Source organism: Gammaproteobacteria bacterium (assembly GCA_022450155.1).
Taxonomy (GTDB): domain Bacteria; phylum Pseudomonadota; class Gammaproteobacteria; order Arenicellales; family UBA868; genus REDSEA-S09-B13.
In genome coordinates this window covers 57,672-115,342 of sequence record JAKUQR010000002.1, presented here as the reverse complement: position 1 = coordinate 115,342, position 57,671 = coordinate 57,672, and the positions used below count along the sequence as shown (strand labels likewise).

The 57,671-nt window shown below is 52.9% G+C and carries 50 protein-coding genes and 3 pseudogenes (2 of these 53 cut by a window edge); 31 read left to right on the top strand and 22 right to left on the bottom strand.

Annotation, left to right across the window (positions count from 1 at the left end; translation table 11 throughout):
* From MK323_01435 to MK323_01420, 4 genes are all read right to left on the bottom strand, one after another.
* A protein-coding gene (locus MK323_01435) for a GMC family oxidoreductase N-terminal domain-containing protein (protein MCH2480829.1) crosses the window boundary here: on the bottom strand, positions 1-1,073 show its 5' portion. The gene continues 538 nt to the left of window position 1, outside the view; the window shows 1,073 of its 1,611 coding nt (coding positions 1-1,073); its start codon is at positions 1,071-1,073; the stop codon falls past the left edge of the window.
* A 664-nt stretch (positions 1,074-1,737) separates the two neighbouring features.
* Positions 1,738-2,256 (bottom strand): DUF1993 domain-containing protein, encoded by a 519-nt coding sequence (locus MK323_01430; GenBank protein MCH2480828.1) that lies wholly within the window; start codon positions 2,254-2,256, stop codon positions 1,738-1,740.
* Between the two features lie 1,108 nt (positions 2,257-3,364).
* A complete protein-coding gene (locus MK323_01425) occupies positions 3,365-4,177 on the bottom strand; it encodes an ABC transporter ATP-binding protein (protein MCH2480827.1) in 813 nt (270 codons plus the stop codon).
* Between the two features lie 14 nt (positions 4,178-4,191).
* Positions 4,192-5,061: an ABC transporter permease gene (locus tag MK323_01420; GenBank protein MCH2480826.1), complete on the bottom strand. Its 870-nt coding sequence runs from the start codon at positions 5,059-5,061 to the stop codon at positions 4,192-4,194.
* Positions 5,062-5,565: 504 nt separating this feature from the next.
* On the opposite strand from MK323_01420, the gene MK323_01415 reads away from it, so the two are divergent.
* From MK323_01415 to MK323_01405, 3 genes are read left to right on the top strand one after another with little or no spacing between them, the layout of a single operon-like run.
* Positions 5,566-6,447, top strand: a complete 882-nt coding sequence (locus tag MK323_01415) for a xanthine dehydrogenase family protein subunit M (GenBank protein ID MCH2480825.1) — start codon at positions 5,566-5,568, stop codon at positions 6,445-6,447.
* Positions 6,444-6,920 carry a (2Fe-2S)-binding protein gene (locus MK323_01410; GenBank protein MCH2480824.1) on the top strand — a complete coding sequence of 159 codons (477 nt, stop codon included), beginning with the start codon at positions 6,444-6,446 and terminating at the stop codon, positions 6,918-6,920. The genes MK323_01415 and MK323_01410 overlap by 4 nt, the downstream gene beginning before the upstream one ends.
* A 33-nt stretch (positions 6,921-6,953) precedes the next feature.
* A complete protein-coding gene (locus tag MK323_01405; protein ID MCH2480823.1) occupies positions 6,954-9,329 on the top strand; it encodes a xanthine dehydrogenase family protein molybdopterin-binding subunit in 2,376 nt (791 codons plus the stop codon).
* 73 nt (positions 9,330-9,402) lie between these two features.
* Here MK323_01405 and MK323_01400 read toward each other — a convergent pair whose 3' ends face one another.
* Together MK323_01400 and MK323_01395 are read right to left on the bottom strand one after the other, a co-directional pair.
* Complete coding sequence (locus tag MK323_01400) at positions 9,403-10,539, bottom strand: agmatinase family protein (protein ID MCH2480822.1); 1,137 nt, start codon at positions 10,537-10,539, stop codon at positions 9,403-9,405.
* A 257-nt stretch (positions 10,540-10,796) separates the two neighbouring features.
* Positions 10,797-11,972: an ABC transporter substrate-binding protein gene (locus tag MK323_01395; protein ID MCH2480821.1), complete on the bottom strand. Its 1,176-nt coding sequence runs from the start codon at positions 11,970-11,972 to the stop codon at positions 10,797-10,799.
* Positions 11,973-12,467: 495 nt separating this feature from the next.
* Here MK323_01395 and MK323_01390 point away from each other — a divergent pair, with 495 nt between their 5' ends.
* Both MK323_01390 and MK323_01385 read left to right on the top strand, forming a co-directional pair.
* Complete coding sequence (locus MK323_01390) at positions 12,468-13,247, top strand: SDR family oxidoreductase (protein MCH2480820.1); 780 nt, start codon at positions 12,468-12,470, stop codon at positions 13,245-13,247.
* Positions 13,248-13,809: 562 nt separating this feature from the next.
* Positions 13,810-15,264 carry an amidase family protein gene (locus tag MK323_01385; protein ID MCH2480819.1) on the top strand — a complete coding sequence of 485 codons (1,455 nt, stop codon included), beginning with the start codon at positions 13,810-13,812 and terminating at the stop codon, positions 15,262-15,264.
* Positions 15,265-15,440: 176 nt separating this feature from the next.
* Here MK323_01385 and MK323_01380 read toward each other — a convergent pair whose 3' ends face one another.
* Positions 15,441-16,499, bottom strand: a complete 1,059-nt coding sequence (locus MK323_01380; GenBank protein ID MCH2480818.1) for a TauD/TfdA family dioxygenase — start codon at positions 16,497-16,499, stop codon at positions 15,441-15,443.
* 151 nt (positions 16,500-16,650) lie between these two features.
* A complete protein-coding gene (locus tag MK323_01375) occupies positions 16,651-17,478 on the bottom strand; it encodes a hypothetical protein (protein ID MCH2480817.1) in 828 nt (275 codons plus the stop codon).
* A 410-nt stretch (positions 17,479-17,888) separates the two neighbouring features.
* Between MK323_01375 and MK323_01370 the strand changes: the two genes are divergently transcribed.
* The 6 genes and pseudogenes from MK323_01370 (at position 17,889) to MK323_01345 (ending at position 24,116) form a co-directional block, all read left to right on the top strand.
* The gene (locus tag MK323_01370; GenBank protein ID MCH2480816.1) at positions 17,889-18,809 is read left to right on the top strand and encodes an SPFH/Band 7/PHB domain protein; all 921 of its coding nucleotides are present in this window, start codon (positions 17,889-17,891) and stop codon (positions 18,807-18,809) included.
* A 12-nt stretch (positions 18,810-18,821) separates the two neighbouring features.
* Positions 18,822-19,292, top strand: coding sequence for an NfeD family protein (locus MK323_01365; GenBank protein MCH2480815.1), 471 nt, complete (start codon positions 18,822-18,824; stop codon positions 19,290-19,292).
* A 268-nt stretch (positions 19,293-19,560) separates the two neighbouring features.
* Complete coding sequence (locus MK323_01360; GenBank protein ID MCH2480814.1) at positions 19,561-20,484, top strand: hypothetical protein; 924 nt, start codon at positions 19,561-19,563, stop codon at positions 20,482-20,484.
* Positions 20,481-21,278, top strand: coding sequence for a protein-L-isoaspartate(D-aspartate) O-methyltransferase (locus MK323_01355; protein ID MCH2480813.1), 798 nt, complete (start codon positions 20,481-20,483; stop codon positions 21,276-21,278). Before MK323_01360 ends, MK323_01355 begins: the two co-directional genes overlap by 4 nt.
* A 45-nt stretch (positions 21,279-21,323) precedes the next feature.
* Positions 21,324-23,756: an SAM-dependent methyltransferase gene (locus MK323_01350; protein MCH2480812.1), complete on the top strand. Its 2,433-nt coding sequence runs from the start codon at positions 21,324-21,326 to the stop codon at positions 23,754-23,756.
* Positions 23,757-24,023: 267 nt separating this feature from the next.
* Positions 24,024-24,116 (top strand): annotated as a pseudogene (locus tag MK323_01345) (prepilin-type N-terminal cleavage/methylation domain-containing protein).
* 180 nt (positions 24,117-24,296) lie between these two features.
* Here MK323_01345 and MK323_01340 read toward each other — a convergent pair.
* Together MK323_01340 and MK323_01335 are read right to left on the bottom strand one after the other, a co-directional pair.
* Positions 24,297-25,490, bottom strand: a complete 1,194-nt coding sequence (locus tag MK323_01340) for an MFS transporter (GenBank protein MCH2480811.1) — start codon at positions 25,488-25,490, stop codon at positions 24,297-24,299.
* Positions 25,491-25,711: 221 nt separating this feature from the next.
* Positions 25,712-26,701 (bottom strand): annotated as a pseudogene (locus tag MK323_01335) (transposase).
* Between the two features lie 293 nt (positions 26,702-26,994).
* Between MK323_01335 and MK323_01330 the strand changes: the two are divergent.
* Entirely contained in the window at positions 26,995-27,573 is a 579-nt protein-coding gene (locus tag MK323_01330) for a hypothetical protein (GenBank protein MCH2480810.1), read from the top strand.
* Between the two features lie 332 nt (positions 27,574-27,905).
* Positions 27,906-28,466 carry a peroxidase-related enzyme gene (locus MK323_01325; protein ID MCH2480809.1) on the top strand — a complete coding sequence of 187 codons (561 nt, stop codon included), beginning with the start codon at positions 27,906-27,908 and terminating at the stop codon, positions 28,464-28,466.
* A 119-nt stretch (positions 28,467-28,585) separates the two neighbouring features.
* Here MK323_01325 and MK323_01320 read toward each other — a convergent pair whose 3' ends face one another.
* Positions 28,586-30,187, bottom strand: a complete 1,602-nt coding sequence (locus MK323_01320; protein ID MCH2480808.1) for a GMC family oxidoreductase N-terminal domain-containing protein — start codon at positions 30,185-30,187, stop codon at positions 28,586-28,588.
* Between the two features lie 275 nt (positions 30,188-30,462).
* Between MK323_01320 and MK323_01315 the strand changes: the two genes are divergently transcribed.
* The 3 genes from MK323_01315 to MK323_01305 all read left to right on the top strand — a co-directional run bounded on the left by MK323_01315 (position 30,463) and on the right by MK323_01305 (position 32,840).
* Positions 30,463-30,843: a VOC family protein gene (locus MK323_01315; GenBank protein MCH2480807.1), complete on the top strand. Its 381-nt coding sequence runs from the start codon at positions 30,463-30,465 to the stop codon at positions 30,841-30,843.
* 84 nt (positions 30,844-30,927) lie between these two features.
* Positions 30,928-32,430, top strand: coding sequence for an argininosuccinate lyase (argH, locus tag MK323_01310; GenBank protein ID MCH2480806.1), 1,503 nt, complete (start codon positions 30,928-30,930; stop codon positions 32,428-32,430).
* A 104-nt stretch (positions 32,431-32,534) separates the two neighbouring features.
* Positions 32,535-32,840, top strand: coding sequence for a hypothetical protein (locus MK323_01305; GenBank protein ID MCH2480805.1), 306 nt, complete (start codon positions 32,535-32,537; stop codon positions 32,838-32,840).
* Between the two features lie 17 nt (positions 32,841-32,857).
* Here MK323_01305 and MK323_01300 read toward each other — a convergent pair whose 3' ends face one another.
* Positions 32,858-33,454 carry an ACP phosphodiesterase gene (locus MK323_01300; GenBank protein MCH2480804.1) on the bottom strand — a complete coding sequence of 199 codons (597 nt, stop codon included), beginning with the start codon at positions 33,452-33,454 and terminating at the stop codon, positions 32,858-32,860.
* Positions 33,451-34,140 carry an HAD family hydrolase gene (locus tag MK323_01295; GenBank protein ID MCH2480803.1) on the bottom strand — a complete coding sequence of 230 codons (690 nt, stop codon included), beginning with the start codon at positions 34,138-34,140 and terminating at the stop codon, positions 33,451-33,453. Before MK323_01295 ends, MK323_01300 begins: the two co-directional genes overlap by 4 nt.
* A gap of 123 nt (positions 34,141-34,263) precedes the next feature.
* Between MK323_01295 and MK323_01290 the strand changes: the two genes are divergently transcribed.
* A complete protein-coding gene (locus tag MK323_01290) occupies positions 34,264-35,064 on the top strand; it encodes an alpha-ketoglutarate-dependent dioxygenase AlkB (GenBank protein ID MCH2480802.1) in 801 nt (266 codons plus the stop codon).
* A 173-nt stretch (positions 35,065-35,237) separates the two neighbouring features.
* Here MK323_01290 and MK323_01285 read toward each other — a convergent pair whose 3' ends face one another.
* Together MK323_01285 and MK323_01280 are read right to left on the bottom strand one after the other, a co-directional pair.
* Complete coding sequence (locus MK323_01285) at positions 35,238-37,340, bottom strand: acetate--CoA ligase family protein (GenBank protein ID MCH2480801.1); 2,103 nt, start codon at positions 37,338-37,340, stop codon at positions 35,238-35,240.
* A complete protein-coding gene (locus tag MK323_01280; protein MCH2480800.1) occupies positions 37,337-38,497 on the bottom strand; it encodes an acyl-CoA dehydrogenase family protein in 1,161 nt (386 codons plus the stop codon). Before MK323_01280 ends, MK323_01285 begins: the two co-directional genes overlap by 4 nt.
* 255 nt (positions 38,498-38,752) lie before the next feature.
* Between MK323_01280 and caiD the strand changes: the two genes are divergently transcribed.
* From caiD to MK323_01265, 3 genes are all read left to right on the top strand, one after another.
* Complete coding sequence (gene caiD, locus MK323_01275; GenBank protein MCH2480799.1) at positions 38,753-39,565, top strand: crotonobetainyl-CoA hydratase; 813 nt, start codon at positions 38,753-38,755, stop codon at positions 39,563-39,565.
* A 13-nt stretch (positions 39,566-39,578) separates the two neighbouring features.
* Entirely contained in the window at positions 39,579-40,550 is a 972-nt protein-coding gene (locus tag MK323_01270; GenBank protein ID MCH2480798.1) for a 3-hydroxyacyl-CoA dehydrogenase NAD-binding domain-containing protein, read from the top strand.
* Between the two features lie 73 nt (positions 40,551-40,623).
* Positions 40,624-41,502 (top strand): 3-keto-5-aminohexanoate cleavage protein, encoded by an 879-nt coding sequence (locus tag MK323_01265; GenBank protein MCH2480797.1) that lies wholly within the window; start codon positions 40,624-40,626, stop codon positions 41,500-41,502.
* A 43-nt stretch (positions 41,503-41,545) separates the two neighbouring features.
* On the opposite strand, the gene MK323_01260 is transcribed toward MK323_01265, so the two are convergent.
* The 3 genes from MK323_01260 to MK323_01250 form a co-directional block, all read right to left on the bottom strand.
* Positions 41,546-42,622: an LLM class flavin-dependent oxidoreductase gene (locus tag MK323_01260; GenBank protein ID MCH2480796.1), complete on the bottom strand. Its 1,077-nt coding sequence runs from the start codon at positions 42,620-42,622 to the stop codon at positions 41,546-41,548.
* A 154-nt stretch (positions 42,623-42,776) separates the two neighbouring features.
* Positions 42,777-44,261: an aldehyde dehydrogenase gene (locus tag MK323_01255; GenBank protein MCH2480795.1), complete on the bottom strand. Its 1,485-nt coding sequence runs from the start codon at positions 44,259-44,261 to the stop codon at positions 42,777-42,779.
* Positions 44,262-44,276: 15 nt separating this feature from the next.
* The gene (locus MK323_01250) at positions 44,277-44,669 is read right to left on the bottom strand and encodes a RidA family protein (GenBank protein MCH2480794.1); all 393 of its coding nucleotides are present in this window, start codon (positions 44,667-44,669) and stop codon (positions 44,277-44,279) included.
* A 113-nt stretch (positions 44,670-44,782) separates the two neighbouring features.
* Here MK323_01250 and MK323_01245 point away from each other — a divergent pair, with 113 nt between their 5' ends.
* From MK323_01245 to MK323_01215, 7 genes and pseudogenes are all read left to right on the top strand, one after another.
* Complete coding sequence (locus tag MK323_01245; protein ID MCH2480793.1) at positions 44,783-45,592, top strand: alpha/beta fold hydrolase; 810 nt, start codon at positions 44,783-44,785, stop codon at positions 45,590-45,592.
* Positions 45,593-45,631: 39 nt separating this feature from the next.
* Entirely contained in the window at positions 45,632-46,012 is a 381-nt protein-coding gene (locus tag MK323_01240) for a carboxymuconolactone decarboxylase family protein (protein MCH2480792.1), read from the top strand.
* Positions 46,013-46,026: 14 nt separating this feature from the next.
* On the top strand, positions 46,027-47,277 hold the full coding sequence (locus tag MK323_01235; GenBank protein MCH2480791.1) for a beta-lactamase family protein: 1,251 nt from the start codon (positions 46,027-46,029) through the stop codon (positions 47,275-47,277).
* 37 nt (positions 47,278-47,314) lie between these two features.
* Positions 47,315-48,502 carry a CoA transferase gene (locus MK323_01230; GenBank protein ID MCH2480790.1) on the top strand — a complete coding sequence of 396 codons (1,188 nt, stop codon included), beginning with the start codon at positions 47,315-47,317 and terminating at the stop codon, positions 48,500-48,502.
* Positions 48,495-49,283, top strand: a complete 789-nt coding sequence (locus MK323_01225) for an enoyl-CoA hydratase-related protein (protein ID MCH2480789.1) — start codon at positions 48,495-48,497, stop codon at positions 49,281-49,283. Before MK323_01230 ends, MK323_01225 begins: the two co-directional genes overlap by 8 nt.
* A 4-nt stretch (positions 49,284-49,287) precedes the next feature.
* Positions 49,288-50,466 carry an acyl-CoA/acyl-ACP dehydrogenase gene (locus tag MK323_01220; protein ID MCH2480788.1) on the top strand — a complete coding sequence of 393 codons (1,179 nt, stop codon included), beginning with the start codon at positions 49,288-49,290 and terminating at the stop codon, positions 50,464-50,466.
* Between the two features lie 33 nt (positions 50,467-50,499).
* A pseudogene (locus MK323_01215) lies at positions 50,500-51,229 on the top strand (ABC transporter permease).
* 121 nt (positions 51,230-51,350) lie between these two features.
* Here the strand turns inward: MK323_01215 and MK323_01210 are convergent.
* The 3 genes from MK323_01210 to MK323_01200 form a co-directional block, all read right to left on the bottom strand.
* A complete protein-coding gene (locus MK323_01210) occupies positions 51,351-51,920 on the bottom strand; it encodes a nucleotidyltransferase family protein (GenBank protein MCH2480787.1) in 570 nt (189 codons plus the stop codon).
* On the bottom strand, positions 51,904-52,923 hold the full coding sequence (locus MK323_01205; protein ID MCH2480786.1) for an XdhC/CoxI family protein: 1,020 nt from the start codon (positions 52,921-52,923) through the stop codon (positions 51,904-51,906). The genes MK323_01210 and MK323_01205 overlap by 17 nt, the downstream gene beginning before the upstream one ends.
* A gap of 76 nt (positions 52,924-52,999) precedes the next feature.
* Positions 53,000-54,304: an FAD-binding oxidoreductase gene (locus MK323_01200; protein MCH2480785.1), complete on the bottom strand. Its 1,305-nt coding sequence runs from the start codon at positions 54,302-54,304 to the stop codon at positions 53,000-53,002.
* Positions 54,305-54,520: 216 nt separating this feature from the next.
* Here MK323_01200 and MK323_01195 point away from each other — a divergent pair, with 216 nt between their 5' ends.
* The 4 genes from MK323_01195 to MK323_01180 all read left to right on the top strand — a co-directional run bounded on the left by MK323_01195 (position 54,521) and on the right by MK323_01180 (position 57,594).
* Positions 54,521-54,970 carry an Hsp20/alpha crystallin family protein gene (locus MK323_01195; GenBank protein MCH2480784.1) on the top strand — a complete coding sequence of 150 codons (450 nt, stop codon included), beginning with the start codon at positions 54,521-54,523 and terminating at the stop codon, positions 54,968-54,970.
* A gap of 137 nt (positions 54,971-55,107) precedes the next feature.
* The gene (gene argB / locus MK323_01190) at positions 55,108-56,025 is read left to right on the top strand and encodes an acetylglutamate kinase (GenBank protein MCH2480783.1); all 918 of its coding nucleotides are present in this window, start codon (positions 55,108-55,110) and stop codon (positions 56,023-56,025) included.
* Positions 56,026-56,125: 100 nt separating this feature from the next.
* Positions 56,126-56,830 carry an ABC transporter permease gene (locus MK323_01185; protein ID MCH2480782.1) on the top strand — a complete coding sequence of 235 codons (705 nt, stop codon included), beginning with the start codon at positions 56,126-56,128 and terminating at the stop codon, positions 56,828-56,830.
* A gap of 8 nt (positions 56,831-56,838) precedes the next feature.
* The gene (locus MK323_01180) at positions 56,839-57,594 is read left to right on the top strand and encodes an ATP-binding cassette domain-containing protein (GenBank protein ID MCH2480781.1); all 756 of its coding nucleotides are present in this window, start codon (positions 56,839-56,841) and stop codon (positions 57,592-57,594) included.
* 44 nt (positions 57,595-57,638) lie between these two features.
* Here the strand turns inward: MK323_01180 and MK323_01175 are convergent, their stop codons facing one another.
* A protein-coding gene (locus MK323_01175) for a pentapeptide repeat-containing protein (protein MCH2480780.1) crosses the window boundary here: on the bottom strand, positions 57,639-57,671 show its 3' end. The gene runs 447 nt beyond the window's last position; only the last 33 of its 480 coding nucleotides appear in the window; the start codon falls outside the window, past its right edge; the stop codon is at positions 57,639-57,641.

The following is a 57,671-nucleotide window of genomic DNA, read 5'->3' as shown; positions in this document are numbered from 1 at the left end:
TTGGCTGAGCGCTGGTCAGGATCGCTCTTTGCAAAAGCGCCAAGTTGTGAGGGGGGCATGGTTAGAGGTCCCGTTTTTAGAAATAGGTATTCGAGGCCCATGGCAATCTTTCCTAGCAGCGAGTTCGCCCGCTGATTTAGCGTGACCGTGTTTTCGACCTTGTAGACCATTCGCACCTGCAGGTGGTCGTGTAAGCCCTCGCCGACACCAGAAATGTCCTGTACGACCGGGATTCCGATATCCTGTAACAGTGGGCCGGGACCGATGCCGGAAAGCTGTAGGATCTGCGGTGATCCGATTGCGCCTGCAGCTAGAATGACCTCGTGGCGGGCGTAAATTTGTTGGACACCGTTGCCTGTAACCTCTACTTCGACACCCGTCGCACGGTTACCTTCATTACTGACATCGATCAATAGCCGCCGCACGTGGGCATTGGTGATCACCGTAAGGTTCGATCTAGACTGTACGGGTCGTAGGAATGCCTTGGTGGCGCTCCAGCGAATTCCCCGCCGCTGGTTCATCTGGAAGTAAGCATTACCGAAATTGTTTCCTCGGTTGAACTCGTCGATCTTGGGTATCCCGCAGGCCTCGGCCGCGTCGCGCCAGGCGTCAAGAATTTCCCAGTCGACACGCCGCTCTTCGACGCGCAGCTCTCCACCGTCGCCATGAAACGCATCCGCACCATGCTGATAGTTTTCCGAGCGCTTGAAAACCGGTAGCACGTCATCCCACGACCAACCCCGGTTGCCTAACTGCGCCCAGTGATCGTAATCGCTGCTCTGGCCACGCATATAGATCATGGCGTTGATCGAGGAGCAGCCACCCAGAACCTTGCCGCGTGCGTAACCGATAGCACGGCCATTCAGTCCCGGAGCAGGTTCGGTCTGATAGCACCAATCGGTACGTGGGTTACCGATGGTGTAGAGATAACCGACCGGAATATCGATCCAGAAATAATCGTCCTTACCGCCCGCCTCCAGCAGCACTACTGACACATCCGAATCCGCCGATAGGCGATTGGCCAGCACGCAGCCGGCTGTGCCACCGCCAATAATGATGTAATTGAAGTCCACAGGTTTCCGTACCAGTTTTATGAACGGTTCAATTGGACAATGAGTTTTCTAAAAGACTCCCTAAGTCTTTGATTTATTGGTGGGCCGTGCAGGGATCGAACCTGCGACCACCTGATTAAAAGTCAGATGCTCTAAATCGAGGGCCCTTTCGACACAAACAGTGTAACCAGAATGTGACCGACAAGAGTTCTCTCCAGTCCATCTGAGTCTCATTCAGTCACATACACGCGGGATCGGTGGGCAATCCTCACGCTATTTGACCTAGATCATCTCTTCTAATGTGCTCTGGTCCAACCCCGACCAACTAAATCCCGCACTTCAGACGGTAGCTTTGACGGTAACAATATGGCCGTCGTAAGATTACATTCACTATTTCAATCTCTTACAGATTTGTTCGATCCCACCCATAGCCACCAGTTTCACCGATTACGTCAGGCCCGATACCCAGGAGATTGCGGAGCGCATCTACTCCGACCTCACCAACAAGGGGTCGCCTACCAGATTTCACTGCGCAAGGTAATGGCTGATCACGAAGTGATTCAGGACGACATCGAATCCACACGGGAGCATCTCAGAAGTCTGCTAAACCGGGACGGCCACGACACATCGGAGATCGCCGAGGATATGAGAGGCGGCTAAAGAAGAAGTAGGGCAATCGACCCCGTCACGTTGCCTCGCGATAGGGCAAGGCCCCCAGGTAGATCTTCTTGCCGATGTTGACGCCGTTGTGACGCAGGATCGCGTAGGCCGTTGTTATGTGGAAGTAGAAGTTCGGGGCTAGATGCTGGATCAGGTATTCCTGACCCGAAAGCGACTTTCCTTTCCAGCGAGGCTGGGTGATCCGCTGCTCTACAGAGTCTGCAAAGTCCTCGGGTGAGAAGCCACCCAGATATGAGATAACGCTTTCGATGCGCGCCTTAATCTCGCTCAAAGTCTTCTCGGAATCGACATGTTCCGGAGCGCTCTTTTCGGTATCCGTCAGGCGGGCGGCACCGAACTTTGCCGTATCACAGGCGATCTGCAACTGACGCATCAGGTTGAACTGGTCTGGTGCCAGGCGGAATTGCAGGAGATCTTCGACATCGAACTTCTTCTCGTCCGCATACTTTGCGGTCTCATCCAGGATGGCCAGAAGATTTCCCAGCATTTTGGTGAACTGGGAAACAACTACTTTGTAAATCATGCTTTCTCCCTATTTCATTGTGAGTGCATTGAGCATTCAGTTTTGGACTCGGTGCCAGCACAGTATAGCCGCGCCTATCTAGAAGCGTTAAGAGCGCGGCAGTCTTTCTTCAATTCGAACAGTACTGTGTGGAATTCCATGAAGATGCTTAATAACCTTGTTGATTGTCTTTGTTTGTTCACGGATAGCACTCGTGATGGATGCGGCACCCCCACCCCCTTAAAACGAGGGGGAGTGTCTCTAGTAGTGGGGAGTGGCTCGGAAATTTTGCAGAATAGTTGGATACAGGGTACTAAACGGAAATCGTCTTTGGGTAAGGGGTAAGGACAAAATTCATTGCCCGTACAACTTTCTGATTTGACGCTAGACGGGTAATGCTCGATTAATATCGCTCGTGCTCATAGAGCGCCTCATTGCTTCAAACAATTGTCTAGCTTGTTGGTTACCATTTGCCGAGGAAAGCGCCATCCATGCAAAAGCCAATTGACGACTCCATGGGGCGCTGGAGTTCCGCATCAAGCGCCTGGAAGCCAAAGGCAACAAATCACATTTCTTGGAGAGCTGGAAAGAGCGATTGCGCGCATTGAGAAGTGGTGACTACGATCGCTCCTTTGCGGACAAATTCGTGTCCGGCCCTGGTGGTTAACTCCACCTAACAAGACTTCATAAGTCGGCCAGGAAGGCCAGTTTGTTTCCCACTATGACGAGATTCGATTGGTAGAAAAAAATGAATTGTCTAGAGCATCGCCCGGTAGACCCAGAAATCCCTGCTACCAAGCAGTCTGGGGTGCAGATTCTGCTCGCTGTGGCTTACGTCGTATTCTTTGTTTGATTGCCAGGAGTTACGTCACTCTGAACGCGGAGAAAGTAGCCCCAGAAAGACTCAAACTGATTGGCAAACAATTGAATTACGTGGTTGGACTGAATAGCTGAGACGATTGCAAGTCTGGTCACAGAATTCACATCATCCTAAATCCGACATTTATCTTTTAAACTATTGTCACTTAGACTGCAGCAAGTGTCATCAATCTAAGCATGTCCTCGAATTCCAACGTAGGTAAGGTCGGCACTTTCCGTGGTTGAACGAACCCAGGCTCGTTTACGTCATTTACTGTATTTCCTCTCGCATCATCGCAAATAATTGCATCTCCAGATCAACATAACCTGGCAGAGCCAACATATCTTCTTTCCTGGGAATTCGTTTTCCCCCCTTGAAAGCCACTGGAATATCTGCTTTGATCCGACCCGGATTACGTGTGAAGAAAATTATTCGATCAGCAAGGAAAATGGCCTCCTGAATATCGTGAGTGACTGTTATCACCGTTGTTTTTTCCCGGCCGATAATGTCAATCATCATTTCTTGCATTTCCCAACGCACCTGGGCGTCAAGTGCGCCAAACGGTTCGTCCATAAGGAGAACTTGGGGGTTTTGTGCCAGCGTTCTAGCGATGGCAACACGTTGCTTCATGCCACCAGACAGACTAGCGGGGTATGACTCCGCAAATTTCTCAAGATGTACTAGCTCAAGAAATTCTTGTGTCCTGGTCTGTCTGTCATCTCTCGTTACGCCCATTATTTTCATGCCATATTCGATGTTCTGGCGTGTAGTTAACCATGGGAATGACGTATAGGCTTGAAATATCATTCCTCGATCTGGTCCTGGTCCAACTATTGGTTGCTCGTAGGCAAAGAGTTCTCCTTGAGTTGGGTATTCGAGCCCAGCAATCATTCGAAGTACCGTCGTTTTTCCACAGCCCGATGGTCCAATAAAAGTCACTATTTCGTTTTTTCGTAGTTCTAGTGAAATGTTGTCAACAGCTGTAAAACTTCCGCTTAGATACTGTTGGGTTACATTACTTACACGGATTACGACCGCATTGGCGTTGTCATCAATTTGGTGATTGTGAACCATATTAGGCATGGTGAAAACGTTTGTTAACTCCGACGTTCACGATTCCATGGGAACGCGTAGTGCGCAAGCAATCTGAAGGCCAAGTCTGTCAGTACTCCAAGAATACCAATGGTGAGAATGCCAGCCATAATGATATCTACTTTTAGAAATCTGCCCGCACGCATCATGACCGCGCCAATACCGTCAGTCGCCGCTACGATTTCCGCTATTACTAAATAAGTCCATCCAACGGCGATCATGTTTCGCATGGAATCTATGATCGCTGGTGCAACCGCAGGCACGACAACACCTAAAACAACCCGACGACGACCAGCGCCCATTGTCAATGCCGCCTCCACCAATTCAATCTGGACGGCCTTGGTATTGTCCAGTATCAACGCAATAAGAAAGAAGATAACCCCTAAAAACAATAAGGCCATTTTCTGCGTATCAGTTGGACCAAACCAAACGAGCAGTAACGGGATAAATGATGCCGCGGGGAGATATCGAGAAGCGGATATCGTAGGATTGATCAACGCGCGAAACTTGGCAAAACATCCCATCAAAATTCCTAGCGGTACCGCCACGACGCAGACCAGAAAAAAGCTACCGTATATTCGATAACAACTCTTGACAATATCGTAGATGTATCCCTTTTCCGTCAACAAATACCAGAACGTGGACACTACCTTTTGGGGGGATGGCAAGAAACGCTTGCTCGCGTCGGCGGTAAGGAAATGGCCCAATTCCCAGATCCCAAAAAAGGCTAAACCGCCCAAAATTCCGAGTACCAAAGTAGCTCGGCGGGATACATTCCCGCGCAGTTCAAAAAATGAACTTTTCCGCTGGCGTAGGGTTCCAGTTAAATTGGTAAGATCGTTTTGCTTATCGATCTTTTCTTCGCTATTAGGCATCCAGCCCTCCCGATCTGGTCACGATCAAGCAACGGTATATCAAATTAATTTGATGTGAGCAAGAAATGTTAACTAGGATTTGTTGGTGTTTACCCGACAAGACACGTCAATTACACTCGCTAACACCTGTACCACTGGTGGCTGATTTATCGCCTAACCCTAAGAAGACGTAGTCTCACCAATCGGATGTTACGCGAACCGTTGATCGACGATTAAGAGGAATCGAGCGATCCGTGTTCTGCGCACTCTGCACACGATGGCTACTACACTGGGTACCAATAAAAGTGACATTATTGGGGTTCCAATGTCTTGAAGTGGTTGTTCGTAGCAGTTCTCGCCCACCTGTCCAGGCTACTGGAGCATAAAATGGTGGCGACGTTCAACTAGAGTCATCAATTCACCAACAATAAATAGACTGCTACAATAGAATCTAGACAAAATTCCACCACGATTCACTAGTAATGTTCAACTTCAAATCGTTTAACCGTTTTACTGGATCAAACGATGAAAAAACCCTTTGAGTACCTAAGACCCAGTACTTTCGAAGAAGCCATAGCGCTTAAAGCGCAACACAAAAACCGAGCTAAGTATTGGGCTGGTGGTACAGATTTAATGCTGCAATGGCGTGCCGGGGAAGTCGATATCGACTACTGCATAGATCTGACTTATGTGCCGAAATTTAACTATATAGAAAACGAACAAGATGGTGTGCGAATCGGAGCGATGGCTTCTCTGGATGATCTCGATCATGCTGCAAAGATGAACCAATTAATGGAGGTGATCGGGTATACAGCGCGCCTAATGTGTACCAAACAAACCCGGACCATCAGCACCGTTGGTGGAAATATGTGTAATGCTTCTCCCGGTGCCGATTTGTCACCATTGTTCGTGGCGCTCGACTCCGAGGTGACTATCATGGGTAGCGGCGGAAGTCGTACAGTGTTAATGGAACATTTCTTCCAGGGCGTAAACGAAACAATCCTGAACGATGAGGAGTTGCTAATCGAGATCAAAGTGCCTGTCCCGGAGTACCCAAAGGAGGCTTGTTATAAGCGGGTAGCACGGACTTTTGTCGACATCGCTTTGATAAGTTCTGCGGTATCAATTTCTTCTAATAATGGGGTGGTCGCGGATGCTAGAATATCTCTCGGGTCTGTTGCTCCCACGCCGATCCGATCGAGAGTTGCCGAACAAAAGTTGATCGGCTCTATACTTTCAGACATCAATGACGACCTACTAGAAGAGGTGGGGCAGTTGGCCGCCTCTGATGCTTCGCCAATCTCTGATGTTCGTGCAGGCAAAGAGTACCGTAGAGATATGTGTAATGTATTGACGCGTCGCGCTGTCGAAGAGTCGCTCAAGAAGTTGAGTCGGAAACAGCTATGACCACACTTACTGTAAACGGCGGAGTATTCGAGGTTGAGATAAAGCCACACGAAAGTCTTGCTGACGTGTTAAGGGATCAATTGGATCTGTATGGGGTACGTGTATCCTGCAATGAAGGCGAGTGCGGATCATGCACCGTAATTATGGACGGTAAACCAGTAACCGCTTGTCTTGTGTTGGGTATGCAGGCCGAGGGAAAAGAAGTTCTTACAATCGAAGGATTAGGTACGGTTGATAATTTACACCCCATACAACAGGCTTATATCGAGGAGCAAGGATTCCAATGTGCGTTTTGCACGCCAGGGTTTATTATGGCAACAAAAGCATTCCTGGATGAAAATCCAGATCCAACTGAAGAGGAAGCAGCAATAGGTATCAGCGGTAACATATGCCGATGTGGCGCATATCCTTATATCGTGAAGTCTGTAGTTAGCGCCGCGAAAAAATTGAGAGAGCAAAAACGTGCGAATTAACCACTTCGCTCTATTTCATAAAGAGGCAGGAGCGTGAAGAATTTAACCCTACAGACTGGCTATAAAGATCCGTCTAGTTTTACCATTGCTGGGAAAGGCGTTCCAGTCAAAGATGCCAGGGAGAAGGTGACTGGAACACTAAAGTTTGCAGTGGATGTGAAAGTGCAAGGTATGGTGCACGGCAAGATACTCAGAAGTCCCCATGCACACGCCCGGATCACACACATCAATACCAGTAAGGCCGAGGCGCTACCAGGCGTGCTTGGCGTTGTTACCCACAACGATGCCCCCAACCTAAACTGGGAGAACGCGTGGTTTAACTACCGCGGAAAAGTGTTAGACGGAATCGTACGCTTTTTCGGTGATGACATGGCTGCTGTAGCGGCAACCAGCGAAGAGATAGCAGAAACTGCACTTGGACTCATTGAAGTTGAATACGAAATATTACCTTCCGTATTTGATCCCGAAGAGGCGATGAAACCGGATGCCCCTCAAATACGAGAAGAGGGAAATGTTCGTGATCCTTATATCGTCGAGTGGGGTGATGTGGCCAAAGGTGAACAAGAAGCGGATTTTGTGCTCAACTGTGAGATCAAGTTTGCCAGTCAACAAATGGCGCCCCTAGGACGAAACGCGTGTATTGCCGAATGGAACGACGATCGGGTCACGATGTGGACAGCCTCACAGACTCCTTCTGAGTTGCGAGACGGAATCCACGAAGCGTTCGGTATCCCGTTGAGCAAGATTCGTGTTTACGCACTTCCCTCAGGTAGTTCTTTTGGTAACTGGTGGAGTGCGAACTTCATGATGATTACGGTGCTGCTCGCGAAGAAAGTACGCAAACCTGTCAAGATCGAATTAACCAATGAAGAGTGCATGGCGACTGTCAAACGGCGGCATTTGGAAATTTCTCGAGGTCGCATGGGATGCAAAAAAGATGGCACTCTCACCTTAGCCGATTTCGACCATATTATCGATAACGGCGGATACGGCTTCAAAGATGATGTTGGATTCTTTTGTGTTGATAACTGGGGCCGGGCGCACCATGGGCACTACGCCATACACGGTGTCAATACAAACCTTCTTACAGCTGGTTGTATGAGGGCCGTTGGCGACGTTACTCTAGGTTCATGTGTCGAACGCCTTGCTGACATGTGTGCGATACAGGTAAATATGGATCCCGTTGAGTTTCGCCTCAAGAACCAAATAAAGCCTGGGGAAGAGCTTAGGATGCAACATAGTAGAGGATATTTGAAAGGCAGTATCGACGAATATCTTGACGGCATCCCGGAAGAGCAAAGAAAAGACTGGCCAAAACTGTTTCATCTCTCGAGTGGATCGACAGAAGATATCCTAATCAAAGGCGCCCAAGCGTTTAACTGGGAGGGGAGATGGCATGGTTGGGGGAAACCATATTCCATAGAGGGACCAAAGCGACGCGCAGTTGGTGTTGGAACTGGCGCCCACGTTTGTGGTGTTGAGTTCGAGGGCAATGTATCTGCAGTCGTCCGGATCAACCCTGACGGCAGTGCAAAAGTCTATTGTGCAGTTGGCCGGCAAGGTCAAGGTAGCGAGACCACACAAGCGCAGGTTGCCGCCGAAGAGTTAGGAATTCCTTTTGATAAAGTGGAGATCGAAACTGGAGACACGGATTCATGTCCATGGAGTCACGGATCGCTTGCTAGCAACACCATGTTTAGAGTTGGTTGGGCAACGCAGGCTGCGAGCAAGGACGCAAAAAGGCAATTATTGGAAATTGCTGCTCGTGAATTTTTTGGCTCCGACCCCGGCGAACTGGATGTTAAAGATGGGATGATCCTTTTTAAGGACAACAACAAGAAAGATCCACAAATTTCGATCGAGGACGTTCTGAATCATTTTCGCAGTGCAGACGCGCTCGGTCAGGCTTCCTCGATCACTGGCAGACCCACATATCCGATGCCTCCATCCAGTGCATTTGCGAGACATTTTGCTGCCCACTTTGTCGATCTCGAAGTCGATATAGAAACCGGAGAGATCAAACTACTGGACTGGTTAGCCACTCAAGACAGTGGGACTATTATGAATCCTCAGGTCATGAAAAATCAGATGATCGGTGGCGCCATTTGTGGTGCAGGCTTTGCCATCTATGAAAGTCTTGTATTCGATGAAGAAACTGGGCGGATCAAAAATGCCAATCTGTTGGATTACAAGTTACTCCGTGCTGCGGATTTTCCGGTGAATGGAGAAGTCATTTACGGCGATTCTTATGATCCCGTTGGGCCGTTTGGTGCGCGCGGCGCTGGTGAAGCGCCGGCAGCAGCAGCAGGTCCTGCGATTGCACAAGCGGTTTATAACGCCATCGGCATGTGGGTCGATATGCCTATGACACCGGAAAATATTATTACGGCCTTACACAAAGATTCCTGATACTCCAGATAAGAGTCGCATTTCGTCGGCGCTCGACCGAAGGGAAATGAAGGTTGTCATCGGCACGTCTCCATCAACGGTCTTTCATCGCACGGTCTCGGTGACCCAGTTTTCCCTCAACGACCATAGTCCCGAGGACATCGAGAATCAATCGGCAAGCAAGTTGGGCAGTGTTGTCATTTACGTCATAGGGTGGTGAGACCTCAACGACTTCCATACCACAAAGGCCCTCACGCGCGATCAGTCGTACCATTTCCAATGCTTCTCGGGGATACAGGCCACCGGGTTCCGGTGTACCAGTACCGGGTGCAAAGCCGGGGTCTATGGAATCAATGTCGAATGACAGGTAGACAGCTTTTGCATTCTTCCAGGCGATCTCGAGAGCTCTTTCTGCAGCCCCTTTGGCGCCGAGCTGCTCTATATCGGTCATCGTCAGGACGCTGCTGCCTCGTTCATGAGCGACCTTGGAACCGGGTCGGGACCCATACCACCCTCCAATGCCCATCTGGACTAGATTTTTTGGCGGACAGTTCGAAAGCCCAACGTCGTGCATATGACTGTGGTTATGATGAGATGAGCTAAGGTCCACACTTTCATGATGATTCGTTGTCCAAAACCACGGCGTCGTATGCATCCGTTCATCCATATCCATGTCCTGCATATCTATATGCCGGTCGATATGTATGATGCCGACGTTACCGTCTATGTGAGGTGCAATCCCCCTAACATTTGGATAACCAAGACTGTGATCGCCGCCGCAGAGTATAGGAAAAGCCCCAGAGGTATAGACATGGGATACAGCTTTGCTAACTTGGTCGAAGGTTTTTTCGATATTGCCAGGGATCACAAAAACGTCTCCCGCATCACAAAGATCAAGCTCTTCGGGCAGGTCAATGCCCCCATCGACGGAATAACCATCGTAGACTGCTGAAATTCGTCTCACCGCCTGGGGGCCAAATCGTGTCCCGGGTCGATAGGTGGTTCCTGTGTCAAATGGTATTCCTACAAATGCTGCCTCAAAGTTCCCAACTTGCCGGATGTCTTCGCAGTAGGGTTCCTTCATAAACGTGTTAATGCCTGCAAACGCCGGCTGATGACCGCGGCTAAACAGTGAGATACTCCGATCATTAATTGACTCAGCAGCTTCCAGTCCAAGTTCAAGATTGCGCTGAATCTCTTCTTCCTGTTTTGTCTGAGAAATTCGCTGCAAATGCCTGAGATTTCTTGTACCACGAAATTCATCCTTACTTGAATTTGACACAATCAACTCCCGTTTAATAGGTAAATTGCCTTAACAAATCTTTTTGGCTAATTTTTCAGACTTGATCAAATATTTCCTGAAGGAAAAGTTCAGCGATTGTTGAAATCGCTACACTCCATAGTAACCGCTGTAAAAGACAGCAGGGACTCCGGAGCGTAATTCTCCGGAGCCTGCTGTCTGAAACAACAAATAATCAGATACGAGTGTTATTCGCCCAGGCGACCAATCCATTGATTGGAACTATAGGTGTCTGTATAACCCGCACTATCAAGTGCCTTAAGGATGCTGGTGTCGATTCCAATATCAGTCGAAGCCGCGGTATCTATTACGCCAGCTTCTTTATAAATATTGCCGAACACATCCCAAGTTGGGTAGACGTAGCCCGCTACACAGTCGGGTGCACCTCCAAATAATTCCTGACCCCAGCCGCTCGAGTCAGCGGGGATTTCGCGAACTTCAGCGCCATCAGGAAGACTAGCACATACAGGTTTTCCAGCACCAATACCAAAGGCACCGAGATTCTGATCAAGATTTAACATGACTGCGCCATACTGGGTCAGCTGCACATCGGAAATTGGCCAGTCAAGAGCTTTGGCTATGATCGCATTTCCTTCCTCTGGGTTTGCTTTCCACCAGTTGACGGCTTCAAACCAGGCTCTAAGCACCTCTTTAGCAACCTCAGGCTTTGACGCCAGCCAATCTTCATTGCATGCCATAGACTCAGATATCAGCCCTCTTTCCCATGTACGGTCCGACAGACTGGTTTTCAGTACATGAGATCCGGGCAGTTCCAGGGACTGCTTTGAAAAAGGAATGTAGTTAACGTCGATATCTAACCCGCCGCTAACGAATGCAGCCGCACTGTCCCAGGGCATCATAATTGAGTGAGTCAACTCGTCAAATCCAATCCCCGCTCTTTTTAGATTCAGGAGCATCCACATATGATTGAGGAACCCGTAGTCGGCACCAAAAGTTTTTCCTGGAAAGTCATCTATGCTGGAAATTTCTTTTGTCACAACCATCTCGTCAAGACCATAGGACATCGCGGGTATGGCAATATGTTTAATTGGAAGACCAGCTGATCGTGCCACGACTACGGTGTCAAGTGTATTCAACATGCATTGAAGAGAGCCTGTGGTTAACCCCGCATTCTTTGCTGAGATGTCGTCGATGATCTGAACGTCGATCTCAATATTCTTTGCCAAATCCTTTTCTTTGACAATGTACCAGGGCGCATATGGAGAAAACGAAATAATCGCTATAGTGACTTTCTCCTTTGCAAGGGCAGTGTTGGTAGTGAACAAAAGCTGTGTGAGCAGTAGTACGGCGGCCACCCCCAAACTGGACAAAAACTTATTGGAGCGAGAATTAGTTATAGCCATGAATATCCTCCTTGTAAACGTTAGCTTTTAATTCGACGAATTCAGTACAAATCTTCATTTAAGCCAATTGAAAATTGGCTCTATTAATTCTACCTAGTGGTCAGATTATTCAAGTGTTTCTCGTTGTTTGTCAACAAAAATGGGGGGGACTAAGTCCGGATGGTTGTCCCGACAAAGGATTATCGCTGAGAGTGGGCAGGACGCGTTGGGTTTCCCCAGAGAATGGTATGGGACACGTTATGTGGCGATTATCCAACACTCGAAAACACCAAACCTGAGTGCCATCACTGATCTGTTGGGAATAAGAGAACTCTAATATAGGACGTACAAAGGTGGATTTCGGTGTCTGAAAAGCGTGCGTGGGGGCGGTAATACAATAACCCTGCGCGGTGGGTTTGGATGTAAGAATGCGCTGTAAATTAGCCTTTTTCGGATGTGCGTTGACCGGTTAGCGGGCTAACTAACAAAATCAACAAACTTAATTGGGAGAACGTCATGCGAATGGAAGGCAAGATCGGGTTAGTTACGGCGGCGGGGTCGGGCATGGGACGGGCCGGCGCCATTCGCTTCGCCAAGGAAGGCGCATCGGTCGGCGTTGTGGATATTGACGCCGACGCGGTGGCAGCGGTGGTCGCGGAGATCGAAGCTGCCGGTGGCAAGGCGCTGGGGATCACCGCGGATCTTTCAAAGGACGAAGACTCACGCCGGATCGTCCGCAATACTGTCAACCATTTCTACGGACTGGATTTCGTCTGGAACCATGTTGGTCATCCTGGTCCGGCGGCGGTCGAGGATCTTGACATGAAGGACTGGGACCAGGCAGTCGATCTCAATCTGCGCACTGTGTTCATCACTACAGAGACGGCTTTGCCAGAGCTGCGGGCACGCGGCGGCGGTAGCCTGTTGTTCACCGCCTCATCCTCGGGCCTTACCGGCTCGATGTTTAGCCCAGTCTATTCCATGGCCAAGTTCGGCGTCGTCGGCTTCGTAAAGGCCATGGCCAAGCGTTATGCCCAGGAAAACATCCGGATCAACGCGGTCTGTCCAGGTCCGATCGACACGCCAATGCTGCGGGTCTTCGTCGCACGCCCAGATCAGCAGAGCACTCAGGGCATGGACAAGGAAGAGCTCGTGCGCACCCGGGGCGGCATGACCCCGATGGGCCGGCCCGGCAGGCCCGAGGAAATCGCTAACGCAGCGTTGTTCCTGCTGTCGGACGAGGCGTCCTTCGTCACTGGCGCCGCGTTTCCCGTGGATGGCGGAATTACAGCGTAACTCGGGAAGGGAACAGGAGGCCGTTATGACGCTAAATATCACCGGTCATTTGTTTGTGTGGCTCGGTCAGTTTTGAATGCAGTGCTGAACCTATATTCCAAGGCTCTTGTCATTGTGATGATTGTCGCCGCTCGAGTGGCAGTCTCTATGGTTCGTTCGTTTTTGTTCTGGCAGAAACCATAACTATCAGTGGTCAGACACATTCCTATCAGCATAAGAGTGACCGGGGCAGCACTATGACCAAAGAGTTTTGCCCAACGTGTGGATCACAGATGTTTTCGTTGAACACCCACTTTCCGGAACGGCGAGGAATAAGAGTGGGAATCATCGATGATGCCAGTTGGTTTAAACCAGACGCTTACTTATATACCTGCAGGAAATTACCGCATACGCCGGTCGACCCCGAGATAATCGCTTACGAAAGATCGAGACCATCTTAAGTACTCAACAATTGCTCCCGTAAGTGTAGAACAGATATTCCCATTTATCTTCTATCACAAGCGGTAGGGCTGGTCGGGGTGTAGTAGAGTCCGATATGTTTTGATGGGAGGAATGGAACGAATTGAGGGAAGATCTCTTTCGTTTAACTGCTTGTGAAGCAGTCCAGCGTTTGAAATCAGGGGAATTATCCCCGTTGGATCTAATTGACGCGGCTGAGGCTCGGATTGCCGAAGTGGAACCATCCATCAATGCCCTACCTACTCTATGCTTGGATCGCGCCCGGGCGGATGCCAAGCGTCTGATGACGGGAATTGGTGGTGAGGCACAGCACAAAGCTGGCTGGCTAGCCGGTCTCCCCATTGCAATCAAGGATCTTGTGGATGTTGCAGGCGTACGCACAACCTATGGTTCTCCAATTTTCGCAAATCATGTCCCCGAAAGATCACATCCTTTGGTGGAACGGATTGAACATATGGGAGGAATCGTCCTAGGCAAATCGAACACGCCAGAATTTGGCGCTGGCGGCTCTACCTTTAACGAGGTGTTCGGAAAGACTCGCAACCCGTGGAATTCATCCCTGACCCCTGCAGGTTCTACCGGCGGAGGGGCAGCCGCGCTAGCATCAGGTGAAGTGTGGTTGGCGCAAGGAAGCGATCATGGTGGCAGCCTTAGGCGCCCGGCCACCTATTGTTCTGTAGTTGGCCTACGCCCATCACCGGGCAGGGTTACCAGAGGTACGGTAGATACACTATTCTCGCCTTTGTCGGTACAGGGGCCTATGGCACGTAATGTCCCCGATGTTGCACTATTTTTGGACACCATGGCCGGATATTGCCACCTGGATCCCATGACCTTTGATGCGCCCCGTTTATCGTTCAGTAGCGCTGTGGCAGCACCACAGCGGCCTCACAGGGTAGCCTTTGCAGCAACCATTGGAGGCTCACCTGTAGATCAAGAGACTGAAAATATATGTCGTGACAGCATGCGACATTTTAAAAACGTAGGTTCGAAGGTAGAGGAAATTACTATTGATTTGGAAGATCTGGAAGATACGTTTTTGGCCTTGCGTTCGCAAGAATTCGTCATTGATAGAGAATTACAACTGGAACGCTATCGCGATCAAATAAAGCCGGATATTATTTGGAATACCGAACTAGGTTTAGAGCAGTCTATCCCTACTCTGGCGAAGGCAGAACGAGCCCGTGCTGCGTTATATACGCAATTTAACGACTTGTTTTCGCAGTACGATCTAATCGTAACTCCAGGCGCCAACACACCGGCTTTTGATGTCGAACTACGTTATCCCGAGGCTATAGACGGTATCAAACTGGAGCACTATATGGCAGCCTCCACTTTGACCGCGGCGGTAACCATCAGCGCATCCCCCGCCCTTTCGCTGCCCTGTGGTTTTGACCAGTATGGTCGTCCAATCGGTCTGCAACTCATCGGTCGGCCACGAGGCGAGGCTGCCTTATTAGCCGCCGGTGCACTATTCGAAGCAGAGAGCGGCCTAGCTGAAAAGGTACCAATCGATCCACGTCATGGAAAAGTCCCGCCTATGGGAGAACTAACATAAACAGAAGATATACTGCGATAGTAAAAATAATCCATGAAAATTGACTGATGACGAATCCGATCAATTGGAGTCACAGTGAATAGGCTACTCGTCACATCATTCATATGTACGTTAATGACGTGAGTCGGGCAAGCACTATTCGGTGGTAGAGGTTTTAAGTCGAGAAAGTCATGACCTCACTTTCCACTCGCATTAGTCTGGTCAGCCAGACCCTGGGTTGGTTCCATGCCCGGCGCGGGTATCCAGCTTGGTGCTTCACCTTCGTACTCTCTGCCCGGATTGCCCATGACTGTTGTTCGCCACATGTCGCGAATCTCGTATTTCGTGTCGAACCAGGTAGCTGAATGAATTACGTTGCGATTATCGTTGATGACCAGATCACCTCTATCCCAATCATGCACGTAGACGAATCTACGTTTAGTGAAATGACTCATCAGTTTATAGAGTAAGGCAGCCCCTTCACCATCCGGGCCTGGCTCCATGCCTGCGATTGGTCCGTCGACCCAATCCATCTGCCCGTCTTCGCAGAGGAATAATGATGGCTCGCCGGTAACCGGGTGATCGCGTACCACGGGTTGGTGCTGCGGTCTCTGATGCGCGAGCAACTCGACGGGTGGATCACCACTTCTAACAGCTGTCTCGGATCGACCGGTCCACGGTAGAGCATGTATGCCGCACAGATTGCTTATTTGTGTCTTGAGGTCGTTGGGCAATGCTTTATAAGCAGCAGTGCCACTCGCATAGAGTGTTTGACCGGTGCCCTTAGGTGAGGGAGTGACTGCATAGAATAGTGAGACATCAGGTGGTGGGCGTCGAAAACTCTGGTCAGTATGCCAGCCACTTCGATGTGGAAACTGTACCGGCAACTCGCCGTTCATAGTCAAGGCTGGCTCGGGGCGCTTTGGTGGTTGTCGGTTGCTGGGCGGCTGGTTGGCAAGCACTAGAATCTGAGGCACAGTCGGGTGAACCAGATTTCGAGTACTCAATGTGTGGTGATAGTTTTCGACTTCTGTACCAAACAAGCGACTTAGTCGCAGCAGTAACTCGGGCTGTTCCGTAATAGCCCCAACCTTGGGTAAAACCAACAAACCTTTTGCTGCGATTAGTGCCGAGAGTAGTGAGTCTGGTTTTGTTTCAAGCGACTTAAGTGCGAGTTCGAGATTGGGCTGGTTGAATTCAATTATCGAGCCGAAGCACGAATCGGGGATACGTCGTGTGGAGAAGATGTCTGTCATGTGTTTTATACCCTTATTTTGTTATTTTTTATAGGAACTCAACGGCATCACTCTCTTAACGTTAGAGCGATAGTGCTTACTCGTTGTATCTGTAGACGCATAACCTAACCTTTCGGATGCAGTCTGTAAGTCGTCCCGATCTGGAACCTACCTAGGTAGGAGCCTTCAATCCAACATTTGCTCCTGATGTGGGCTGGGTTTTTTCTAGTTGGCTCGCGTCTGAAAAGACCATGTTGGGTTGCTCATCGTAGCTGTAAAGGATATTCAGTCGCGGTTGCCTACTTCGGCCTATCGGCGTCACTCTATGACAAGAGCGTCTGCCTTTAAATAATACGAAGGTTCCGGGATAAATTTTAGGTCGATCTGCAACTTGAGCACGCCCCTCAAACAATTCATTAATTCCACCATAATTCTCGTCAAGTTCATTTCGTATATAGGGTGCGTACTCGAATTCTCCACCGTCGTCAGCCGTTTGCAACATCAAGGAAACTACACCATCGTTGGTATCAAAATGCCAGGCTAATTCATCTCCACTCTTCATTATATTGATTACTATAGAGAGATAAGGATCAGCAGTACGATATAGTGTTTCGAAACTTAGGATTTGACGTACAAATTCAGTCAATGGTTTCCATTCGTAGAGTTGACTGATCAGCGATTTGTTTTCGAGTTGGTTGTACAACAGATATCCATAGCGGTTCATGTGCAAGGCGCGGCGGGGATGCCCATCTGGAAAGTCCAAGTTGTACCGCCAAGAGTAGGGTGTTCGCTGATGTTCTGCACGGTAAGCACAATTCACGAGACTGTCTATCTCATTAGTCATAGCCACAATTGCATCGGGCCGAATGAAAGCATCTAACCTGGACAATGCGCTTTCATCAAGGTCCTGTCGACACCTTGCGACAAGCGCCTGGGCAGCTGGTGTTTCGATATCCTGGATCGGGTAGGCTTTCAGATTAACCAAATTGCTCGCGCTCACGTTAGCCTCCACGCCACTGAAAAAACAAATTTAATTGCCGATTGATCTGATCATATTTTAGCTACGATATGGTACGTAGTCTTCAGTTCCCTACGCTACTGTTGCCACTTGCGTTTTGGATTTTTAGTTGCTCAGAAAGAGCTAGATACCGGAGTGATAGGACAATCCGGTAGTTATAGGAAAACCACATTTTTTATACGACGCTAAGTCGTTGATTTATTGGTGGGCCGTGCAGCCAGCGGTAAGAGCGCGTGGATGTATGAATACTAGGCACCGTCTGAGAACCCTGTAAACACAAGAAATACAGACGTTCTAGTGTCGGAATATGGCTCCGCCGTACAAATAGTGGCGATGTTCAACGTCCTACGTTATGTTTCGCACTCACCAAACATCAAAAGAGGAGTATTAACGTGTACGCTGATCTGATTTTACCTATTGTTATTGTGGTTCTGGTGATATTTGTCATTACGTCGACAGTCAAATTCGTACCCCAAGGCTTCAATTATACGAAAACTAGATTTGGGCGATATTCGGGAACATTAAATCCCGGGCTTAATATTCTTGTGCCATTCATCGAAAAGGTTGGCGAGAAAGTCAACATGATGGAGAGCGTTCTGGATATACCAACTCAGGAAGTAATTACGAAAGACAATGCACGCGTTGCGGTTGATGCAATTTTGTTCTATCAGGTGCTTGTTGCTGAGAAAGCGGCCTATGCAGTCACTGATTTAATTCGAGCAACGATCAATCTAGCCATGACGAACATTAGAACCGTTATGGGTAGTATGGATCTCGATGAACTTCTTTCGCAGCGCGAAGTGATCAATAATCAGCTGTTGCATGTAATCGATGAAGCTACCACCCCTTGGGGCGTTAAAGTTACGCGTTGCGAGATAAAAGATATTGATCCACCAAAGGATCTAGTTGACTCGATGGCCCGGCAGATGAAAGCAGAACGAGAAAAGCGCGCCTTAATATTAGAGTCCGAAGGGAAGCGTCAAGCTGAGATTTTAGAAGCAGAAGGATTAAAGCAGGGAGAAATTCTCAAGGCTGAGGGAGCGAAGGAGGCTGCTTTTCGAAATGCAGAGGCGCGGGAGCGTCTTGCGGAGGCCGAAGCAAAAGCGACGGAATCGGTAAGCCGTGCGATTGCTAACGGCGACATTCAGGCTATTAATTACTTTGTAGCAAAGGACTATATACAGGCTCTTAAGGAAATTGCATCTGCTGATAACGAAAAAGTTGTCCTCATGCCCCTTGAAGCCGCAAGCGTAATTGGCTCACTGGCTGGGGTGGCTGAAATAGCGAAAAGTGCTTTTAACAAAACTGGGTGACGAGGCATTGTTATGAATGCTAGTGAACTCTATGCACTACTTGGTCCTTGGACTTGGATAGCTGTTGGCGTCGTTCTGGCTATTCTGGAAATTCTTCTACCCGGCACCTTCCTTATTTGGTTTGCTTTAGCCGCGCTGGTAGTAGGTATCCTGGATTTGGTATTCACGTTGACACTTTCAATTGAATTAATTGCATTTGCGGTTATTAGCATTCCAACTGTTGCTCTCGGGTACTGGCTCAGGAAAGGTAGAGGCCAATCGGCGCGACCGATCCTGCATGAGCGGGCAGAAGCCTATATCGGGAAAACCTTTGTAGTAATCGAAGCCATAGAAAATGGGAAGGGAAGAATTAGCGTGGGGGATACTCTGTGGATAGCAGAAGGTGATGATTGTGCGGAAGGTGGCACTGTCAAAGTTTTTGGGTCACAAGGAAATGTTCTATTGACGACAACTGCTCTCGAAAGCCCCGTTGACCAGGCGTGACAACTAGAGCGCACTCTCAACCTGGGCTCTGATTCTCCCCCTTTGAATTGGTCCACCAGTATAGTGACGTTCCCCCTTCAAACTGGACCAGTCAATGGGGCTGGTCAGCGCAAGCCACTCGTTGCGAGCTTGATCGCTCATTTGTGTTCTCATGAAATATTGAGGGGAACCGAGATATTTCCGGCCCGCGGTAAAATATTCTCCGTGAAGTCTGTGGGCGCTTGACCGAAAAAACGAGCAAGCCTCACACTGACTCAGACGCAGACTCATGATCCGAGAAAAAATTATCCTTGCCCTGGGTGTTGCCGCCCACGCGACCTTTTTCGCGCTCATGCTCGCCAGCGTCGAACCATTCCATACCTTTTTCTACCTATTCACCTGGTGGACTTTCATCCCGGTGATCGGGGCGATCAACCGCCTGAAGACCGGCGAGTCGCTGGTCTTCGGTGACGGTCCCCGGTTTTTTTGGATGGTCGGTTGTTCGATCGTGGTATGGCTGTTTTTCGAGGCCTGGAATTTCCATCTGCGAAACTGGCTGTACTACGGGATCATTGAGGTCACCTGGCTTCGGTGGGCCGCCTACACCCTGTCGTTTGCGACAGTCATCCCTGCGATACTCGAGACCGAGTTGCTGTTGAAAAATTTCGGAGCCATCAGGCGCCTGCGCGGTCCGACACTCAGGGTCTCCCCCCGGCTTCTATATGGCTGTGTGATTGTCGGCTTTGTCATGATGGTCCTGGTCGTGCTGCTGCCGCGTTACTGTTTTCCACTGCTGTGGGTGGGTATCGTGTTCATCCTGGACCCGCTGCTCTATCACTACGACCGCGAGGCCTCGTTCCTCGGGCAGGCTCGGCGCGGTGCCTACCAGCGGCTTGCACGGCTGATGCTGGCAGGCTTGCTCTGCGGAGTCCTCTGGGAAAGCTGGAATTTCTGGTCCGATGCCAAGTGGGTGTACTCGGTCCCGCTGGTTGACTTCTGGCACGTGTTTGAGATGCCGCTACTCGGTTATCTCGGGTTCATGCCGTTCGCACTTGAGTGCTACCTGTTCTGGCAACTGTTCAACATCATACGCAACGCCTGGGCCGGAACGGGCTGGCAGACCCCAGTGACGGTCGCTGCCTTGACCGTCATCTACTGTGTGCTGGTCTTCGCTGGCATCGACCGCATGACCGTGATCTGGATGGGCACATGACCGACCTGACGGTTTCCCCGGCCCTGTCACGGAGCACCTTCTGCCAGCCAGTCTCATCTGGCCGCTTGCTTGCCGGTGCCGTCACGCTGGTCACAGCGTTGGTGCTCTGCTTTGCGCCGAACGCTCATGCCGATCGCTACGCGACCCAGCGGGCCGGGATGGTCCAGCTCATTCGCCAGGACGTCATTGATACCCGCCGCCACATCGGCAGGGAGCAGCTCGACCCGGCGGTGATGCTGGTGATGGGCCGGGTACCGCGGCACGAATTTGTTCCCGAGGCCGAACGCGCCCGGGCCTACGCGAACCACCCCCTGCCCATCGGTTACGGGCAAACCATCTCCCAGCCGTATATCGTGGCCCTGATGACGGATCTGCTGGCGCTGGATGCGGACGACCAGGTGCTGGAAGTTGGCACCGGTTCGGGCTACCAGGCTGCCGTGCTTGCAGAACTCACCCGCGTGGTCTACACGATCGAGATCATCGAACCGTTGGGCCGCGCGGCCACGGCCAGGCTGGCACGGCTCGGTTACACCAATATTCACGGCCGCGTCGGGGACGGCTACTACGGTTGGGAGGAAGGTGCGCCTTTCGATGCCATCATCGTCACCGCCGCCGCCAGCCACGTGCCCCCGCCTCTGCTCAAGCAACTGCGCCCCACGGGGCGGATGATCATCCCCATCGGTTCGCGTTTCATGGTCCAGGACCTGCTGCTGATCGAGAAAAGCTCCGCTGGCGAATTTTCCGTCCGGCAAATTCTGCCGGTTCGCTTCGTGCCGCTCACCGGCAGCCACTGAAGCTCGGTGACCACAGTCCCGGCCAGGACAGCAGGCGACCCGGCGATGGGTCGATCCCCGTTCGCCTCGGTGGCGCTGGTCTCGTGCGCCGCACTGGCCTACGAACTGCTGCTGCTGCGCCTGTTCTCGATCATCCAGTGGCACCACTTCGCCTACATGGTGATCAGCCTGGCGCTGATCGGACTCGGGGCCAGCGGTACTTTCCTGGCGTTGATGCGCGACCGACTGCTGCCCCGGATCGCCCAGGTCTACGTCACCTGCCTGGCACTGTTCGGCCCCGCTGCGGTCGGCTGCTATGCACTGGCGCAGCAGGTCGGCTTCAACGCCGAGGAGATCTTCTGGGACCTCGGGCAACTGCTGAACTTGGTGATCATCTATTTATTGCTGGCCGTACCGTTTTTCTTATCCGGCTGTGCCATCGGCATTGCGTTGATGGGCTGGAGCGAGAACATACCGCGCCTGTACAGCGCCGACCTCGCCGGCGCCGGCATTGGCAGCCTCGCGCTGATGATCGCACTGACAGTGGTATTTCCACTGCAGGCGCTGTCACTGGTCGCACTGGTCGGGACGTGCGCATTAATCGTCGGGCTGTGGGAGCTTCGCCTGCGATGGCGTCCCACCCCTGCCCTGATTTTTGCCCTGATTGCACTGCCGGCACTGGCATGGCCATGGCGGGCAGAACTGGTGGTCTCACCCTACAAGCCGCTCAGCCTGGCGCTGCAAACCGCAGGTGCCAAGGTGCTCGAGCAGCGCACTGGCCCACTTGGCCTGTTGACGGTCGTCGGCAACAAGGTCGTTCCGCTGCGCCATGCACCAGGACTCAGCCTGTACGCCCCGGTCGGCCCGCCACCGCAACTGGGTCTGTACATCGACGCCGGTGCCGTGTCGCCGATCACCGCCTGGGACACAACATCAGGACCGGGTCACTTCGGCCAGTTGACCTCGGCACTGCCCTATTATCTGGCCCACCCGGGCCGGGTTCTGGTCCTCGGCGCGGGTGGCGGCAGCTCGGTGCTGCAGGCACTGGCGCTGGGGGCCGACCAGGTCGATGCGGTGGAACTGAATCCACAGGTCACCGCCTTGGTTCGCGATCGCTTCGGCGCGTTTGCCGGCGATTTGTTCCGGAACTCGAGGGTACGGCTGCACACTGGTGATGCCCGTGGGTTTGTCACAACGGGCCGCGGTGCTTATGACCTGATCCAACTCGACCTGATCGAGGCGCTGGGAGCCTCGGCGGCGGGGCTCAATGCCCTGGGTGAGAACTACCTCTTCACGGTTGAAGCGATGGCGGACTATCTAAGGCGGCTGTCACCTGACGGCTTCCTGGCGATCACGCGCTGGGTCCGGGTACCGCCGCGGGACGCGTTGAAGCTCCTGGCGACCGCCGCCGAGGCACTGCGCACCACGGGCAGTTCAGACCCCGGGCAACGCATCATCCTGATCCGCGGCTGGGCCACGAGCACACTGCTGGTCAAGAAAACAGCGGTGACCCCAAACGAGATCCGGAGCCTACGCCGCTTTTGTGCCGGGCGGGGATTCGATCTGGTCTATTACCCGTCGATTCGGGCCGAGGAAGCCAATCGCTACAACGTGCTGCGCCAGCCCTGGTTCTTCGAAGGGGCAGCGGCGCTGCTCGGCAGCGATCGTGACGATTTTCTTGACCGCTACAAGTTTGATCTCACTCCGGCGACCGACGACCGGCCCTACTTCGCGCACTTCCTCAAGTGGAAGACCATACCCGAGGTACTGTCGCTGCGCGGCCAGGGCGGCGCCGCCCTGCTGGAGTGGGGCTATCTCGTGCTGGCGGCGACGCTGCTGCAGGCACTCGTGGGCAGTGCGCTGCTGGTATTGGTGCCGCTGACCCTCTTGCGCCGTGCGCGACCGGAACAGGTGGTACTCAGCCGACTGAAGCTGGTGACCTGTTTCGGTGCTATCGGGCTGGCCTTTCTGTTTATCGAAATGGCGTTCATCCAGCGTTTTATCCTGTTCCTGCACCATCCGCTCTATGCCGCCGTCGCGGTGCTGAGTGCGTTCCTGGTCTTTGCCGGGCTCGGCAGCCTACTGGCCAACCGCCTCGTCCACAAAGGCCAAAGTTTTGCGGGTATGGTCTTTGCGGTGATTGGAATCGGCCTAGTTGCGCTAATCCACTTCGCGGTGCTCGAGACCCTATTCGAGCTGTTGGCCGATCGCACCCTCGTGGTCAAGCTGGTGATGGCGATCATGCTGATCGCGCCGCTCGCGTTCTGCATGGGCCTGCCGTTGCCACTCGCCCTCGCGCGGGTGGCGGCCAGTCAACCCGCATTCGTGCCCTGGGCCTGGGCGATCAACGGCTGCGCATCGGTGGTGAGTGCGGTACTGGCGGTCCTACTCGCCATTCAGTTCGGGTTCACACTGGTGCTGATCCTGGCCCTGTTGTTTTACGCGCTGGCCGCCCTGACATTTCCGGGCGATGCGCGTGCAGCGCAGGTCCGGGCCTGAGGCCTGGCGGCCGCCGCATCGCCCAGGTTCAGCCCAGCGCTCCTGAAACAAACTCAGATACTCTCACATCAACTGGACTAGATTATCGGGCAGCTCCAGTTGTTTTAGCATATCAGTTTGTACATTCATGATATGAATCAGACCTAACCCAACCTCCCCACCAAATCCTCTGTCCTTAAATGCGCAAGAAACTAAAAATTACAGACATTGCTGAGAAGGCAGAAAGGTTTACGGTGTTAGTGGGGTGTTGGGAGTAACATCAACAACATGAAACGCATTCATTTCGGCTTCACCTTGATAGAGCCGATGATCGTGGTAGCGATCATTGGAATACGGACAGCTATAGCGATACCGCAATATTAGAACTATGTCGCTCGTGCGCAGATGGCTGAGGGGTTAAGCCTTGCCTCTGGTATTAAGACCGTAATGGCCGAGTACTACAATACTAATGGTGCATTTCCGCCAAAAGTATGAGCATTGACGACCGACACAAGGCTCTTGGTATTGCTGCATCCACTGTGGGTACAGTCAAGGAAGATGCTATCTGCGGGTAAATTGCCGATAGAGCGCAAACAACGCGTAGATCACGACAGCTGCAAGTAGCGACAACGGGAAGCCAGCGGGACCGAATACGCTCATTGCAGTACCGGTCAGGAACGGACCAAGCAGACCGCCGACACCAAACAGCACGGAAAACACAGCGTTGGCGGAAACCAGTTCTGCATCACGAAAACGTTCGCCCAGCAGAGTAATGCCAACGGTGAAAATCCCCCCCATGGAACCACCCCAGACACTGACCACGGCCCATAGCGCCAGTGCCTGTGGTTGCCACCAGGCATCGCGTCCGCCTTCGACAAGCAGCGGAAACAGAAAGATCGAAAGCATCAGTGCCAGAACACAGACAATCAGCAGCCAGCTACGGTTAACTTTGTCAGCCAACCAACCGATAGGGTATTGAAAAAAAACAGCTGCTACCGAACCGACCCAGATTACTGCATACCCGGTCTGACGGAATTGTGCGCCCAGTACATCCATGGTGTAGAGATGGGCGAAAGATTGCATCGCGCCTTCGACGACACCAAACATGGCTGATGCCAGCAGTACCGTGGGTGCGGCAAAAAACACCGCCGCCAAGCCCAGAGCGACTCCCTGTTCGGGAACACCCAACCTGACATCAAGTTTCCGGGTGGGCAGCAGAAAACCAGCCGCAACCACGATTGCCAGCAACCCCCAAACAAACGGCCAGTAAGTGTCTGGGTCCAGATAAGCACCAAGCACCGGACCGACGGCCCAACCAGCCATGCCGACCGTGACATAGATGCCCATCCAACGTCCGCGCACCCGGTCATTGACGATGTGGTTTATCCACGTATCACCAGTGGTAAACAACAGCGAATTACCCATACCAAGCAGGAACCGGATCACCAGCCAGGTCTCGAAACTGCGAAACGCCGGTAAAGCAATTAACGTTACCGCGACCACCACCAGGCCGAGCACAATGGCCTTGAAGAATCCCAGAGCTGGGATGATGCGCGGTGTGGCCAGTGCCACCACGATAATGCCGGCAAACTGGGCAGCTGCATTAATGCCGATCATGGATTCGCTATAGCCCTGATTGCGCAGAGCTTCGGACAAAATCGGCCAATTCAAAGAACTGGTGATCGACACCACCGCTAGCGCAGCGACGAGCGCGATCATGCAGCGAATTCTTTGCTGGGGAGACAGCTCGCTCATGGCACAACTAACCGCCCACCAACTTGGGGCCTGCACGGTACCTGCTCATCTGCTTTGGATCTATCTCTTTAACTCGATGTATGCTCGGGTCACGCGTGGGCGGTATTAGATGACAGTGCGATATGTCCATTTGGCACCGGATCACCTGCACGATGCAGTGGCTAGCATCTGTATGTCGTCAAACTAAATTGGACAGATGGCGCCCTGATGTAAGAGGCAGTTCAGCTCATCAGGTGTAAATTGTTTTGGTTATCGTAATGCATCTTTCGGCGTATGGCCAAGGTGTCCAATTTAATGGTATGCCTCTGGTCCAGTATTTCCTGCCCCCGTCCATAATACACTCAGCGGGGGTCAGGTTATCCAGTGATTCATGATAGCGCTGATGGTTGTAGTAACTGATAAATCGCTGCAGATGTTCCTGTAGCTCAGCGGGCAGATAGGAGTTGTTCAGCAGAATCTGGTTTTTCATGGACCGATGCCAGCGCTCGATCTTGCCCTGGGTCTGCGGATGATAGGGCCTGCCCCGGGTATGGGTCATTCCGTTTTCTTGCAAATACCCGGATAGTTCGGCCGAGATCTAACACGGGCCGTTGTCGCTTAGCAATCTTGGTTTGTGCCTGACCTTAACCTGGTCCAGTCCGGCAAAGCACAACGCATCACCCAGTGTGTCAGACACATCGCTGGCACTCATCGAAGTGCACAGCCACCAGGCCACCGTTGGGGTCGGCTTGCGATCCTCAAGGCCGTCAACTCCGTTATCCTGGTAACGCTGTAACCAGTGGCAGAAAGTAGAGCGGTGAATATCAAGCCGTCTGAAGGATAGGCTGGATGACTCGAGCAGACGGATCATTTGGTATTTCTCTGAGGCCGAATATCTCAGGTATCGTCCTCCCCATCTGTGATCACACTTTTTTTGAGCAGGCGGTTTTCCATGACCTGTTCCGCCAGAGCCTCCTTTAAGGCGGCTGATTCTGCACGTAAATCTTTGACTTCCTCGGAGGTCGCTTCACGCCTGCCTCAAGAAACTCCTTCGACCAGCGGTAATAGACATTGCTGTTGATGCCTTCGCGAGGGCACAGTTCAGCAATACTGTCCTCACCTGGAAGGCCCTCCAGTACAACACGAATCTTCTCTTCGGCAGAATAATGACGCCGGGTGACTCTACGGATGTCTCGAACCGTCTTCTCTGCGCTTCTTTTGCCTGTCATCATCGTCTCCTCTTTGAGTTAACGATGAGCTAAAACCCCCTCTTAGGCAATCAGACTATTCTGTCCAACTTCCGCTGACGGGGTACAGTTTTGTCTGCGGGATGTTGTTTTCCACCAACGGCCTATCTATAGCCCAGTCGGAGGGGTCTGGACATAAATGGTATGTGACAGTCTGTTGTATCTATTGGGAGTTACCATCAGTTTGTAGAAGCGAAGGTGGTTAAAGTATTCAGTAACAAAGGTGGTTACTTTTCAGTTAGGATGGCACTGCCTTAACCTAAAACTTAGGAGCTACAATGTCTCTGGACGAACGACGAAAAGCCCTCGAAGATGAGTTTTTCCGCACGAAGGATAATGAGAATATTGAGAAATTGCGCGCGGAGGCGAGTGCGAGGGAAAAGTTAGGGTCCCTGCGAAAAGTATCAGGAATCAGTGATGAAAAACTACTCGGCAAGATGATTGACTTGGGCATAAGCGAAGAGACGCTTTGTGCAATTCGTTTAGTTCCAATGGTCGCTGTAGCCTGGGCCGATGACGAACTGCATGCGAAGGAACGCGAAGCGATTTTGAAAGGTGCAAAGGCCTACGGAGTTGAAAAAGATAGCGTTGCCTATGAGCTTCTGAACGGTTGGCTCGACTTCAAACCCCCAGCGAGTCTGTTAGATGCCTGGTCTGAATACATCGCTACTCTTAAAGAGCACCTGAGTGACGAACAAAACGAGGTAATCAAGACTCAAATTGTGGGTCGTGCGCGAGATATCGCACAAAGCGCTGGTGGTTTCCTGGGACTTGCTACGATTTCCGAACCCGAGAAGAAGATTATCGAACAATTGGAATCGGTTCTCTACACTCCAGACAACCTATCGCCGTTATAAATGTCCTTTATCTTTTTTTCTATCTCCTTTAATCGAAGTTTTGCCTCCGCTTGACGCGCCTCTGCTTAAATTCGAAGTCGATTCTGTTTCTCTTGATAAGCCTGAATTACTGCAATTCTCTCTTTCTCAGAGAGCATGTCCCAACGTTCTACCTGAATACCATATGCAGTAGGTGAACATCCTGGCAAAAACACTGGCATGAGTAATACAAGTGCGACAATCAAGAACACAGAAATTCTAGAGCCGACGATCATGGGGAACGACATCTATTGGTTGATAAAGATTACTAGCGGCAAAAGCTATAGAGAATACATCATTGAAGAAAACGGACAATGACCTGGATTGAATCGATATCACGGGCAAAGGCAGCTGGCCGCTTGAAAACCCTGTACGAGAAATATCAGCGACCGAACGGCACCATTGCCAACATCTACAGTGCCCACTCGCTACGCCCGCATACCCTAGAAGGCCATACGGCACTCTACCGGGCTGTTCTCGGACATACTGGTAATGTACTGGCACTGTGGTATTTAGAGGCAGTGGGTCTTTATGTCAGTATCCTCAACCAGTGTACCTATTGCATAGATCATCATAACCATGCAGGCGGGCTGGCGTATGCCGGAAAGCCGGAGGCATGGTCGGCCATTGCCGATGCGCTGATGGGTGATCGCTTAGAGGAAGTATTCGGTGGTAAGGAATTGGCCCTGCTGGGCTATGTACGGGCCTTGACCCTTGACCCGGCGACACTGACGGCTGAATCGATCGAAACGCTGCGAGAAGCCGGAGCCAGTGATGGTGAGATCTTGGAGGTTAACCAGGTTGCCGGGTACTTCGCTTACGCAAATCGGGTCGTCCTGGGTCTTGGGGTGACACTGGATGGAGAAACACGCTGAAAACGATCGAATCTATATTTTGTTCAAGTCCCGCCAACAGACGGTGTACCGGATACTGTTAAATACTCATCATAAAGATGGAATCTCATCAAGAATAGCGTCAACATTTCACCGAACGATTACCCCTGTTCGGCGAGAATCATGTCCGCGGCTTTTTCACCGATCATAATGCAGGCGGCATTCGTGTTGCCGGAGACTAGTGTCGGCATGATAGAACCGTCAGCGATGCGTAACCCTTCGATACCGTGTACCTGTAATCGGTCGTTGACTACGGCGTTCTCATCATTGCCCATGCGGCAGGTGCCGACCGGATGATAGGCCGTTTCTGCGGTTTTACCGATCCACTCGATTATCTCGCCATCACTTTGCACGTCGGGCCCAGGCTTGAACTCGATACCGCGAAACTGATCCATCGCCGGCGCCTGCATCAGACGCCTGGTGAAACGCACGGCCTCTACCAGGGTCTGGCGGTCAAGCGGGTTGGACAAGAAATTGAAACGAATAGCCGGCGCTTCATGTGGGTCCGTGGACTTGATGTGAATTGACCCCAGACTTTCCGGGCGCAACTGGTAAACGGTAATCGTCATACCAGGTTCGTCAAGCAATTGGCGTGTGGTGGGGGAAAACGCATACGGGACGAGATGGAGCTGGGCGTCGGGGCTCTCCAGGTCGGCATGAGTTTTAATGAAAGCGACAAGCGGGGCCGACGGAAGACTCAAAAAGCCATCCTTATTGATTGCGTATTTGGCAACTTGCCACAGGAGCCCAAGACCGCGTGCCCGATCGTTGAACGTTACACCACGTTTGCTGATTGTCCAGCCCATGCGTGGAGCGATGTGATCGCGCAAACTCTCGCCAACGCCCGGCAAAGCATGGCACACCTCAATCCCCTGAGATTTCAACAGGGCAGGTTGTCCAATTCCAGATAGCTCCAGAAGCTGCGGCGAATTGATCGACCCGCAGCATAGGATCACCTCCGTACGCGCCTGGGCATCGATAGTACGACCGTCTACCGAATAGCTGATGCCTGTGCATTGTTTCCCGTTTAACGTCAGACGGCGGGCCAAGGCCTCGGTCACAATGGTTAGGTTCGGACGAGACCTCGCCGGTGCCAGATAGGCCACCGCCGAGCTCATGCGTTTCCCGCCGCGAATGGTGGTCTGGGTTTTGCACAGGCCGGTCTGGTCAGCACCGTTGTAGTCTGGATTGTTCGGTAAACCGATCTCTTCGCCGGCGGCAACCAAGGCATCGTACAGCGGATTCTGATCGGCAACTTCGCTGACATGCAGTGGCCCACCTTGCCTACGCCATTCATCTGCCCCCGGTTCGTAGTTCTCCATGCGCTGGAAGATCGGCAGAACATCGTCGAAGCTCCAGCCCCGATTGCCTAATTGTGCCCAAGTGTTGTAATCCAAGGGCTGACCGCGTACATATACTAAACCGTTGATAGCACTCGAACCGCCAAGTATCCGGCCGCGGGGAACCGGTATTGGCCGATTGGCCATTACCGGTTCGGGTTCGGACGCATAGCACCAATTGACTTTCGGATTGTCGATGAAGCGGCTGAAGCTGATCGGCACTGGTGTGAGGGGATGACTTATTTTCCCCGCTTCGATTAGTAGCACAGTGAAGCGTCGATCCGCGCTCAAGTGGTTTGCCAGTACACAGCCAGCCGAGCCAGCGCCGACAATGATGAAATCAAAAGTGTGGGTTACATTCATCGTTAGATCATCTATAGAAATTTCTCTGTGTTTTAGGTGCGGACGGTCACATGCTCGGATGCGATTAAACGATAAGTCATTATTTTACGCCCATAAACAGTCCCCACCGATTATTGCCAGAATGAGCTCGGTTCAGTTTACTGCGCCGATTTTCAATCAACTCGTCCTGATCAAGCAAAGACTTTGTTGTTTTTTCTATCGAAGTGGCCAACAATCATAAGCACGTTTCAATGTGTGGTGTCGCTACTCAAAATCGGACATAGGGAGAAATGGTGATGACTAGGATCGATGAACGCCCACCAGTATGGATCGGGCACGTATTCATGCCGGTGACGGACGTCAATCAATCTGCCGCGTTCATGTGCAAACTCGGGATGCGGGAGATTTTCCAAGCAGACAATATTGCTGTTCTCGAACTACGCGGCGGTACGCATTTATTGCTTCGACCTGCCTCCGATCCGATTACGCCAGGTACTGTGGCACCTTTCGATCTCATGGTGGACAACCTGGAGACCAGTCACGAGAAATTTGAAGCGCTTAAACTATCGCCATCTACTATTCAGGACGATGCGTTTCACCGGTCATTCACACTTTGTGACCCATCCGGTTACGCAATCACTGTGAATTCCAGTCACGTGTCAGACTCGCCAGTGTAAGCAGGCTTTAGATCAGTCTCATCCGACTTTTTTATTCTGGATAGAGTCAGCACAAACTCGAGTAATCGTCCGAAGTGGAGTGAAATGAAATCTGACATCTTTCTTGAAAAGGCCCGATTGGGCCCACGTAATAAAGTGCTTGTCGAACACGATGAAAAACGCCACTTGCCTGGAATCAAAAGACGCTTCAAAGCATATATACACGTCGATCTTGCGCATGTTGTGATGTTGGTCGAGCGCGATATTTTGGACACACAGCGCGGTAGACGTTTGCTTGGCGCACTGCTCGAAATCCAGGAGCTCGGTGCAGGGGGCTTCCCGTGGGTCGCCGAGTCGGGTTCATGCCTCGTCCAGTTTGAAGGCTTTATCACAGAGCACTGCGGGGAGGACATCGCTGGTCGATTACAGACAGGCAGAAGTCGTAATGACCAAGAAGCAGCTGTGGAAAGGCTCTACTTTCGTGATCTGTTGTTGGAGTTGTTTACGCTACTCAGTAACTTGGAGCGGCAAATCATCGAGCGCTCAATTCGCCATGCAGATTTAATAATGCCGGGCTATACACACCTCCAACATGCACAGCCATGGACTTTCGGACACTATTTGATGCGTGAAGCTTTCATCTTCGAGCGGGATCTGCAGCGTATGCAGGGATTGTATGCACGGACAAATCTGAGCTCGTTAGGCGGCGCTGCTCAAGTTGGCACCTCTTGGCCATTAGATCGAGAACGCACGGCTGCTTTGCTAGGGCACGAAGGTCTTGTCGTCAACGCCAACGATGCTGGAGAGTTCGCCCGTGATCATATTGAAGAGGCAATAGCTGTACTTAGTATTATGATGAGCAATCTTGGTCGATTCGCAACGGATCTTTACGTTTGGAGCTCGTGGGAATTTTCCTTATTGGAAATTGACGATGGGTTGGCGGGTACCAGCAGCATCATGCCGCAAAAGAAAAACCCGCATGCGCTCGAGCGAATTAAATCATTGGCCGGACAGTCTGCAGGCTGGTTACCGGCGGTAATGAGTTGTCAACGCGGCGTGCTATCGACCGATCTGGATATGGTGTACGGTGAGGATATCGTTTCGAACGCCACCGATGCTTGCCGGGATGCGCTGGAATTGATGACAGAATGTGTGCGTACATTGATTCTGCATGAGTCGACAATGCGAGAGCGCGCCGATGTTTACTGGAGTACAGCAAGTCACGTGGCAGATGAGATTGTACGTCGCTTTGATTTTCCGTTCAGAGTCGCACATCACGTCGTAGGTGCATTCGTTAAAGCGTCAATTGAAGCCGGTGAGCCGGTGTCTAAAGCTTCATCAACCCGGCTCGACGAGGCGGCGTTGGCAATTGCAGGACGCTCGTTAGAGATTGGTGATGCTGAACTCCGTAAAATGTTAAATGCAGAGTCGTTTATTCAGTCCCGTGTCACAATTGGTAGCGCTAACCCAATGGAGGTGGTCCGCCAGGCTGATCAAGTGGCTAGCGATCTCGCGGTTCATCAGCAATGGCTCGTTGAACGATGTGCTCGGATCGATGCAGCATTAACCGATTTGCACAAACAGGCACGACATCTATCGGCTCCCTGAGAACACACCGGTAATTAGATTGTTCCACTACACAAGAATCTCGTTACATTTAAAATGCCTGGGCTAGCCTCGATTCAACACAGTGAATGGTCTTGGAGTTATTCATGGAACTAGATGAAACCCCCCTGGAGTTTGACGACGCGGCTGAACGTATGATTGAGCTTGGTAACCGATTAATTGATGCAGATGATGAGTCGGACCGCTGGGAGGTGGCGTCTGGTCTTTTAGCCGGTGCCGTGCATTTTTGGCTCTACACGCGCCAACCCTGCGGAGAGCCGTACTGTGAGAGTTGTGCCGATATCGATACTGCGGACAAACGTGTGCGGCAGTTGATTGAGGAAGCCAGCCGTTTTGCCCAGGAAAGTGAGTATTTTCACACCCCGCTGGATGCCGATGCAGGATCGGCTTAGGCGCCCGGGCGAAATGGTTATTCTTCCTGTGTGATCTCCACCTGCCGGGTCTGAACGAAAGTGCACAACTCGGGGAAGAACGACCGGAAATCCTGACGGTAGGCTTCGTAGCATCGACTGAGTTCGGCCGCACCGTGTTCCATGTGTGATTCGAATCGGGCTCGCTGGGCCATCTGTGTCAGGACTTTCCCCGTGCCGATTATGCTGGCGTAGCTCAACAACACCCGGTTTTGGGTCATGTAATCGAAAAACCGGCGAGCGCGTTCGGGGAATTCAGCCAGCCGGGGTCGCAGCATTGACTCGACCGAGCCCGCGTAGGCCTCAAGAGACTGTGGATGATACGTGTCCCAATCTCGGGCCAGGAAATGATCGAGGAAAACATCTGCCACGACACTTGAGTATCGGCCAAACACATGCCACATCCGTTTTTTGGAGCGGCGTACAGTGTCGTGGGTATCGGTAAAACGGTCGATTTCCCGGTGTAAGCGGACACCGGCCTGAACAGCAGGTTTTAATCGTCTGTACTGGTCTCCGCGGACTGCATCGCCGATGAAATTGCCGATCACCAGGTCTTCGATATCGCCCGACAGATAAAGATGCGCCAGATAGTTCACCGCGGAATACCCGCCTTGGCTGTTGTCTGTTGCCAGGTATTCTTGAAGTAGTGGTGCAGCGCCTGCGGTTTTTCGAACATAAGGTCAGGTGCTTTGCTTTTGAGTCTTATAGAAGATTGCCAGCCCCAGGTTACAGCTACCGCGTTGACACCGGCGTTCTGCGCGGCTTCAATGTCGCCTACGGTATCGCCAATCATCCAGGTGGAGGCAGGCTGTGCATGGTTCGTTTCAAGAGCGTTGATAATGTGGTCAACTTTACCGCCGGGCTGTTCGTTTCCATAGATACAACCCATCAAGCTGGTTAGTTGTGCAGCATCGAGTCGTTGCCGAACAATCGCCGAATGATTGGCTGTAACAACACAGAGCGTGTAGTGTCGGGCCAGGTCGGTTAGCATTTTGGGTATTCCTTTAAACAGCGGTACTTTCAGTGGATCGCGGTTCAGGGCCTGGAACAGATACCGTGCGTAGTCCCTAACGTAGGCTTGACTGATGCCTGCGGCCTCAATGAGGCCCGCCAGCGTCGCCGATTCCATCGCATCGACATCGGTTGTCTTAAGCCCTTCTCCGAGTCCGTGCTCACGACAGAAGATGGTCGTATATTCACTGAGCGTATTCAGAGAGTCAGCCAGTACACCGTCGTAGTCGAATAAGAGCAGGCCCCGATTCCGGGGCGATGTTGAATTCAACAGGGTATCTCCCCATCGTTCGTTAGCGAGCCAAGTTAAACATTCTGGCGGTCATTGTCGCATTACTGGCAATCGATCGGTGCATAATCTGGTGGCAGATTTCCGAATAGACCTGTACAACAGATGACTTCGACCGACCCATCTTGCCTGATCGATACTGGACGATACCCGCTGGACGAACCATTTTCTGTCGAGGACCAGCTGTTCATTGCCCGAAGCAGGGCACGTTTTGCACAGTCCGGTCTATTGGTGCTGCACGGTTTCATACGTGACTCAGCGCTGACACTGATGAAACGCGAAGCGTTAATGGTTGAGCCACATGCCTACTTTGTTGACAGTACCCACAATGTTTACCTGACGGACACGCCGGACGGTCTGCCGGCTGACGATCCTGCGACCTGGCAGGAGCAGACCAGCGTCGGTTCTGTGCCTTTCGACTGTATTCCATTAGGAGGCCCGCTCAGGCAGATCTATGACTGGGACCCGTTTAAGGCTTTTATACGAGGTGTACTCGGTGCTCCTGAACTGTATCGATTTGAGGATCCACTGGGGGCGTGTTCCATCAATGTTTTTCGGGACGGTGGTCGGCATGGTTGGCACTTCGACGAATCGGAGTTCAGCGTGACACTGATGCTTCAGGCGCCGGATAAAGGCGGTACGTTTGAGTACATCCCTGGTCTTCGTGGGCGTGCAGACGAAGCAAAGATCATTAAACGCGTGTGTCAAGGAGAACGCAGTGAGGTGGAGCAACTGCCATTTACGGAGGGGACCCTGCTGATTTTCAATGGTTCACGTTCTCTGCACCGTGTGACTGATGTCAGCGGAACCCGTTCTCGGCTGGTACCCGTATTGTGTTTCAGTACCCGGCCGGGTACGTGCAACAGCGAAGCCGTACGGACTTATTTCTGGGGTCGGGCCGGTTGAGGTGAACGGCACAGACTTGATCATTGGTGGAGGCGGATCTGCCGGTGTGGCACTGGCTGGACTGATCGCGAGGGAATAGAGCGTGCGTGTGCGGTTACCTGAGGTGGGCCTGGATTACGGTTACCACAGTGCAGGCCAACGGCCTGTTGGATGCCGCGGAATTCACAAAAAGACTAAAGCGCTTCTGGATCCACGCGAAGCAGCACATCGGCCGCGGTACAGCCGTCCGGGTGGACAATCAATGGGTTGATGTCGAGTTCATGGAGTTTGGCACCAAGCCGGTGGGCAAAGTCAACGACGGTACAGATGGTGTCGACAAGCCGGTCAACGTCTGCGGCGGGTCGATTCCGGAACCCTCGCAGCAGTTTGGCCACCTGCAGCGAGTGCAACGCTGCAGCGATCTCTTCGCGCGGGGTCGGTAGAAGTACGGTCACACTGTCGGCTACCAGTTCTACCAGTGCGCCGCCGCTAGCCAGTGTCAGGGTGTGACCGAATTGCTCATCATTGCGGATACCAACCAGCAGTTCAGCGATTGAATTGGCCACCATCTTTTCAACCAGGAAGCACTCTTTCGGTAGGTTTGGTGAATAGTCTCGCACCGCCTGCTGGATTGCCTTTGCAGCATCGCTCACCTGGATTGCCGACTCAAGGTTTAGTCTCACCGCGCCCGCTTCGGTCTTATGCGGCAGGTCTGCACTGACCAGTTTCAGGGCCACAGGATAGCCCAGTTGATCAGCCGCAGCCGAGACACCGGCAACTGTGACCAATTCTCCAGCCGGAATCGGGATGCCGATGCTTTCCAGCAGTTTCTTGCCCTGCCATTCATCGAGTGTGACGCTGTTGGCAGTCCGCCCCGCGAATTCAAATGAGATCGATCGGGCCTGAGCCAGATGTTTTTTGCGCTGCCTACCAAACACGGTTGCCGCGGCAATTGCCTGTACGGACTCACCGATTCCCTGCAGCGGGGCCGTATTGTGGTCTTTCAGGAATTGCTGGATCTGGGCATCAAGGTTCTCTGGCAGGCTGCTACATACCGCGCCCGGAATGCCTGCTTCACGTGTCGCCCGAATAAATGCGCGCGCGTCGGCCTGGTACAGGTGGCGGTCTTCTTCAAGATGAGGTGGGGGATAATCCTGGACCAGTAATGCTGCATCGTAATCATCTTCGACCAGTGCGCTGAAGACCGGTTTGAGCTTTTCCTCGTGGCCCCACATCGGGGTGGTGTAATCCAGCGGATTGGAGACGGTTGCGATGGCCGGCAGTAGGGTCGTGAGAGTGTGCCTGGCTGCAGGCGAAGGGGCTTTGAAGTCGATTCCGCACTCTTCTCCCTGGTCAGCCAACATGGCAACGTCACCTCCGGAGCAGGTAAAAGCGGCCAGTCTCCGACCAGCTGGTGCCCCCGCGATCGTCAGCAGGTTGAGTGTTTCCAGCATCAGGCTGGGTGTAGACACCCGAACCACACCCAGCCGGTCAAACAGTGCTTGGTAAAGGGTATCGCTGCCGGCGAGGGATGCGGTGTGGGTCAGTGTGGTGCGGGCGGCAAGCTCAGAGCGCCCGACCTTGATTACGACGAGTGGTCTATTTTGGTCCAGCGCGGTCAGGGCAGCTTTTGCGAACCGCGGAATGTCTCGAAGCGATTCGAGATAGATGCCGAAGGCGGTGACTTCTGACCGGGTCAGTAATGCTTCAAGGTAGTCTTCGACACCCAGGACAGACTGGTTGCCCGCACCAATCACGTAGGAAAAATTTACCGATCGCCGATTGGTGAGCAGATATCCCGACAGCATTCCAGACTGCGAGATGATTGCCGGACCTTGGGTCACACGCTGACCACCGTGGCTGTAAGGCCACAGATGAGCGCCCTGAATGTAATTGAGCAGGCCAAACACATTGGGCCCAACGAGAGCAAGGTCACCGGACACTTCGATCAATTTCTGCTCCAATGCTTCACCGTCGGCGCCCAGTTCTCCGAAGCCCGCGCTGTAGCAGACGACACCGCCTGCACCGCGCTTGCGCAGCTGGTCGACTACAGTGGGGACCACGGGCGCCGGCACTGCAACAAATGCGGCATCGGGTGCTTCCGGAAGGTCATCCACACTGGCGAAACAGGGATGTTCGTCCAGTTGATGGCGCTTTGGGTTGACACCCCAAATCTGACCGTTGAAGCCACCGGCTGCACACTGGCGTGAAGCATACAGCGCTTCGTTCCCACCGACAAAAGCAATGTGCCTGGGGGCGAGCAGCCGCTGCAGATTTTCTTTCTGGTTGGGTGTCATGCTCCAAGCGGGCGCAATAGAGCACGGCTGATGATATGTCGCTGAATCTCAGAGGTGCCCTCCCAGATGCGCTCCAGACGAGAATCCCGCCACAGTCGTTCAACCGGCAGCTCTTCCATCAGACCCATGCCGCCAAAAATCTGAACGGCATGGTCGGCCAGGCGTTGCAGCATTTCAGACGCATACAGCTTGCACATGGCCGCATCTGTAGGGGTCATCCGGCTCTGATCTGCCTTGTGCGCCGCGTGCATGACCAGCAGGTCTGCGGCCTGCAGTTCAGTCGCCATATCTGCCAGTTTGAAAGATGTGCCCTGGAATTTGCCAATGCTCTGGCCGAACTGTTTACGATTGGCCGCCCAGTCGATCGACAGATCCAGCAGACGTTCCGCCCGTCCGCAGCAACCGGCACCCACCCAGACCCGCCCCATCTTGATCCACTTATCTGCCAGGATGAGACCTTCGCCTTCTTCTCCCAGTACTTGACCGGGTCCGACACGGCAGTCATTGAAAGACAGTACAAAGTTCAGGTAGGCGCGCTGGCTGACACAGCGGGGTCCGCGTACGATCTCAAAACCCGGATGTCCGCGGTCAACCAGAAACGCCGTGACCCGTTTACGTGGGCCTCGATCGGTTTCATCGATCCCAGTCACTGCAAAAACAATGGCAAAATCCGGCAGGACGTGACTGCTGACGAAATGTTTGGAGCCATTGATGACCCAGTCGTTCCCGACCTTTTCTGCCCGGGTTGCCATGGAGTAGATGTCGGATCCGGCACCGGGTTCGGTGATGGCAAAACATTCGGTTTTTTCCGCTCGAACGCAGGGGTCCAGATAAAGCTCTATCTGGTCGCCCTCGCAGGCCATCAGCAGTTCCGTCGGACGCCACGCAAAGCCGTTGAGGGCGTGTGAGACCTTGCCGAATTCCCGTTCAAGAACGGCCAGGCTGGTGTAGTCAAGACCACCGCCTCCGACCGATTCAGGCAGGTTAGCAGCATAGAAGCCCATCTCGATTGCTTTACGGGTGATCTGTTGCCCAAGCTCAGGGGCTACTTCGCCTTGTTTTTCGACTTCGTTTTCGTGGGGCAGAAGTTCCTCAGAGACAAAAGCTCGTGCGGAATTGGCCAGCATGCGCTGTTCTTCAGTGAGTTCAAGATCCATTTGCTTCCCGCCTTGATGGTACGGCGCTGTTGAAAACCGCCTCGGAATCGGCGGACAGCAGCGCTTGAGCGTTTTGTTCAGTACATCATCTTATTGTGGGGTAGCGTGAATTTCCATCGAAGTACAGACGATTTTACGCCGATGTCCTAGAATCACCTGCCCGATAGATTGGGTCCAGGCGCTATTATCGCGCCAGCTTTAGACCAGAGATACCAGGCTTAGCGACCCCTGACGATTGGTCGCAGTGAGGAAAAAATGACGGACCGAAGTGAAGAACTGATGGTAGAGCGACGTGGTGCGGTTCTTGAGATCACGTTGAACAGGCCCAAAGTTAACGCAATAGATTTTACCCTTAGCCGGATGCTCAATGATGCAATCGTGACTTTGCGCGATGATCCGGCCCTGCGCGTAGGTTTACTGACCGCAACGGGTGATCGGGTTTTTTCAGCCGGCTGGGACTTGAAAGCAGTAGACAGTGGTGAGCAGCAACTGGATAACTGGTGGGAGGCTGACGTTGATCTACCAGGCGGTTTTGCCGGCCTCACAGAAATGTGGGATCTCAACAAACCGGTGATCGTGGCCCTGAACGGATTGACCATAGGCGGCGGGTTTGAACTGGCGATGGCATGCGACCTGATTATTGCTGCTGATCACGTCGAGTTCGCATTGCCTGAGATGCCGCTGGGTATAGTACCGGATGCAGGGGCCATACAGCGCCTGCCGCGCCGACTCCCTTACAACATAGCGATGGAGATGTTGCTTCTGGGTCGCCGGATGCCGGCTGAGGAGGCGGCCCGGCACGGGTTGGTCAATGCAGTGGTACCGGCAGATACACTGATGATACGTGCGCGTGAATGGGCTGATCAGATTGCCAATTCGGCGCCACTGGCTGTTCAGACCGTAAAAGAAGTGTTGCGCGCAATCGAAGGTGATACGGTGGAGAAAGCCTTTCAGACGATGCGTACCGAAGACCTGCCGGTTTATCGCAAAATGCTCAGGTCAGAGGATGCGAAAGAGGGGGTACGGGCTTTCGTAGAGAAGCGAAAACCGGTTTTTCGCGGTGAATAGGAATCGATGACACATGAAAACTAAAAAAATACAACGTGTAGCGCTGGTCGGGGGCGGGGTTATCGGTAGTGGATGGGCAACACGGTGTCTTGCCCACGGGCTGTCGGTGGTCGTGACAGATCCTTCCCCTGCTGCGGCTGAGATGGTCTTGAAGACTGTTGACAGCGCCTGGCCGATACTCGAACAGGCTGGCCTCGACGAAAAAGCCGATCGCAGCAAACTGGAATTTGTCCCTGACATTAAGACTGCTGTCGCGGGTGCGGATTTTGTTCAGGAAAACGTACCGGAGCGCGAGGATCTCAAGATTGCTGTGCACGAAGAGATCGGACGACACGCCAAAGGCGACATTGTGGTTGCCTCGAGTTCATCGGGGTTACTGCCCAGCCGTCTCCAGTCTCGCTGCCGGAGACCGGAGCGACTGGTAATCGGTCATCCCTTTGCCCCAGTTTATCTTTTGCCGCTGGTTGAAGTCGTGGGCGGTGAGCAGACCAGCCTCGAGTTTGTGCGTGCCGCCGGTGCGTTTTATCGCCAGATCGGCATGCGCCCACTTCATGTTAGAAAAGAGGTTGAAGCTTACATTGCGGACAGATTGCAGGAATCGCTCTACCGGGAAGCGCTTCATCTTATAAATGATGGGATTGCGACAGTATCTGAGATCGACGCTGCTGTCACTGGAGGCCCAGGTTTAAGATGGGCGTTCATGGGCACTTTTATGGCGTGGCATCTGGCTGGGGGGCCAGGTGGTATGCGCCATACTATCGAGCAGTTCGGACCGGCGCTTGAATTACCCTGGTCGCATATGAAAGCCCCCGAGTTGACCGAGGAACTCAAGAACAGGATTGTAGACGGTTGCGAGGTCGAATCGGGTGATCGGGATTTCAATGAACTGGAGCAACGACGTGACCGGTGTCTGGTGGAAATCCAGAAAGTGCTGGATAAATACTGGTACCCACCCGGGCAAGATGGTTGGCCTGAGATGAGTTAAGAAGATGCAGAAATAAGTGTTGTGAATGGAGAGAGGCGGAACTGAAAGCAGTAATAAGGAGAACACCATGGAGATGAACAGAGAAGTGGTCGTCACCTGTGCGGTGACTGGAGCAGGTGATACCGTCGGCAAGCATCCCGACGTGCCTGTCACGCCGGAACAGATTGCTAATGCGGCAATAGAGGCGGCGGATGCCGGGGCCGCGATCGTCCACATCCACGTGCGCGACCCGGAAACGGGTATTGGCAGCCGTGACATCGACCTGTTCAAAGATACGGTGGAACGGGTTCGAAACAGTGGGCGAGATGTATTGATCAATCTGACAGCGGGTATGGGAGGGGATCTTGTGGTCGACGACGATGATCCAACCATTGCAGGTGAGGGTTCTGATATGGTCAACGCGGAAACAAGAATGGCTCATGTCGAACTACTGCGGCCAGATATTGCCTCGCTTGATTGTGGCACTATCAATTTTAGCGATAGCAACCTTATCTATGTGCAGACCCCCAACATGCTCCGCAGCATGGCCGCGCGTTACCAGGAAATTGGTGTTAAAACTGAAATGGAGGTATTCGATCTCGGTCATCTGAGGTTTGCCAATCAATTGGTCAGTGAGGGCTTGATCGATTCGCCGGCCATGTATCAGGTATGTCTGGGTATTCCTTGGGGTGCGGGGGCTGATCCAGCAACTATGAGCGCGATGGTTGGACAGCTACCGCCCGACGTATTCTGGTCTGGATTCGGTATCAGCCGTGCCCAGATGCCGATGGTGGCGCAGGCGATGCTGCTTGGTGGCAACGTGCGGGTCGGTTTGGAAGACAATCTGTATCTGGAAAAAGGTGTATTCGCGAGCAATGGCGAATTGGTCGATAAAGCAGTTCGGATAATTCGTGAGCTGGGCGGTCGACCTTGCAGCGCAGATGAAACCCGGGCTAAGCTGGGGATAAAGTAGGACTCGTTGCAAGTTCGGGCGACCCGGGTCCCCGGTGAACAGTTCAGCTGGCTATTTGTTGTTCGGCAGCACCGGCCGCACTTTGGTCAAATGCGGGCATCACTTCGTTGATGAACATTTTCAGCGAGCGTTTCTGTGCAGCCTGACTGAGGCCGAAACTCGCACAGTAGGTGAATTGATCGACACCGATGTCCTGATACTGTTTGAGTTTGGAAATAACCTGATCGGGCGTGCCGAAAATCAGGTTTTTCACCAGTTCATCCCGATTGAATTCTTTGCGACTGCTAAGATCAGCAAGGTCGATTTCCTGTGGAAAACCATCGTTAACGTTCCCTAGGTTCTTAAACAGGTTTTCGAACTGACCCAGCTGCCGGTAGACGGAGGTGACGGCCTCATCGATCTGGTTCTTATTTTCTACCACAGCGGCGTAACGCATCGTCGAGAAAATGGGTCGAGTTGTGCCAGGGTTGTCCCGAAGTGCGGTCTCGAAACGTTCCATGTAGGTTTCCACCTCCGAGAACGGGCGGGTGAGAGCCCACGACATGATGTTGCAATTATTCTTTATCGCGAATTCGTAGGTCACCGGTGCCCGTGCGGCAATCCATATGGGCGGATGGGGCTGTTGCAGCGGTTTGGGCACAGAGGTGGCGGTTGGGAACGACCAGAACTCACCGTCGTGGGCATAGTCACCGGCCCAGAGTGCTTTAACAGCGGGCAGCATTTCCTGTACGTACTTGTAACCCTCAGATTGTTTGAGACCAGGCCGTATGCGGTCGAATTCACGCTGGTAGGCACCTGATCCGATGCCAAATTCAAGTCGTCCCCCACTGTACAGGTCGAGCAGAGCAGCTTCTCCGGCCACATCGATTGGGTGCCAGTAGGGTGCGACAACCACTGCAGTTCCAAGTCGGATTCGGCTGGTGTGTGCGGCCCACCAGGTCAGGATCTGGAAGGGATTGGGTGCGATGGTCATCTCCAGCGCGTGGTGTTCGGCGGCCCAGGCGCTTTCAAAACCTGCCTTATCTGCCATCTGTACCATCTCCAACGTGTGCCGGGCCATATCTTTCATGTCGGTTTTAGCCGACAAGCGCGCCATGTTGATGACGAGTTGAAATTTCATGATTAACGCCGTTTCCTTACGCTCAAAGCTTGCAAAAGGCAGGCCGTATCTACCTGAAGTCTAGCACTATCGATCAATACCAACGGATCGAGTAGTCCTTGTTATCCTGACCCAGGTCAGGGTGGTTACTTTCCTCTGTTCGGTCTGCCAGGGATCACTGCATGACAAAGGGATCGGTGATGGGATCGGGCGAAGTGTTCAGCCAGACCGTTTTGGGTCGAGTGTAGTCATAGATCGCCTCGCGGCCGGATTCGCGGCCGTAGCCACTGTCCTTATAACCGCCGAATGGGGCAAGTGGTGAGACCATCCGGTAAGTGTTGACCCAGACAATGCCACTGCGAAGGCCCTTGGTTATTCGCAGAGCACGCCCGATATCTGCTGTGAAGACGCCTGCAGCGAGCCCAAAACGAGTGTCGTTGGCGAGCTGGAGAGCGTGGGCTTCATCGGTAAAGCGCAGTGCACTGACGACCGGTCCGAAGAGCTCGCGCTGGACGATACCGATCCGCTGGTCCGGACATGCCACGACCGTGGGTTCGTAGTACCAACCGTCTCCCATGCCGGCAGGCTGTTGGCCTCCATGCACAAGGGTCGCGCCGTTGGCTATGGCATCAGCGACCATGGAGTCGATATTGTCGAGCTGTGCACGCGTCGCCAGCGGGCCCATCTGGCTGTTCTCGTCAAGAGGATCCCCGATCCGGATCTTGCTTGCTTTTTCTGCGACCCGCGCAAGGACTTCGTCGTGAATAGACTCTTGCAGAAGCAGCCTTGAACCGGCAACACAGCTCTGACCGCTGGCACTGAATATGCTCAGCAGCACACCGTTGGTTGCACTTTCAAGGTCAGCATCATCGAAAACCACCACAGGTGATTTGCCTCCTAACTCCAGTGAAACTTGTGCGAAATTTTCAGCAGAATTTCTGATCACATGGCGGGCCGTTTCAGAGCCACCGGTAAAACTGATCCTATCAACCAGCGGGTGCGTAGTGAGCGCACGGCCGCAGGGTTCACCGTGACCTGAAATCACGTTGAAAACCCCGGGCGGGAAACCAGCCTCTTCGAATACCTTGGCGAATTCCAGCATCGGCGCCGAGGCATGTTCGGATGCTTTGAGTACGACTGTGTTGCCGGCGGCGAGGGCTGGTCCGATTTTGACGGCAACCAGAAAAAGTTGGGAATTCCAAGGGACTACAGCGGCAACGACCCCCAGTGGCTCGCGTATTGTCATAGTCCACATATTGGGTTTGTCTATGGGAAGCGTTTCTCCACTGACCTTGTCGGCCAGGCCGGCATAGTAGTAAAAGTAGTCCGATATATAACGCGCCTGCCAGCGGGTTTCTTTGAACAGTTTACCCGTGTCCACGGTTTCGCAATGGCCGAGCGATTCGGAGTGTTCGGCCAGGACATCGCCAAGTCGGTGTATCAGCTTGCCCCGTTCCGTGGCGGTCATTGTTGACCAGGGACCTTCAGTAAATGCACGGTGTGCGGCCTTGACTGCAACGTCGACATCGGCTTCATCTGCCTCAGGGATCACCGCCCAGGGTTTTCCGTCTGAAGGATTGATGCTCTCAAAAGTCTTGCCACTTTGAGCTGCTAGCCACTCTCCATTGATGTACATCTGATAATTCTTGAGCTCAGCCATCTGGGGTTCCTTGGTTTATAGGGGTTTGTAAGCGATGCATTCGATTTCAACGCGAATGTCAACCAGAAAATCGCTGATCAGGCCGGACCGTGCCGGTGGCGACTCTGGAAAATATTCTGCGTAAACGGTATCGAAGCCGGGGAAGTCCTCACGGGATTTAAGCCAGACCATGGATTTTACGACGTCTCCTAGATTACAGCCGGCGAGTGCAAGCGTCTCACTGATGGCGTCCAGGCAGGCTCGGGTCTGTTCTTCAATTGTGCCGCTGGTCATGGGAATTCCGTCCTGCATGGGAATCTGGCCGGTTAGAAATACAAAGTCGCCGGCGCGTACAGCCCGCGACAACGACAATTGACGGCCATTGATAATCAACGGTTCACCGATAATCTGTTTTGCAGAGGCGGACATGAGACTCGTCTTCGGTCAGTGGACAGTAGACAGCAGGCAATAAAGTATCATAGCTTACATTTCAGTTGGGTTTTTCTGTGAACCTGCTTGTGATTCAGGCGGTTTTATATATTTTGAATCGAACAACAAACTACACAGCTGGCGGGACCTTCTTTGAGGAGGTAGGCGAGGGCGATCAGGTGATCGTGCTTTGTCACGGTGTCGGTCTTGACCTCACGATGTGGGACAAGCAGGTCACGGCTTTGGCACCGAATTTTCGGGTCGTGCGTTACGATATGCTTGGACACGGTCATACAGCGGCGCGTCCGGACGTTACGGCAATAGGCGATTTTGTTGTTCAGTTGAAGGAATTGCTGGATTTTCTCGACATTGGGAAACTGACCCTTGCCGGGTTGTCGATGGGTGGGATCATTGCACAGGGGTTTGCGATTGATGCACCCGAGCGGCTTGAAAAGCTGATACTGATGAACACCGTGTACCGGCGAACGGATGCGGAACTTAAGGGGGTTCGCAGCCGCCTGAAGATGACGCTCGACAAAGGACTCGAACCCATTGCCGATCTGGCACTTGATCGCTGGTTTGATGATGCATTCAGGCAGGCCAACCCGGATGTTGTGAACAGGATACGAAATCGCTTGATATCCAACGACCTTACGGCTTACTCCACGGCCTACAAGATATTTGTGGAAGCGGACCGGGAAATCGGTGCAGCGCTTAAGCAGGTGCGATGCCCCACATTGGTGATGACGGGTGAGCTCGACACGGGTTCGACGCCGGAACTGGCTTACAGAATGGCCGAGGATCTGCGCGACGCACAGGTCGTCATTTTGCCCGGGTTGCGCCATTTGGCACCCCTTGAAGATCCGTCCCAGGTCAACCGGGTGTTACTAGAGTTTCTCGGTACTGATTTAGTGCATAGCTGAATAGTTTTAACTCCATCACAACGCCAACAGGAGGCAGATATGGATAAAGCGTTATTTGATAAAGGGCTGGCCACACGTCGGGATGTTCTCGGCAAAGAATACGTTGACAATGCACTGGCGAACGCCGGTGAATTTGCCCAGGAGTTTCAGGAACTTCTCACGGAATACTGTTGGGGAGCTGTATGGGGCGATGAAACGCTTGATCGAAAGACGCGCAGCATGCTTAACGTGGTGATGCTCGCAGCGCTTAACCGAATGCATGAGTGGGAACTCCATTTTCGCGGCGCCATCGTCAACGGTGTGTCACGTGACGAACTCAAGGCCATATTGAATCAGATCGCCATTTATTGCGGAGTGCCGGCTTCAGTTGAATGTCATCGAATCGCTAAGCGTATTTTTTCCGAGCTCGATGGTGACTGACGAGCCACGCTAGCGTGAAGACTGTAGTCACTGCAGATCCGGCCTCGCTTGGGTTTTCACAAGAAAGGCTGGAACGTATCAGTGCCTGGATGGATCGTTATGTTGATGCCGGTAAGCTGCCCTGTGCGTTGACGCTGATTTGTCGTCATGGTGAGGTTGTGTTCGCCCGGGCTGTTGGCCAGAGAGACTTGGAATCAGGCGGACCGATCGAGATGGATTCAATCTTTCGGATTTTCTCGATGTCCAAACCACTCACCTCGGTCGCTGTGATGATGCTGTATGAGGAAGGAATTTTTCAGCTCGATGACCCGATATCCCGATTCATTCCGTGCCTCGCCAATCCCACGGTGATGGTTTCAAACGCCGATGGAGGGTTACAGACTCGCCCGGCAAACGGTCCAATTACAATCAAGCAACTGTTGACGCATACCGCAGGATTTACCTACGGCTGGAACGAAGAATTTTCACTGGGTGAAATGTACCAACGGGCCGGCGTAGATTTTTGGCCAAATAGCGGCATGCTCGCCGAGGTTGTGGAAAAGGCCTCGGAGTTGCCGTTGCTGTTTGAGCCGGGGAGCCGCTTCGGATACGGGATTTCAACCGACGTATTAGGCCGGTTCGTCGAGGTGATATCAGAACAGCCGCTGGATGTCTTCATGCGCCAGCGAGTGTTTGAACCCTTAGGGATGACCGACACCGGGTTCTCAATCACCCCTGACAAGCTGGATCGTTTGACGACGCTCTATGAAGCAAAGGGCGATGGCAATACCCTGGCCCGAGTCGATGCCCCGGGATCAACACTTTACGCTGCAGACAACGTCACCACGTTTTCAGGCGGCGGCGGATTACTGTCGACACCAGCGGACTACCTGCGATTTACAGAAATGCTCCGGTGCAGGGGTGAGTTCAAAGGCGGGCGTCTTCTGGGCTCAAGGACTGTAGATTTTATGACCCAGAATCATCTGCCCGGCGACCTGGCGCAGATGGGTGATAAAGACTTCGATGGCTGGAGTATTGCCGGTGAAGGTGTAGGGTTCGGCCTGGGGTTTTCTGTCGTACTTGATCCAGTCCGGGCACGTACACTGTGCTCTGTGGGAGAATTCTCCTGGGGTGGCATAGCCAGTACCGTGTTTTGGGTCGATCCCACGGAAGACATCACCGCGATGTTTCTGACCCAGCTGACACCTTCGAGTACTTATAAATTGCGGCGCGAGCTTCGGGTACTGACCTATCAGGCCCTGGTCGACAGGAGCTTAAGGATTTGATCAGTACGTAGGTTAGTTCGAGCACAAGAGACCAACGATGAACAATCAGCAGAAACAGATTGATCCCGCAGCATTACCGCTGCAGGGCATCCGGGTTGTGGAACTGGGCACCAGTGTTGCCGCACCGTACGGAACCTGGATCCTGGCGAGCCTCGGCGCAGAAGTCGTCAAGGTGGAACGTCCTGGCAAAGGAGATGATGCACGCTACTGGGGGCCACCATTCTGGGAAGAGACCTCAACCATGTTTCATACCTACAATCGGGAAAAACGTTCGTTAGAAGTGGACCTGAAGGATCCGGAACAGGTGAAAAAATTGCGCCGTTTCATTGCCGACGGGGTCGATGTGGTGGTCCAGAATCTCAGAGCAGGTGTTGCCGACAGCGTAGGTCTAGGTGACGAACAGTTGACGGCAGAACTGCCTAGGCTGATCTATTGCAATATTCGAGCGTTTGGGGCTACCGGTCCGATGCGGGAACAGCCTGGGTACGATCCTCTGATGCAGGCTTTTTCAGGGTTGATGAGTGTCAGTGGTGAACAGGGCCGCAAACCTGTGCGCGTGGGTACCTCAATAGTTGATAAGGGTGCCGGAATGTGGTGTGTAATCGGTGTGTTGTCCATGTTGAATGTCCGGCAGCAGACGGGTCGAGGTGGTATCGTCGATACGTCGTTGCTCGAAACTGCACTGGCGTGGATGGGCTTTCATGTCGCTGATTTTCGTGCAACCGGGGAAGTGCCCAAACCGCAGGGGTCCGGTGTGCGTGGAATTGCGCCCTACCAGGCCTATGAATGTGCTGATGGCTACCTTGTTGTCGGTGCAGCCAATGACCGATTGTTCAGGAAACTGGCCGAAGCGCTGGGGCATCCAGAATGGCCTGAGGACGAGCGGTTTGCAACCAACCCCGACAGGTTCGGCAATCTTGTTCAGCTCAACGAGTTGATTGAACCGTTGTTTCGCAATGCCAACCGCGAACACTGGCAGACGATGTTTAACGAACTTGGGATTCCCTGTGCTCCGCTGCAGCAGCTCGATGAGGTACTGGCACACGAGCAGGTCGAGGCGCTGGGTATTATTCAACGCGCCGATGAAGGCGCGATGCCACTCATGGGGCCGCCTATAAGCTTTGACGGTCACCGCCCGCCCGCCCGACAGCGGGCACCGGAGTTGGGTGAGTACAATGATACTTATTCGGATGAGCTTTCTGACGAGCAAGACAGCCGTGCCTGAATTCCACACTATCGAGTTGTCGATCAAAGACGATATTGCGCAGTTAACCCTGAATCGACCGGATTCAGCGAACGCAATGAATACGCAAATGGCCGAGGAAATACTGGCCGTACTGACCGGTCCCGAGGCGCTAGTTGCAGCCGCACGGTGTATTGTCCTGACCGGTGCCGGTGGCCGAGCGTTCTGTGCTGGTGCGGATCTTAAGGAACGGAAAGGAATGACTGATGCGATTTGGATTCAACAGCATGCGGTATTTGAAACGCTCGGTTTGGCGCTGATGGATCTTCATGTACCTTTGATTGGAGCGATTAACGGTGCGGCATTCGGTGGCGGAATGGAGATGACTTTGGCCTGTGACTTTGTGTATGCCGTCAACACGGCCCGGTTTGCGCTGACCGAGACTACGCTGGGAATTCTACCGGGCATGTGCGGTACACAGTATCTGCCGGGAGCCGTCGGGATTCGGCGTGCCAAGGAGATTATTCTGACCGGCCGTCCGTTCAGTGCGCAGCAAGGTCTAGAGTGGGGTCTCATCAATCGAGTGTGTGAACCGGACCGATTACTTGATCATGTTTTTGATACTGCTGCCGCGATCGCGGCCAACGGGCCGATTGCGGTGCGGGAAGCCAAGCGATCACTGAACCATGCGGGCCGCAGCGGTATCAAAGCAGGCTACCGGATAGAACTAGACGCCTACAGCCGGGTGGTACCCACTGCTGATCGACGTGAAGGTATTCTCGCTTTCAACGAGAAGCGAAAACCACAATTCAAGGGAGAGTAGTGTTATGGAAGACACACTGAGGCAGATGGACCTGGGAGAGGATTTCCCGGAGATACGGGAGGCAGTGGGTCGGATATGTGATGATTTTCCCGGAGAATACTGGCGTGAGATGGATGCTAAGAGCGCTTATCCTGAGGCGTTTGTCAGTACCCTGACCGAGTCAGGCTGGTTGTCTGCCCTGATTCCAGAATCCTATGGGGGCTCAGGTCTGCCGCTGCGGGCCGCAGCGATCATCCTGGAAACCATTCACGCATCGGGCGGCAGCGCCGCAGCGTGCCATGCGCAGATGTATACCATGGGTACTGTGCTTAGACATGGCAGCGACGAGCAGAAACAGAAGTATCTGCCACAGATTGCCGAAGGCAGCTTGCGCCTGCAGGCCTTTGGGGTTACAGAACCCGCTTCGGGATCTGATACCACCAGTCTACGCACCCGGGCGGTACGGGATGGAGATCACTACGTAGTGAATGGCCAGAAAGTCTGGACCAGTCGGGCACTGTACTCCGACCTGATGCTGTTACTGGCCCGGACTACACCCAAAGAAGAAGTGAGTCGGCCCACTGAAGGTCTGTCGGTGTTCCTGATTGATCTGCGCGAGTTACGAGATAACGGCGTTGAAATTCAACCGATCGAAACCATGATTAACCATAACACCACTGAAGTGTTTTTCAGCGAGGCGAGAATACCCGCCGATACGCTCATCGGGGAAGAGGGGCAGGGTTTTCGCTACATTCTCGATGGCATGAATGCTGAACGCACGCTGATCTCGGGTGAAAGCATTGGTGATGCACGGTTCTTTCTACGCCGGGCCAGTGACTACGCAAACGAGCGCGAAATCTTCGGCGGTCCGATCGGACGTAATCAGGGTATACAGTTTCCTCTGGCCCGTGCTTACGCAGAGACGGAGGCCGCGGAACTCATGGCCCGCAAGGCAGCAGTACTGTTTGATGCTGGCGAACCCTGCGGTGCTGAGGCAAACATGGCTAAATTGCTGTGTGGTGATGCGGCCTGGCATGCGGCTGAGGCCTGTATGCAGACTTTTGGTGGTTTTGCTTTTGCGCGAGAGTACGACATCGAACGCAAGTGGCGCGAGGCAAGGCTTTACCTCACGGCACCGGTGTCGACCAATCTGGTTCTGGCTTATATTGGACAGCATATCATGGGGTTGCCCAAGTCCTATTGAGCGCGGTTCAGGTCGACAAAAAGACGCCATCGTATGGATGCATCTGTAGAGCCAATTCCGTTACAGCGCCTGGTATGGCTGTTTGTGCCCGTCCTGATAGTGGTGGTGATTTAGATACGCTGGGCACTGTCCGCCCGGACATCACTGTACGCGATGGGCAGAATGCTGTTGCAACTGTTGCTGATCGGTTATGTGCTGTTGATTCTGTTCGAATCAGAACATGTCGTTCTGGTCTCGTTGGTGCTGGTGGTCATGATTATTGTCTCAAGCTGGATTGCACTCCGCCCGATCGCGGCTCAGCGCCGGCGGCTGTATCCGGTCACACTCATGGCAATCGCTGTGGCTGGGTTACCGGTTTTGTTCCTGACTACGCAATGGGTATTGGACATCACGCCGTGGTATGCACCGCGTTATATGATCCCACTGGCTGGAATGATCTTCGCCACTGCCATGAATTCTGTCAGCATCGCTGCTGAACGCTATGTCTCTGAGTTCAGTAGTGGCCTCGATCATGTAGACGCGCGGCGTAAGACTTTTGAAGCGGCTTTGATTCCGCTGATTAACTCTCTACTGGCCGTTGGGCTGGTTTCACTGCCAGGCGATGACAGGTCAGGTGCTGGCCGGCATTTCACCGCTGATCGCTGTGTGTTACCAGATTCTGGTGATGTGTATGCTTTTCGGATCGTCCGGCATTGCGGTCGCTTGTTATTTGTACGGGTCAAAACTGAGCTATCGCACGCGCGATTCAAAGGAAGTCCAATAAAGCATACTGCAGATTCCCTAAGGGGTTGCATTTTGGCGTCTAGTGGTCTCGAGGCGTAAGTCGTAGTGCCACCTGGGGTTGTGCTATTCCGATCACTCGAGGAAAAAGTTATTGTTCTGGATTACAGATCTGCAGGTCGGTTGACGTTAAAGAAAATACCCTCGTCGTTTACATCGATCTGCAAGATAGTCGATTCAATTTTTTCCAGCAGTTCACGTGCGCCAGTGTCACCACTGAGCTGCAGTAAGTCAGGAAACATCGACCTTGGGAACTGTACCGGGTGACCACGGCGCCCTCTGCAATACGGCGCACAAGCAACATCGGCAGAAAAATTGTTGATTAATAGATCGAGATGAGCCGAAACCACCAGCGGCATGTCGCCCAGACAAAGAACCACGGCGTCTAGATCCGCAGGCAATGCTCTGATCCCCGACTTGATCGAACTGCTCATACCTTCTGCATAATCTGGATTGTGGACAAAATTCACTGTGCGGTCATTCAGTACGGCCGTTACCTCATTGGACTGATGGCCAGTGACGATGTGCACCTTACGTGCCAACGAACCCAGGGCGGCATCTGCTGCATGGGCGATCAGTGGTTTTCCGGCCAGGGGCAGCAACAGCTTGTTGCGTTCCCTGGCGCGGGTCGAAAGACCCGCCGCCAGCACGATAGCATCAATCTGCGGTCCCACCTGAAAATCTCTGGTTTCGGATGCCGATCAGTTGTGCAACGACAGAAACTGCAATTTCTCCGGCGCTGCTACCGCCGATATCCAGCCCAATCGGCGCATGGATACGTTTAACCTGATCGTCCGTCACATCGTTTTGCAGCAGGCGCTCGACCCGCCGGTTGTGGTTGCGACGGCTGCCGAGTGCACCAATGTAAAAGGCGGGTGATAAAAGGGCAGCCTCTAGTGCGGGATCATCGATTTTGTGATCATGAGACAGTACTACGACCGCAGTTCGCTCATCCGGCTTGAGTTCGGCGAGTGCTACATCTGGCCAGTCGTTGACCAGTGGCAACTCAGGAAACCGGTCCGGTGTCAGGTAAGCCGATCTGGGGTCGATGATCGTAACCTGGAAGCCGGCCAGCGAAGCCATGGCTGACAGTGGCTGGGCAATGTGTACTGCACCGACAATCAGCAGTCGCCAGGGGTCGGCAAAAGGCCGAACAAAGACATCTAATTCCTCGTTGACTTGTGCGTCCACATGTGCGGAATCGATGAGTTTCTCACTGATCTGTGAAAACCCAGTGTCCTGAGCCAGCTCGCCCGACCAGTGTCCGCTGTGCCCAATTGCCATCTTCCCGGTCGAAAGCTGGATGTACAGTGTTGTGGGTGACTGCTGAAGTAGATTCTGGGCAAAGGCCTGATCATTCAGTCTGATCAGCAGGAGTTCGATGGTACCTCCACACGGCAGGCCGAGGCTCCAGGCTGTGTCATCGGTTACCCCGTAGGTGAGGCGTTTAGGATCACCCGTGCTGATTACTTCTTTGGATTCTTCGATCACCGAGTTCTCAACACAGCCCCCCGAGACTGATCCTTCGAATTCTCCGTTGTCCGAAATTGCGAGCATGCTACCGACGGGGCGGGGCGCTGACCCCCAGGTCCTGAGGGTAAACGCCAGTGCCAGCGTGTGACTGTCGCTGGACCATGCAGCCATGGTTTTAAGTAACCGTTTATCGTCATTAAGCATACTGTTTAATTAATCGTGCTTCACGTCGATCACTATTCAACAGTCATCTGGCTGGATAACAATAGTTCTGCTTGTTTCAGGCCAGAACCGAAAAGCTGCTGGTCGAATTGACTGCGCGATTACGTGAGAAAAAATCCAGGCCGATCGTGCGGCCGATACGTGAGAGGTGAAACTGGACCGGGTCACGTTCATGGTCCTGGCCTGCTTCACAGGCAATGACGAGCTCGGCCATCAGTTCACCGACGGCCGGTGCTGTTTTGAACTGGTTACCGCTGGTGCCGATGGCCAGGTAGAACCCCGATAGGTCCGAGCGATCGTAGATTGGAATCCAATCATCGCTGACATCCCATAAGTCAACGATCCCACTGGGACTGTTGGGAATCCCGAGCGTGGGCATTCTCTGAGCTAGACGGTAAATCGGTTCAAGCACCTTGTCGCTGAGATTGCGATCAAAGTCATCCGGGTCTGCTGTTATCTCCCCTTCCGCCTCGGTACCTTCGCTGCCAGCCAGAATGGTATTGCCGAGGTCCGGCCGGGTATAACTGCCAATGTCGTTGTCAAAGGTGATGAAGTCTGGTTCGTCTGGATCGGAACGCTCAGGCCGTGGCAGGCGGACGTATTCATGACGTACCACGCGAGTAGTGATTCGACTTTTGTTGGCAACGCCGGCGAGTTCGCTGATTCTAGCTGAATGCGGGCCGGCTGCATTAATTATCACCGGGCAGTCAATCGACTCAGAACCATTAACCACAAGACCGCTTACGCAACCCCGATTAGTTTCGATGGCAGTGACGTCGGCATTAAATCGGAATGCGCCTCCCGCAGCCTCCGTTGCGACCTGTAGATTGTGAGTAGCAAGTCTTGGGTCGTTGCAGTAGCCCCCACGTGGAAACAGCACGGCGCCTTCAATGCTGGGACCGGTGTTGTGCCCGAACCGATCGTGCATCGACAATACAGGTGGGCCGAATTTCTTCGTTTCCCAGCTGGGCAGCTTGTTGGCGATCTTTTCTACTGACCACTCTTCATAGGGGATGCCCAGTTCATCGGAAACTGACATCTGTTTTCTTAGATACCCGTTTTCTTCGGTTTTGAGAGACAGTACGCCAGTTTGTCTGAACTCCGCCATACCGGCCGGGTCTTCAGCACCGATCTGATCGTGCCAGTTTTCCCAGCAATGAGTGCCTTCCCAGGCCAGGGCCGAGCCTTCCAGAGTGGAGTAGTGGGTACGGACGATGGCAACAGAACTGCTGGTGGAACCCTGACCGGATGTGGAATGGCGATCTATGTTCAGTGTTTGCCAACCCCGTCTCGCCAGTCCACAGCCTATGGCCGAGCCGATGATACCGGCGCCGATAATGACCACTTCGTAGGTCTTAGTCATCCTTGAACTTCCTTCTTTATGAACCAAGGGTCGTAGCCCTGCTGATTCTAGGGGCTGAATTTCGCCACGGCCAGCTAACCGGGTGCGATGAGAAAGAGAAGAGTTTGGGTAGCGCAGGCTGTGAAGGGGCTTGAAATTTCTTGGCTTGCCACCAGATATAAGGGCAGAAGGGCGTTGTAGCAATTAAGCACTGACGCCGAAACTATGGAGAGTATTATGAACAACTTAGTCAGAATTGCAGACGGCAGGCTGCCCTGGGGCTTCTTTCCCGATGTGGACGGAATCCTGCGGGGATTCTACGATTCACCTGTATCGACCAGGAACACGAACGCCGATTCTCGTCGTTTGGCAATGGATGTCATCGAAGATGACACAGCCTACGTCGTCACTACCGATATGCCCGGCATCAGTCGGGAAGAGGTGTCAGTTACGATCGACAAGAACGTGCTGACGATCAGTGCAGAGCCTAAAGATGAGGTCAGCAAGAACGAAAGAAAAGTACTCCGGCATGAGCGATATTCCGGAAAGTACTCGGGTTCCCTTCGGCTTGGAGAAGACATTGAAGAAGACAAGGTGTCGGCAGAATACCGGGACGGTGTGTTGAGATTGACGATTCCCAAGAAGACTCCTTTGGCGCCACGTCAGGTTGAAGTTAAGATCAACTGACCTAAACAGCCAGGTCAGCAGCATGAAGGGCCGGTCATCCGGCCCTTCTTCGTGTTGTGATTTTCTCTAAGGCGTAACAGGAAAACGACCCTGTATACTTCGACCTTAACGGGGACTATCTCGTTGATCTTTTCGATATGAGTGGCAAGACAAACAATCCAGCTGACATCGCCAATGTATTGGCCGAGACGCTGCCTTATATTCAGCATTTTCATGGCAGGACAATCGTGATCAAGTATGGTGGTAACGCCATGGTCGACGAGGAACTGAAGCGCGGCTTTGCCCGAGATGTCGTTCTGATGAAACTGGTCGGGATGAATCCAGTGGTGGTTCACGGAGGAGGCCCGCAGATCGGAACTTTGCTCGAACGGATTGGCAAAAAGAGCGAGTTCGTGGACGGACTCCGTGTTACTGACCAGGAAACCATTGACGTGGTGGAAATGGTATTGGGCGGGCTCGTCAACAAAAGTATCGTGGCACTGATCAATGCCCAGGGTGGACGAGCAGTCGGTTTGTCGGGCAAGGACGGCGGAATGATCCAGGCTCGAAAGCTGTTACTTCGGCAAGGCCAATCTGGTGACAAAGGTGAAGTGATCGATCTTGGCCAGGTGGGTGAGATTGAACAGATCAATCCAGAAGTTGTCCATACTCTCGATCAGGCGAATTTTATCCCAGTAATTGCACCTATAGGCGCCGGTACTGATGGGAAGGCGTACAACATCAATGCCGACACGGTTGCCGGCTCGTTGGCGGTGACGCTCAAGGCCGAAAAACTCATTCTGTTGACCAATACGCCGGGTGTGCTGAATTCAGATGACCAGTTGCTTGAACTGCTGAGCGAGACTGAGGCCCAGGATCTGATCGAGCAAGGTGTGATCAGTGGCGGCATGTTGCCCAAGGTTCAGTGTGCTCTTGAGGCTGTCGCCGGCGGTGTACGTACGGCCACGATCAGTGATGGTCGCGTCCCGCATGCGACTCTGCTTGAGACGGTCACCAACCGCGGCGTGGGTACCCAGATCGGCGAATCAAGAAACGTTCAGCCGTCGTCCGTCTGACTATTGTCGACAGTTGGCAGCGTTAGTGGGCATCGATCGGCTAAGACGATCGTCAGTGAATGATCGTACCCAGTGTTCCAGGCGGCGAAACGGTTGATCTATGACCGAATTTGGAACCTCATTATTCGTCGCGCTTGATCTGATCATTTCGCTGGATCCCGATCTGGTTGAGATCGTCGTGTTGTCGCTGCGGGTTAGTTTGGTGGCAGTGTTCATCGCTAGCGTGATTGGACTGCCCCTGGGTGCTGCAATTGCGATAGGAAGTTTTCCCGGAAGGTCCGGTGTTGTCGTTGTTCTCAACGCGATGATGGGTCTGCCACCCGTTGTCATCGGGCTTGCAGTTTATCTCGTGCTGTCACGAGCCGGGCCCTTGGGGGAATACGGGTTGCTCTACACCCCGACCGCAATGACTATCGCCCAGGCGGTATTGATCACGCCGATCATCGCTGCATTGACGCGCCAGACTATCGAAGATCTATATCGTGAATACCGCGAGCAGTTACAGTCTCTGGGAGTCACCCCATTCCGCGCGATGTCCACTTTGTTGGTCGATGCGCGTTACAGTCTGCTGACGGCAGTTTTGGCCGGGTTCGGCCGAGCCAGTGCCGAAGTGGGTGCGGTCATTATTGTCGGCGGTAACATCAATCATGTGACGCGGGTGATGACAACGACCATTGCGCTAGAAACCAGTAAAGGCAATCTGGCACTGGCTCTGGGTCTTGGTATCGTATTGTTGTGCATTGTCATTGCTATAAACGGACTAACCTCTACAGTGCAATGGCTGATTGATAGACAGCAGGGGTAAACCGACAGATGGCAGACCCAGAAGATCATCACAGTATGAACCAGGACCCGGTCCACATATTGCCGCTTGTTGTCGACGGGCTGGGATTCAGTGTCCGGGAGCAATGGTTGATCAAAGACGTCAGTTTTTCGTTGGGCGCCCGCGGTCGAACATTTATCGTGGGGCCTAACGGCGCTGGCAAGAGTATATTGCTGCGGCTTTGCCATGGGTTGCTGTCGCCCACAACGGGAACGGTGCGGTGGGCGTCGGGTTCTTCCCGCCAGCAGAGACAGCGCCAGGCTATGGTGTTTCAGAAACCTGTGCTGTTCCGTCGAAGTGCACGTGCCAATGTGGAATATGCCCTATCGGTTCGGGGTGTCGCAAAAAAGGATGTCCGGCAACGCGCAGACGATGCACTTGAAGCCACGGGTTTGACTGGTATTGCGCATAGACAGGCGCGCGTACTGTCCGGTGGTGAGCAGCAGCGCCTGGTACTGGCGAGAGCATGGGCCTTGCGCCCCCGAGTGCTGTTCCTGGATGAACCGGCTGCGCATCTGGATCCTGCTGCAACGGCTGCCATTGAAGATGTAATCGAGCAGATCAGCAATGCCGGTAGCAAAATCATCATGGTTACACATGATCTTGGCCAGGTCCGAAGACTGGCCGATGAAGTGTTGTTCCTACACCAGGGACAGCTGCTAGAACAGACTGCGAGCGAGGATTTCTTGACTCACGCAAAGACCCAAGAAGCGCGGGCGTTCGTTGAAGGGCAGTTACTCTGGTAGATACTCTCGGTGCCTCGTGGGCGGATTAGACGGGGTTCGGCTCGTCAACAGCCTGAGTTATTGACTGTTGCATCGGG

Excerpts from the sequence above, each read along its gene's own strand:
- MK323_01430 (MCH2480828.1), bottom strand. The coding sequence starts at position 2,256 with ATGATTTACAAAGTAGTTGTTTCCCAGTTCACCAAAATGCTGGGAAAT.
- MK323_01425 (MCH2480827.1), bottom strand. The coding sequence starts at position 4,177 with ATGCCTAATATGGTTCACAATCACCAAATTGATGACAACGCCAATGCG.
- MK323_01420 (MCH2480826.1), bottom strand. The coding sequence starts at position 5,061 with ATGCCTAATAGCGAAGAAAAGATCGATAAGCAAAACGATCTTACCAAT.
- MK323_01415 (MCH2480825.1), top strand. The coding sequence starts at position 5,566 with ATGAAAAAACCCTTTGAGTACCTAAGACCCAGTACTTTCGAAGAAGCC.
- MK323_01410 (MCH2480824.1), top strand. The coding sequence starts at position 6,444 with ATGACCACACTTACTGTAAACGGCGGAGTATTCGAGGTTGAGATAAAG.
- MK323_01395 (MCH2480821.1), bottom strand. The coding sequence starts at position 11,972 with ATGGCTATAACTAATTCTCGCTCCAATAAGTTTTTGTCCAGTTTGGGG.
- MK323_01390 (MCH2480820.1), top strand. The coding sequence starts at position 12,468 with ATGCGAATGGAAGGCAAGATCGGGTTAGTTACGGCGGCGGGGTCGGGC.
- MK323_01380 (MCH2480818.1), bottom strand. The coding sequence starts at position 16,499 with ATGACAGACATCTTCTCCACACGACGTATCCCCGATTCGTGCTTCGGC.
- MK323_01365 (MCH2480815.1), top strand. The coding sequence starts at position 18,822 with ATGAATGCTAGTGAACTCTATGCACTACTTGGTCCTTGGACTTGGATA.
- MK323_01360 (MCH2480814.1), top strand. The coding sequence starts at position 19,561 with ATGATCCGAGAAAAAATTATCCTTGCCCTGGGTGTTGCCGCCCACGCG.
- MK323_01355 (MCH2480813.1), top strand. The coding sequence starts at position 20,481 with ATGACCGACCTGACGGTTTCCCCGGCCCTGTCACGGAGCACCTTCTGC.
- MK323_01350 (MCH2480812.1), top strand. The coding sequence starts at position 21,324 with ATGGGTCGATCCCCGTTCGCCTCGGTGGCGCTGGTCTCGTGCGCCGCA.
- MK323_01340 (MCH2480811.1), bottom strand. The coding sequence starts at position 25,490 with ATGAGCGAGCTGTCTCCCCAGCAAAGAATTCGCTGCATGATCGCGCTC.
- MK323_01330 (MCH2480810.1), top strand. The coding sequence starts at position 26,995 with ATGTCTCTGGACGAACGACGAAAAGCCCTCGAAGATGAGTTTTTCCGC.
- MK323_01325 (MCH2480809.1), top strand. The coding sequence starts at position 27,906 with ATGACCTGGATTGAATCGATATCACGGGCAAAGGCAGCTGGCCGCTTG.
- MK323_01320 (MCH2480808.1), bottom strand. The coding sequence starts at position 30,187 with ATGAATGTAACCCACACTTTTGATTTCATCATTGTCGGCGCTGGCTCG.
- MK323_01315 (MCH2480807.1), top strand. The coding sequence starts at position 30,463 with ATGACTAGGATCGATGAACGCCCACCAGTATGGATCGGGCACGTATTC.
- argH (MCH2480806.1), top strand. The coding sequence starts at position 30,928 with ATGAAATCTGACATCTTTCTTGAAAAGGCCCGATTGGGCCCACGTAAT.
- MK323_01305 (MCH2480805.1), top strand. The coding sequence starts at position 32,535 with ATGGAACTAGATGAAACCCCCCTGGAGTTTGACGACGCGGCTGAACGT.
- MK323_01290 (MCH2480802.1), top strand. The coding sequence starts at position 34,264 with ATGACTTCGACCGACCCATCTTGCCTGATCGATACTGGACGATACCCG.
- MK323_01285 (MCH2480801.1), bottom strand. The coding sequence starts at position 37,340 with ATGACACCCAACCAGAAAGAAAATCTGCAGCGGCTGCTCGCCCCCAGG.
- MK323_01280 (MCH2480800.1), bottom strand. The coding sequence starts at position 38,497 with ATGGATCTTGAACTCACTGAAGAACAGCGCATGCTGGCCAATTCCGCA.
- caiD (MCH2480799.1), top strand. The coding sequence starts at position 38,753 with ATGACGGACCGAAGTGAAGAACTGATGGTAGAGCGACGTGGTGCGGTT.
- MK323_01270 (MCH2480798.1), top strand. The coding sequence starts at position 39,579 with ATGAAAACTAAAAAAATACAACGTGTAGCGCTGGTCGGGGGCGGGGTT.
- MK323_01265 (MCH2480797.1), top strand. The coding sequence starts at position 40,624 with ATGAACAGAGAAGTGGTCGTCACCTGTGCGGTGACTGGAGCAGGTGAT.
- MK323_01260 (MCH2480796.1), bottom strand. The coding sequence starts at position 42,622 with ATGAAATTTCAACTCGTCATCAACATGGCGCGCTTGTCGGCTAAAACC.
- MK323_01255 (MCH2480795.1), bottom strand. The coding sequence starts at position 44,261 with ATGGCTGAGCTCAAGAATTATCAGATGTACATCAATGGAGAGTGGCTA.
- MK323_01250 (MCH2480794.1), bottom strand. The coding sequence starts at position 44,669 with ATGTCCGCCTCTGCAAAACAGATTATCGGTGAACCGTTGATTATCAAT.
- MK323_01240 (MCH2480792.1), top strand. The coding sequence starts at position 45,632 with ATGGATAAAGCGTTATTTGATAAAGGGCTGGCCACACGTCGGGATGTT.
- MK323_01230 (MCH2480790.1), top strand. The coding sequence starts at position 47,315 with ATGAACAATCAGCAGAAACAGATTGATCCCGCAGCATTACCGCTGCAG.
- MK323_01220 (MCH2480788.1), top strand. The coding sequence starts at position 49,288 with ATGGAAGACACACTGAGGCAGATGGACCTGGGAGAGGATTTCCCGGAG.
- MK323_01205 (MCH2480786.1), bottom strand. The coding sequence starts at position 52,923 with ATGCTTAATGACGATAAACGGTTACTTAAAACCATGGCTGCATGGTCC.
- MK323_01200 (MCH2480785.1), bottom strand. The coding sequence starts at position 54,304 with ATGACTAAGACCTACGAAGTGGTCATTATCGGCGCCGGTATCATCGGC.
- MK323_01195 (MCH2480784.1), top strand. The coding sequence starts at position 54,521 with ATGAACAACTTAGTCAGAATTGCAGACGGCAGGCTGCCCTGGGGCTTC.
- argB (MCH2480783.1), top strand. The coding sequence starts at position 55,108 with ATGAGTGGCAAGACAAACAATCCAGCTGACATCGCCAATGTATTGGCC.
- MK323_01185 (MCH2480782.1), top strand. The coding sequence starts at position 56,126 with ATGACCGAATTTGGAACCTCATTATTCGTCGCGCTTGATCTGATCATT.
- MK323_01180 (MCH2480781.1), top strand. The coding sequence starts at position 56,839 with ATGGCAGACCCAGAAGATCATCACAGTATGAACCAGGACCCGGTCCAC.